52 protein-coding genes and 1 CRISPR repeat array are annotated in these 55,565 nt (G+C 72.7%); of the genes, 27 read left to right on the top strand and 25 right to left on the bottom strand.

Features of this window, described 5'->3' with window-relative positions; all coding sequences use genetic code 11:
• The first annotated feature begins 340 nt into the window (after positions 1-340).
• The 5 genes from ACIA8F_RS34980 to ACIA8F_RS34960 all read left to right on the top strand — a co-directional run bounded on the left by ACIA8F_RS34980 (position 341) and on the right by ACIA8F_RS34960 (position 5,363).
• On the top strand, positions 341-724 hold the full coding sequence (locus tag ACIA8F_RS34980; RefSeq protein WP_399384955.1) for a hypothetical protein: 384 nt from the start codon (positions 341-343) through the stop codon (positions 722-724).
• A 146-nt stretch (positions 725-870) separates the two neighbouring features.
• Positions 871-1,983, top strand: coding sequence for a PLP-dependent cysteine synthase family protein (locus tag ACIA8F_RS34975; protein WP_399384954.1), 1,113 nt, complete (start codon positions 871-873; stop codon positions 1,981-1,983).
• Between the two features lie 20 nt (positions 1,984-2,003).
• On the top strand, positions 2,004-3,278 hold the full coding sequence (locus ACIA8F_RS34970; RefSeq protein ID WP_399384996.1) for an MFS transporter: 1,275 nt from the start codon (positions 2,004-2,006) through the stop codon (positions 3,276-3,278).
• A gap of 310 nt (positions 3,279-3,588) precedes the next feature.
• Positions 3,589-4,761: a ThiF family adenylyltransferase gene (locus ACIA8F_RS34965; protein ID WP_399384952.1), complete on the top strand. Its 1,173-nt coding sequence runs from the start codon at positions 3,589-3,591 to the stop codon at positions 4,759-4,761.
• Entirely contained in the window at positions 4,758-5,363 is a 606-nt protein-coding gene (locus ACIA8F_RS34960) for a GNAT family N-acetyltransferase (RefSeq protein ID WP_399384950.1), read from the top strand. The genes ACIA8F_RS34965 and ACIA8F_RS34960 overlap by 4 nt, the downstream gene beginning before the upstream one ends.
• Before the next feature lie 139 nt (positions 5,364-5,502).
• Here the strand turns inward: ACIA8F_RS34960 and ACIA8F_RS34955 are convergent, their stop codons facing one another.
• From ACIA8F_RS34955 to ACIA8F_RS34945, 3 genes are all read right to left on the bottom strand, one after another.
• The gene (locus ACIA8F_RS34955) at positions 5,503-5,862 is read right to left on the bottom strand and encodes a hypothetical protein (protein WP_399384949.1); all 360 of its coding nucleotides are present in this window, start codon (positions 5,860-5,862) and stop codon (positions 5,503-5,505) included.
• Positions 5,863-5,943: 81 nt separating this feature from the next.
• Entirely contained in the window at positions 5,944-6,201 is a 258-nt protein-coding gene (locus tag ACIA8F_RS34950; protein ID WP_399384948.1) for a hypothetical protein, read from the bottom strand.
• 892 nt (positions 6,202-7,093) lie between these two features.
• A CRISPR array of direct repeats spans positions 7,094-7,245; the repeat unit is 24 nt; unit sequence GCTCCCCGCGCACGCGGGGATGAC.
• Between the two features lie 134 nt (positions 7,246-7,379).
• Positions 7,380-8,342, bottom strand: coding sequence for a LysR family transcriptional regulator (locus ACIA8F_RS34945; RefSeq protein WP_399384947.1), 963 nt, complete (start codon positions 8,340-8,342; stop codon positions 7,380-7,382).
• Between the two features lie 116 nt (positions 8,343-8,458).
• Between ACIA8F_RS34945 and ACIA8F_RS34940 the strand changes: the two genes are divergently transcribed.
• Together ACIA8F_RS34940 and ACIA8F_RS34935 are read left to right on the top strand one after the other, a co-directional pair.
• Positions 8,459-9,376, top strand: a complete 918-nt coding sequence (locus ACIA8F_RS34940) for an NAD(P)H-binding protein (RefSeq protein ID WP_399384946.1) — start codon at positions 8,459-8,461, stop codon at positions 9,374-9,376.
• A complete protein-coding gene (locus tag ACIA8F_RS34935; protein ID WP_399384945.1) occupies positions 9,366-9,731 on the top strand; it encodes a darcynin family protein in 366 nt (121 codons plus the stop codon). The genes ACIA8F_RS34940 and ACIA8F_RS34935 overlap by 11 nt, the downstream gene beginning before the upstream one ends.
• Before the next feature lie 115 nt (positions 9,732-9,846).
• Here the strand turns inward: ACIA8F_RS34935 and ACIA8F_RS34930 are convergent, their stop codons facing one another.
• From ACIA8F_RS34930 to ACIA8F_RS34920, 3 genes are all read right to left on the bottom strand, one after another.
• Positions 9,847-11,277, bottom strand: a complete 1,431-nt coding sequence (locus ACIA8F_RS34930; RefSeq protein ID WP_399384943.1) for a lamin tail domain-containing protein — start codon at positions 11,275-11,277, stop codon at positions 9,847-9,849.
• Positions 11,278-11,456: 179 nt separating this feature from the next.
• The gene (locus ACIA8F_RS34925) at positions 11,457-11,744 is read right to left on the bottom strand and encodes a hypothetical protein (protein ID WP_399384942.1); all 288 of its coding nucleotides are present in this window, start codon (positions 11,742-11,744) and stop codon (positions 11,457-11,459) included.
• A gap of 985 nt (positions 11,745-12,729) precedes the next feature.
• Complete coding sequence (locus ACIA8F_RS34920) at positions 12,730-13,167, bottom strand: peptidase inhibitor family I36 protein (RefSeq protein ID WP_399384940.1); 438 nt, start codon at positions 13,165-13,167, stop codon at positions 12,730-12,732.
• A gap of 321 nt (positions 13,168-13,488) precedes the next feature.
• Here ACIA8F_RS34920 and ACIA8F_RS34915 point away from each other — a divergent pair, with 321 nt between their 5' ends.
• Complete coding sequence (locus tag ACIA8F_RS34915) at positions 13,489-14,337, top strand: helix-turn-helix transcriptional regulator (RefSeq protein ID WP_399384938.1); 849 nt, start codon at positions 13,489-13,491, stop codon at positions 14,335-14,337.
• Between the two features lie 117 nt (positions 14,338-14,454).
• Here the strand turns inward: ACIA8F_RS34915 and ACIA8F_RS34910 are convergent, their stop codons facing one another.
• Both ACIA8F_RS34910 and ACIA8F_RS34905 read right to left on the bottom strand, forming a co-directional pair.
• Complete coding sequence (locus ACIA8F_RS34910; protein ID WP_399384937.1) at positions 14,455-15,033, bottom strand: phosphonate degradation HD-domain oxygenase; 579 nt, start codon at positions 15,031-15,033, stop codon at positions 14,455-14,457.
• A complete protein-coding gene (locus ACIA8F_RS34905; protein WP_399384935.1) occupies positions 15,030-16,154 on the bottom strand; it encodes a TauD/TfdA family dioxygenase in 1,125 nt (374 codons plus the stop codon). The genes ACIA8F_RS34910 and ACIA8F_RS34905 overlap by 4 nt, the downstream gene beginning before the upstream one ends.
• A 321-nt stretch (positions 16,155-16,475) precedes the next feature.
• Between ACIA8F_RS34905 and ACIA8F_RS34900 the strand changes: the two genes are divergently transcribed.
• Positions 16,476-17,594, top strand: a complete 1,119-nt coding sequence (locus ACIA8F_RS34900) for a DUF2330 domain-containing protein (RefSeq protein ID WP_399384994.1) — start codon at positions 16,476-16,478, stop codon at positions 17,592-17,594.
• 43 nt (positions 17,595-17,637) lie between these two features.
• Here the strand turns inward: ACIA8F_RS34900 and ACIA8F_RS34895 are convergent, their stop codons facing one another.
• Positions 17,638-18,366 carry a phosphatase PAP2 family protein gene (locus ACIA8F_RS34895; protein WP_399384933.1) on the bottom strand — a complete coding sequence of 243 codons (729 nt, stop codon included), beginning with the start codon at positions 18,364-18,366 and terminating at the stop codon, positions 17,638-17,640.
• Between the two features lie 208 nt (positions 18,367-18,574).
• Positions 18,575-19,627, bottom strand: coding sequence for a zinc-dependent alcohol dehydrogenase family protein (locus ACIA8F_RS34890; protein ID WP_399384932.1), 1,053 nt, complete (start codon positions 19,625-19,627; stop codon positions 18,575-18,577).
• Between the two features lie 112 nt (positions 19,628-19,739).
• Here ACIA8F_RS34890 and ACIA8F_RS34885 point away from each other — a divergent pair, with 112 nt between their 5' ends.
• The gene (locus ACIA8F_RS34885) at positions 19,740-19,925 is read left to right on the top strand and encodes a hypothetical protein (RefSeq protein WP_399384930.1); all 186 of its coding nucleotides are present in this window, start codon (positions 19,740-19,742) and stop codon (positions 19,923-19,925) included.
• Positions 19,926-19,986: 61 nt separating this feature from the next.
• Complete coding sequence (locus tag ACIA8F_RS34880; RefSeq protein ID WP_399384929.1) at positions 19,987-20,370, top strand: VOC family protein; 384 nt, start codon at positions 19,987-19,989, stop codon at positions 20,368-20,370.
• A 35-nt stretch (positions 20,371-20,405) separates the two neighbouring features.
• Here the strand turns inward: ACIA8F_RS34880 and ACIA8F_RS34875 are convergent, their stop codons facing one another.
• The 4 genes from ACIA8F_RS34875 to ACIA8F_RS34860 all read right to left on the bottom strand — a co-directional run bounded on the left by ACIA8F_RS34875 (position 20,406) and on the right by ACIA8F_RS34860 (position 23,584).
• Complete coding sequence (locus ACIA8F_RS34875; RefSeq protein WP_399384927.1) at positions 20,406-21,089, bottom strand: DUF4232 domain-containing protein; 684 nt, start codon at positions 21,087-21,089, stop codon at positions 20,406-20,408.
• A gap of 213 nt (positions 21,090-21,302) precedes the next feature.
• Positions 21,303-22,100, bottom strand: coding sequence for a RimK family alpha-L-glutamate ligase (locus tag ACIA8F_RS34870; RefSeq protein WP_399384926.1), 798 nt, complete (start codon positions 22,098-22,100; stop codon positions 21,303-21,305).
• On the bottom strand, positions 22,097-23,089 hold the full coding sequence (locus ACIA8F_RS34865) for a RimK family alpha-L-glutamate ligase (RefSeq protein ID WP_399384924.1): 993 nt from the start codon (positions 23,087-23,089) through the stop codon (positions 22,097-22,099). Before ACIA8F_RS34865 ends, ACIA8F_RS34870 begins: the two co-directional genes overlap by 4 nt.
• 366 nt (positions 23,090-23,455) lie before the next feature.
• Positions 23,456-23,584, bottom strand: a complete 129-nt coding sequence (locus ACIA8F_RS34860; protein WP_399384923.1) for a hypothetical protein — start codon at positions 23,582-23,584, stop codon at positions 23,456-23,458.
• 193 nt (positions 23,585-23,777) lie between these two features.
• Here ACIA8F_RS34860 and ACIA8F_RS34855 point away from each other — a divergent pair, with 193 nt between their 5' ends.
• The 8 genes from ACIA8F_RS34855 to ACIA8F_RS34820 all read left to right on the top strand — a co-directional run bounded on the left by ACIA8F_RS34855 (position 23,778) and on the right by ACIA8F_RS34820 (position 31,638).
• A complete protein-coding gene (locus ACIA8F_RS34855) occupies positions 23,778-24,443 on the top strand; it encodes a hypothetical protein (RefSeq protein WP_399384921.1) in 666 nt (221 codons plus the stop codon).
• Between the two features lie 209 nt (positions 24,444-24,652).
• Positions 24,653-26,434: a sensor histidine kinase gene (locus tag ACIA8F_RS34850; protein WP_399384920.1), complete on the top strand. Its 1,782-nt coding sequence runs from the start codon at positions 24,653-24,655 to the stop codon at positions 26,432-26,434.
• Positions 26,431-26,832: a roadblock/LC7 domain-containing protein gene (locus tag ACIA8F_RS34845; RefSeq protein ID WP_399384919.1), complete on the top strand. Its 402-nt coding sequence runs from the start codon at positions 26,431-26,433 to the stop codon at positions 26,830-26,832. The genes ACIA8F_RS34850 and ACIA8F_RS34845 overlap by 4 nt, the downstream gene beginning before the upstream one ends.
• On the top strand, positions 26,829-27,191 hold the full coding sequence (locus ACIA8F_RS34840) for a DUF742 domain-containing protein (RefSeq protein ID WP_399384917.1): 363 nt from the start codon (positions 26,829-26,831) through the stop codon (positions 27,189-27,191). Before ACIA8F_RS34845 ends, ACIA8F_RS34840 begins: the two co-directional genes overlap by 4 nt.
• A gap of 37 nt (positions 27,192-27,228) precedes the next feature.
• A complete protein-coding gene (locus tag ACIA8F_RS34835; protein ID WP_399384992.1) occupies positions 27,229-27,879 on the top strand; it encodes a GTP-binding protein in 651 nt (216 codons plus the stop codon).
• Positions 27,876-29,114, top strand: coding sequence for a cytochrome P450 (locus tag ACIA8F_RS34830; protein ID WP_399384916.1), 1,239 nt, complete (start codon positions 27,876-27,878; stop codon positions 29,112-29,114). The genes ACIA8F_RS34835 and ACIA8F_RS34830 overlap by 4 nt, the downstream gene beginning before the upstream one ends.
• Positions 29,111-30,346, top strand: a complete 1,236-nt coding sequence (locus ACIA8F_RS34825) for a cytochrome P450 (protein WP_399384915.1) — start codon at positions 29,111-29,113, stop codon at positions 30,344-30,346. Before ACIA8F_RS34830 ends, ACIA8F_RS34825 begins: the two co-directional genes overlap by 4 nt.
• Positions 30,347-30,450: 104 nt before the next feature.
• Entirely contained in the window at positions 30,451-31,638 is a 1,188-nt protein-coding gene (locus ACIA8F_RS34820) for an RNA-guided endonuclease InsQ/TnpB family protein (RefSeq protein WP_399384914.1), read from the top strand.
• An 89-nt stretch (positions 31,639-31,727) separates the two neighbouring features.
• Here ACIA8F_RS34820 and ACIA8F_RS34815 read toward each other — a convergent pair whose 3' ends face one another.
• The 4 genes from ACIA8F_RS34815 to ACIA8F_RS34800 form a co-directional block, all read right to left on the bottom strand.
• Positions 31,728-32,456 carry a zf-HC2 domain-containing protein gene (locus ACIA8F_RS34815; RefSeq protein ID WP_399384912.1) on the bottom strand — a complete coding sequence of 243 codons (729 nt, stop codon included), beginning with the start codon at positions 32,454-32,456 and terminating at the stop codon, positions 31,728-31,730.
• On the bottom strand, positions 32,453-33,034 hold the full coding sequence (locus ACIA8F_RS34810; protein WP_399384910.1) for a sigma-70 family RNA polymerase sigma factor: 582 nt from the start codon (positions 33,032-33,034) through the stop codon (positions 32,453-32,455). The genes ACIA8F_RS34815 and ACIA8F_RS34810 overlap by 4 nt, the downstream gene beginning before the upstream one ends.
• A gap of 109 nt (positions 33,035-33,143) precedes the next feature.
• Positions 33,144-34,160: a DUF1996 domain-containing protein gene (locus tag ACIA8F_RS34805; protein ID WP_399384909.1), complete on the bottom strand. Its 1,017-nt coding sequence runs from the start codon at positions 34,158-34,160 to the stop codon at positions 33,144-33,146.
• 5 nt (positions 34,161-34,165) lie between these two features.
• Entirely contained in the window at positions 34,166-34,420 is a 255-nt protein-coding gene (locus ACIA8F_RS34800; RefSeq protein ID WP_399384908.1) for a hypothetical protein, read from the bottom strand.
• 115 nt (positions 34,421-34,535) lie between these two features.
• Here ACIA8F_RS34800 and ACIA8F_RS34795 point away from each other — a divergent pair, with 115 nt between their 5' ends.
• Positions 34,536-35,291, top strand: a complete 756-nt coding sequence (locus ACIA8F_RS34795) for a DUF1838 family protein (RefSeq protein ID WP_399384907.1) — start codon at positions 34,536-34,538, stop codon at positions 35,289-35,291.
• A 91-nt stretch (positions 35,292-35,382) separates the two neighbouring features.
• Here ACIA8F_RS34795 and pip read toward each other — a convergent pair whose 3' ends face one another.
• On the bottom strand, positions 35,383-36,348 hold the full coding sequence (gene pip, locus ACIA8F_RS34790; protein ID WP_399384905.1) for a prolyl aminopeptidase: 966 nt from the start codon (positions 36,346-36,348) through the stop codon (positions 35,383-35,385).
• Between the two features lie 438 nt (positions 36,349-36,786).
• Here pip and ACIA8F_RS34785 point away from each other — a divergent pair, with 438 nt between their 5' ends.
• Both ACIA8F_RS34785 and ACIA8F_RS34780 read left to right on the top strand, forming a co-directional pair.
• Positions 36,787-38,553 (top strand): S8 family peptidase, encoded by a 1,767-nt coding sequence (locus tag ACIA8F_RS34785; protein ID WP_399384990.1) that lies wholly within the window; start codon positions 36,787-36,789, stop codon positions 38,551-38,553.
• Between the two features lie 225 nt (positions 38,554-38,778).
• Complete coding sequence (locus ACIA8F_RS34780; protein WP_399384904.1) at positions 38,779-41,568, top strand: AAA family ATPase; 2,790 nt, start codon at positions 38,779-38,781, stop codon at positions 41,566-41,568.
• Positions 41,569-41,606: 38 nt separating this feature from the next.
• On the opposite strand, the gene ACIA8F_RS34775 is transcribed toward ACIA8F_RS34780, so the two are convergent.
• The 4 genes from ACIA8F_RS34775 to ACIA8F_RS34760 all read right to left on the bottom strand — a co-directional run bounded on the left by ACIA8F_RS34775 (position 41,607) and on the right by ACIA8F_RS34760 (position 44,200).
• The gene (locus ACIA8F_RS34775; RefSeq protein ID WP_399384988.1) at positions 41,607-42,527 is read right to left on the bottom strand and encodes a glycoside hydrolase family 19 protein; all 921 of its coding nucleotides are present in this window, start codon (positions 42,525-42,527) and stop codon (positions 41,607-41,609) included.
• Positions 42,528-42,716: 189 nt separating this feature from the next.
• Entirely contained in the window at positions 42,717-43,127 is a 411-nt protein-coding gene (locus tag ACIA8F_RS34770) for a rodlin (RefSeq protein WP_383946482.1), read from the bottom strand.
• A 278-nt stretch (positions 43,128-43,405) separates the two neighbouring features.
• Positions 43,406-43,597, bottom strand: coding sequence for a DUF5302 domain-containing protein (locus tag ACIA8F_RS34765; RefSeq protein WP_243333056.1), 192 nt, complete (start codon positions 43,595-43,597; stop codon positions 43,406-43,408).
• A gap of 159 nt (positions 43,598-43,756) precedes the next feature.
• Positions 43,757-44,200: a MarR family winged helix-turn-helix transcriptional regulator gene (locus ACIA8F_RS34760; RefSeq protein ID WP_399384902.1), complete on the bottom strand. Its 444-nt coding sequence runs from the start codon at positions 44,198-44,200 to the stop codon at positions 43,757-43,759.
• A gap of 143 nt (positions 44,201-44,343) precedes the next feature.
• Here ACIA8F_RS34760 and ACIA8F_RS34755 point away from each other — a divergent pair, with 143 nt between their 5' ends.
• The 3 genes from ACIA8F_RS34755 (at position 44,344) to ACIA8F_RS34745 (ending at position 48,509) form a co-directional block, all read left to right on the top strand.
• Complete coding sequence (locus ACIA8F_RS34755) at positions 44,344-45,921, top strand: MFS transporter (RefSeq protein WP_399384900.1); 1,578 nt, start codon at positions 44,344-44,346, stop codon at positions 45,919-45,921.
• Positions 45,922-46,107: 186 nt separating this feature from the next.
• Positions 46,108-47,847 carry a glycosyl hydrolase family 18 protein gene (locus ACIA8F_RS34750; RefSeq protein ID WP_399384898.1) on the top strand — a complete coding sequence of 580 codons (1,740 nt, stop codon included), beginning with the start codon at positions 46,108-46,110 and terminating at the stop codon, positions 47,845-47,847.
• A gap of 59 nt (positions 47,848-47,906) precedes the next feature.
• Positions 47,907-48,509 carry a HutD family protein gene (locus ACIA8F_RS34745; RefSeq protein WP_399384897.1) on the top strand — a complete coding sequence of 201 codons (603 nt, stop codon included), beginning with the start codon at positions 47,907-47,909 and terminating at the stop codon, positions 48,507-48,509.
• Here the strand turns inward: ACIA8F_RS34745 and ACIA8F_RS34740 are convergent.
• A complete protein-coding gene (locus ACIA8F_RS34740; RefSeq protein ID WP_399384896.1) occupies positions 48,497-49,630 on the bottom strand; it encodes an FAD-dependent oxidoreductase in 1,134 nt (377 codons plus the stop codon). The genes ACIA8F_RS34745 and ACIA8F_RS34740 overlap by 13 nt on opposite strands.
• A 71-nt stretch (positions 49,631-49,701) precedes the next feature.
• Positions 49,702-51,147 (bottom strand): MFS transporter, encoded by a 1,446-nt coding sequence (locus ACIA8F_RS34735; protein WP_399384894.1) that lies wholly within the window; start codon positions 51,145-51,147, stop codon positions 49,702-49,704.
• A gap of 137 nt (positions 51,148-51,284) precedes the next feature.
• Between ACIA8F_RS34735 and ACIA8F_RS34730 the strand changes: the two genes are divergently transcribed.
• Positions 51,285-51,890 carry a TetR/AcrR family transcriptional regulator gene (locus tag ACIA8F_RS34730; protein ID WP_399384893.1) on the top strand — a complete coding sequence of 202 codons (606 nt, stop codon included), beginning with the start codon at positions 51,285-51,287 and terminating at the stop codon, positions 51,888-51,890.
• Positions 51,891-52,074: 184 nt separating this feature from the next.
• Positions 52,075-55,470: a CARDB domain-containing protein gene (locus ACIA8F_RS34725; protein ID WP_399384891.1), complete on the top strand. Its 3,396-nt coding sequence runs from the start codon at positions 52,075-52,077 to the stop codon at positions 55,468-55,470.
• Positions 55,471-55,565: the final 95 nt, after the last annotated feature.

Genomic DNA, 55,565 nt, shown 5'->3' with positions numbered 1-55,565 from the left:
GCCAGGCCGGCAGGAGGCGGAGGGTGAGGGTCTCGGCCTCGTGGACTCCCGCGCTTCCGGTGGTCCTCTGTCAGGCCTGTACGACGCCCTGGGTCTCCCGCCACGGTCGCGCCCGGGTCGCCGAGCACCCGCGTGCCCAGCTCCTTTACGGCGGCCTCCTCGGCGGGAACCTGCGGACTCGCCCGGGCTGGCACTGATTTCCCCGCAGACCGTACGCACGGGTCCCTGCCGGACGCCTCGCAGGGCGCGTCACTCGTTCGTGGGTTGCCAGTCGCATCAGAGAGTCACCAAGGGTAGCGTTCCGGTCACGATGCGGTATCGAGCGTGGTCCTGGCGGAGCGTGAGGCGCGAGCAGTGGCTCGTCGGTCTCCTCCTCGGCGCCATGCTGATCTTGTTGCTCGGCGTGTGTGACTCGGCGGGGCATCACCGGCTGACATCCACCACCTCGGCGGCCGAGTCCGTCCTCCCGGCGGCGCCCGGCACCGGTCTTGCCGACCAGCCGCGTGCGACGGACCCGGTGGACGGTGACTGCCACGGTGGGAGCCGGTCCGTGGAGGAGCACACGGCGAACAAGCCCGACGGCGGCGGGGATCGCGTCGCGGACACCGAGGTGGGATCGAAGAGCTCGCCGGGGGGAGAAGCGCGGCTTCGGGCACCGCAGGCCGTGGCCGACGTTCTCACCCGGGCGAATCCGAGAGGTCTGTCGTGCGTGGACCGCAGATGAGCGAGCCTGCCCTGCTCCCGTCCTGACAAAGGCCGGAGAACGGGCTGCTGCCCTCTGCACATTCCTCGGCGCTGTTCCGGCCCCCCCTCGCCCGATACGGGCGCGGGCCGGATGCGTGCGCCTGCACACAGGAAGCCGCACCTCACATGAATCACCTCGCCTCACCCCTGCCTGCCCAGGACCCGGGCCTGTTCTCCGCGGTCGGTTCCACGCCGATGCTGTTCGTCGACGAGCCCTTCGCCCGCGCCCCGCAGGGCTTCTGGGCCAAACTCGAAGGCTTCAACCCGGGCGGGATCAAGGTCCGCGCGGCCCTGCACATGGTCGCCAGCGCCCGCCGGCGCGGCGAACTGCGGCCCGGCGCGCCGATCGTGGAGTCGACCTCGGGAACGCTCGGCCTCGGGCTCGCCCTCGCCGGAGTCCTGTACGGCCACCCCGTCCACGTGGTGACCGATCCGGGCATGGAGCCGATTATGGACCGGCTGCTGGCCGCGCACGGCGCACGCGTCCATCTCGTCCCCGAGCCGCATCCCGCGGGTGGTTGGCAGCAGGCCCGCCTGGACAAGGTCGGCGAACTCCTCGCGGAATACCCCGGGGCGTGGTGCCCGGACCAGTACAACAACCCCGACAACGTCGAGGCGTACGCCCCGCTCGCCGCCGAGCTGGCCGAGCGCCTCGATCCCATCGACGTGCTGGTGTGCGCGGTCGGTACGGGCGGCCATTCGGCGGGTATCGCCCGTGCCCTGCGGCCTCGTATGCCGGGGCTGCGGGTCGTCGGCGTGGACACGATCGGCTCCACGATCTTCGGCCAGCCCGCCCGTCCCAGGCTCATGCGCGGCCTGGGATCCTCCATCCACCCGGGAAACGTCGACTATCGGGCTTTCAGCGAGGTCCACTGGGTCGCTCCGGGCGAGGCCGTCTGGGCGGCCCGGGCCCTTGCCTCCCGGCACTACGCCACTGGCGGGTGGAGCGTCGGGGCCGTCGCCCTGGTCGCGGGCTGGCTCGCCCGGACCAGCCCCGAGGGGACCCGGATCGTCGCGGTGTTTCCCGACGGACCGCACCGCTACTTCGACACCGTCTTCAACGACGACTACTGCGCCGCCAACAACCTCCTGGGCATCCGCCCCGCCGAGCACCCGGACGTCCTGGAGGACCCCGGCGAGCGGGAGGTCACCTCCTGGACGCGCTGCGAGCGCGTCGTCGATCCGGTGGATCGCACCGCCGCCCCGGCCGCCGCGCCCGGGACGGGAGCGGGCCGGTGAGCGGGCAGGTGAGTGCGCCGGTGAGCGGTCTGTGGCGCCAGGCCCGTACTTTCGACACGGCGGTGCAGCTGCTCCTGATCAACCAGCTCACCATCAACCTGGGCTTCTACATGCTGATGCCCTACCTCGCCGCCCACCTTTCCGGCTCGCTGGCCCTGTCCGCGTGGGCCGTCGGCCTGGTCCTCGGTGTCCGCAACCTCTCCCAGCAGGGCATGTTCCTCATCGGCGGCGCCCTCGCCGACCGGCTGGGCTACAAGCCGCTGATCGTCGCCGGGTGCGCGCTGCGCACGGTGGGATTCACCGCTCTGGCGTTCGCGGACTCGCTGGCGACGCTGATCGCCGCCTCGGCGGCCACGGGACTGGCCGGCGCATTGTTCAATCCCGCGGTGCGGGCCTACCTCGCGGCCGAGGCCGGTGAGCGGCGGGTGGAGGCGTTCGCGCTGTTCAACGTCTTCTACCAGTCCGGAATCCTGCTCGGGCCGCTGCTCGGGATGGCCCTGCTCACCGTGTCGTTTCCCGTGACGTGCCTGGTGGCGGCCGCCCTGTTCGCCGGGCTGACGGTCCTGCAGACCCGCAGCCTGCCCCAACGCGGCGGCGATCCCACAGGCGAGCCCGTATCCCTGCGCACGCAGGCGGGAACGGTACTCGGCAACAGGCCGTTCTGGCTGTTCGCGGCGGCGATGACCGGCTCCTACGTCCTGTCCTTCCAGATCTACCTCGCGCTGCCCCTGGAGACGCAGCGCCTTACGGGCCAAGGCGCGGCCGCCACGATCGCGACGAGCGCGCTGTTCGTCGTGTCGGGACTCGTCGCCCTGCTGGGACAGTTGCGCATCACCGCCTGGTGCAAACGCACCTGGTCCTCACCGCAGTGCCTGGTCGCCGGGCTGCTCCTGATGGGAGCGGCCTTCCTGCCGGCGCTGTGGAGCTCCGCCCGGCCGCCGGCGACGGGTTGGCCGGCCACGGTGTTGGCGGTGCTGCCCCTGCTCGCCTGCGCGGCAGGTCTGGCTCTGGCGACGGCGGTGCTGTACCCGTTCGAGATGGACACCATCGTCGTGCTGGCCCGCGACCGGTGGGTGGCCACCCACTACGGCCTCTACAACACGGTGTGCGGGATCGGCATCACCTTGGGGAATCTGGCCACCGGCGCGGTCCTGGACGCCTCACGGGCCGCGGGCATCGCCTTCGCCCCGTGGGCACTGCTCGCCGCCGTCGGAGGGCTGTGCGCCGCGGCGGTCGCCGCCCTGGCCCGAGGCGGGCACCTGCACGCACCGGCGAAGGATCCGGTGGCCGCGTAGAGGCCGGGGGCCGGGCGCGCTCGTCCACGCACCCGGCCCCTTCTCCCCGTGCCGGGTCAGCCGGCGTTGTTGGTGCTGCGGCGCTTGAAGCACGCGCCGGCGGCGGCGCCCTGGGTGGGGGCGGGCTGCCGGTGACCCGGTAGTGCACCCGACCGGGACGGATCCCGGCCGGGACGGATCCCGACCTGGTGGAGAGCGCAGGGGGCGCACGTAGCGCGAGGGGGCGCACTGGAGTCGCAGATCAATTCGAGTGCGCCCCCACGGGTGACGGCCCCCGATCCATGATCGTCGGGTTGTTAGCGTCCTCGCCATGACGCACCCCCTGCCTTCCGGCCTGGAGCCGGACCGCCTCGTGCTGCCCTCGCCCCGCCACCCCGACGAATCGTTTCGGCCGGTGCTGCTGGACCTCTCGCAGCCGGCCGACGCAGCGGCCCTGGCCGGGCTGCGGGACTCGGACCGTGTGCGCGAGATCCACGACCGGATCGAGGACCAGGTCGAGGAACTCCTGCGCTGCCGCGCACCGCAGGACGCCTTCGGCGGCCGCTCCCGGTCCCGCGCCATCGCCGACACCCTGGGCTCACGCCCCGACGCCTACGGCAGGTGGGCCTGGTACCCGTGGTCCGGGCGCCTGGTCCACGTCCTGCCCGAGGACGAGTTCCGCCAGGTCCGCACCGACCGCAACCGCGACAAGATCACCATCGAGCAGCAACAGGGCCTCCTGAACCGGCGGATCGGCGTCATCGGCTTGTCGGTCGGCAGCAGCGCCGCGCTGACCTGTGCCATGGAAGGCGTCGGCGGGGCGTTCAGGCTGGCCGACTTTGACCGGCTCGGCCTGTCGAACCTCAACCGGCTCCGCGGCGGCGTCCACGAACTCGGTCTGGAGAAGAGCGTGCTGTGCGCTCGGCGCATGTACGAGCTCGACCCCTATCTCGACATCGAGATCCACCGCGGCGGCGTCACCGAGGACACCATCGAGGACTTCTTCGCAGCCGGCCGGGACGGCAGGGGCCTGGACCTGCTGATCGAGGAGTGCGACACCCCCTGGGTGAAGGTCGCCGCCCGCGAGCACGCGCGCGGTCGGCGGATCCCCGTCCTCATGGACACCAACGACCGCGGCGTGCTGGACATCGAGCGCTTCGACCTCGAACCAGGCCGTCCGCTCTTCCACGGCCGCACCGGCGGTACGACCGCAGCCGACGTACGGGACCTCGACCGGCAGGCAGCCCTGCGTTTCCTCCTCGACGTCGTCGACGAGGAGCACCTGAGTCCGGCCATGACCGACGCCCTGACCCGCGTCGGCCGTACGCTCTCCAGCTGGCCGCAGCTCGCCAGCGGCGTCATGCTCGGCGCAGCCCTCGTCACCGACACCGCCCGCCGCATCCTGCTCGGCGAGCCGCTCCCCTCGGGCCGCCACTCCATCGACCTCGAAGCGCTCGTCCCCGCAGCCGTATCCGCACCCGCCCTGCACGGAGCCGCGCTGTGAACCGCGTCCCAGAGCTGCGCGGCGACCACCTATGGTTGCGGGAGCTGCACGCGGGCGACCACGACGCGTTCGCCCGGATCCTCACCCACCGAGTCCTGACCCGCTACCTGGGCATCGACCGCATGGACCCCGGCCAGGCCCACGCCGCCTTCGCCCAGAGCCTCTCCCAGCCCCACACCCAGCCGCGCCGCAAGTACACCCTCGCGGTCTGCGCCCCGGACGACGAGACCCTCGTCGGCACCATGGGGCTCCTTGTCGAGGACTACGGTGCCAACGCGATGCTCACCAGCCTCGTCCTGCTGCCCGGCGCCCCCGTAAGCGGCCACGGCCACGAAGCCGGCCGCCTGCTGATGGCCTACGCCTTCGGACACCTGGGCCTGCACCGCATCTGGGCCGGCCACCGCAGCGACCACCACCACATGGCGCAAGTGATGCACGCCGCCGGCCTACGCCCCGAAGCCACCCTCCGCCAGCTCTTCCACACCCAGGGCTGCTGGCACGACGTCACCACCTACGCAACCGTCGCGCCGGACTGGAAACGCCAGGCCACCGACAGAGAACTGGCCATCCTCGACGGCGCACCCCTCCTCGACCGGGTCTGAACCCCTCCAGGGGCAGCGACCGCCTCCGTAGCGGTGCCCAGAGCCGGCCTCGTACGCCTGCAACCGCATCGACCCGTCCCCGGGCACCCCGCGCCAGATCGTCGTCTGGCAGTCGGTCACAATCGCCGCCGTCCTCGCGTCAGTTCTCGGCATCGCCGCAGGCCGGGGCCTGACCGCTACACGGACCCGGCCCGCCGACGTACGCGTCGTCATGGACTGGACGGCCGCCTTTGCCGCCCTCACCCTGCGCCGCGAACCACCGCTCCGCGAAGACATGCTGCTGGTCGGCGTCGAAACCGCGCAGGGTGGCGCAGCCGAGGCCGGGCAGCCCGGTGAAGGGGGCCAGCTCTTCCTGGGGGAGCGGTCGGGAGGTGATGACGAGGCGGTACACGGCGTGCGGCTGCAGCCGTACCTGCTCGGCGAGCTTCTCCAGCAGACGCCGGCGGACCGCGGGGGAAGCGACCTCGTCGAGCCCGTCGACGACGACCAGCCAGGGCACCCCGTGGACGCGCGCCTCGAAGGCGGAGCGGTCTACGGGTCTCAGCAGGGTGCCCGCGCGGGCGATCGCGTCGCTGCCGGCTCAGTCGTGCGGGCTGATCAGGTCGGCGGCGGTGACGCGGACCGCGACCGCAACCTGCGGACACCAGGGCGTCCCGGCGTCGGGCTCGCGCAGCCGGCAGCGGGCGATCTGGCGTTCGAGGTGACGCCGAGGGTGGTCTTGCCCGCGCCGGGACCGCCGGTTGGGGGTGACGGCCGCGGGGGCGCTGCCGAGGGCCTGCGCGAGGTACTGGACGGTCGCCAACTCGGGGAGCGCGAGCGCGCCGGCGACCTCGTACACGGTCTTGCTGGAGGGGAGCGGGCCGGAGACGGATGCGGCAGTGCGGTGAGGAAGGCGTTGACGGAGGGGTGACCGGCGGTGGCGAGCGCCTGCTTGAACCAGTCGGCCAGGTCGTCCAGTTCGGCGATGGCGGCTTGGCCGTTGGTCCTGGGGCGTCCCGCGGTCATCGCCTATGGCTCCTCGTCTGGAATTTCCCCTGAGGGAAATTCGGCGTCCGGCGGAGAGTTGGCCGCATCCGATGGACGAGCGGGACGGATGCGAGGCGGGACATGTCGGTACTGGGTGCGCGGGGCTCCGGGCTGGGCGGCGCCGAGCCGTGGTGGCTCGTCACGGCACTGGTGGTGGAGGGCCGGTGGTGCGTGCTGCGTGCGGCGGGCACCGGGAATCGGAACACACGAGGCGGGTCCTGGCGGCGCTCGCCGACACGGAGTCCCGCCACCGGGCGGCGTTGGCCCAGGCCTGCGCATCACTGACCCCGACGGGCCGCCCGGGCCCGAACACCCGGCGCCAGGGCCGGCTCCGGCGTCGCGGCGGTGTGCGCACTTCGGCGGAGGCTTAGGCGGCACGGGGGCGGGACACCCCGGTTGGTTCGCGCGGGACGGCCCCAGCGGCGTCGCGGCGTCCCCGATGTCGGGTCTCTTCCCGGCTGACGGACCGGCCTTCGGACTGGCCGGCTCCTCCTGCGGTGGTGGATGCGGGGGAGAGGCCACCTGTAGGAGGCTGATCGTCGAGCCGCAGTGCTCCGCTTGCGGGAGCGGTCGGCCACGGGGCGGTTCGTCGGCGCATGCAACCTCCAGCAGGAAACCGGATACGGGGCGTTGCCCAAGATGTCGCGTTCGGCGAAAGTGCTCCAGAACGCTGCCCTGCGGTCCTAAAATTGCAGCCCAGCAAGCCCGCTCCCCGCGCACGCGGGGATGACCCGCACACCCCGGGCCGCTCCGCGAAGTACCTGGATTGCTCCCCGCGCACGCGGGGATGACCCCGCCGGCGCGATCGCCGACGACGGCTGCAACACCTGCTCCCCGCGCACGCGGGGATGACACCTCGGCGGTCCCGCAACGCTCGACAAAGCTCGCTGCTGCGTTCGTGCACGCCGCCACGCGACGGCAACGATGTGTGCCCGGGGCCCCTGCACCCCTACGCGCTGCCGAGAGGCTGTTCGGAGGGGTGCCGTCCCGCTACTGCCTCCCTGCCGGGCGCAGTACCCGGCGTACGGCACCGCGGAGCCACTGGTGGCCGCCGTCGGCGGTGTTGCGGGGGTGCCAGGCCATGCCGATCTTCAGGGGTGGCAGTGGCAGCGGGATGTCCAGCAGGTGTAGTCCCAGTGCGTGCGCCGTGGCGGTGAGTGGGGAGGCGGGCTCGCCGGGCAGTGCGGTCGGGACGAGGCAGACGGCGTTGCCGGACGCGGCCAGGGCCATCGCCGCCAGATGGCCGGGCAGCACGGTGCTGACCCGCCGGGTCAGGCCCTGCTCGGCCAGGGCCGTGTCCAGTGGGCCGGTGAAGCGGCCGCGGCGGCTGACCGCGATGTGCTCGGCCGCGGCCAGCCCGGCGGGGGTCAGGGGGCCTTCGGCAAGCGGATGCCCCGCCCGGACGCCGGCCGCCATCCGCAGCGTGACCAGTTCTTCGACCCGGGTCTCGGGGTCGACGTGGTCGATGGCCCCGATCTCCAGGTCGATCCGGCCCTCGCGCAGTGCGGGGCCCGCCTCCCACTCCTCGGCCAGCACCCGTAGCGAGACGCCCGGTGCCCGGCGCCGGGCCAGCCCCAGCAGTCCCGGCGCGAGCGCCGCGCCGACCAGGTCCGCCGCCTGGACGGTGAAGGTGCGCCGCAGCGCGGCGAGGTCGGTCCCGCCGCTCGGGGTGAACAGCGCCTCCAGGCTGCGCACCACCGCGGCGGCCTCGTCCCGCAGCGCCTCGGCGCGGGGCGTGGGCACCATCGCCTGGCCCGCCCTTACCAGGAGGGGGTCCCGGAGCACCCGGCGCAGCCGGGCCAGGGTGCGGCTCATCGCCGCGGGCGAGGTACGCAGCCGCGCGGCGGCCCGGGTGACGCTCTGCTCGGTCAGCAGGGCGTCGAGGGCGACGGCGAGATTGGCGTCGAGCGGGGGGTTGTTCGGAGCGTTGTGCGGGGCTGGGCTGCTGCTCACCGGCATTATTCCGTTCCGGGCAATGATCGGATGCTGAAGTTGCCATTGTGGCAATGCGGTGGGGATCTTCACCATGAAGGGGACGTACCGATCCGCTACGAGACCGCGAGGACCTCATGATCGTAATTACCGCCCCCACCGGAAACATCGGCCGGCAGCTCCTGTCGCTGCTGGTCGAGGCCGCCCCCGCCCACGGAGAGGAGCTGCGCGTCGTGGTCCGCGATCCCGCCCGGCTCCCCGAGGCCGTGCGCAGACGGGTCGACGTGGTCACCGGCTCGCACGGCGACGCCGCCACCGTCGAACGGGCCTTCACCGGGGCCGACGCCGTCTTCTGGCTGGTGCCGCCGGACGCGTCGGGCACGCCCGAAGAGGCGTACAGCGGCTTCACCCGCCCGGCCGCCCGCGCGTTCGCCGCCCAGGGCGTCGGCCACGTCGTCGGTGTCTCGGCGCTCGGCCGCGGCACCCCGCAGGCCGCCACGGCCGGGCTGGTCACCGCCTCCCTGGCCATGGACGACCTGATCGCCGGCTCCGGCGTCGCCTACCGCGCCCTGGCCAACCCGTCCTTCTTCGAGAACCTGCTGGAGGAGGCCGACTCGATCCGCGAGCACGGCGTCTTCACGGACACCGCGGCCGCGGACCGCCGGGTCCCGCTGGTCGCCGTCGCCGACATCGCCGCTACGGCGGCCGGGCTGCTGCTGGACCGCTCCTGGACCGGCGTCGGCAGTGTCCCGGTACTGGGCCCGCAGGACCTCTCGCCCGAGGACCTGGCCCGCATCATGACCGAGGAACTGGGCCGCCCGGTCCGCTACGAACGCCAGCCGCTGGAGGAGCTGCGGTCCACCATGCTCGACTACGGCCTGGGCGAGGCCTTCGTGGAAGGCATGGTCGACATGAAGCGCGCCAAGGATCAGGGACTGGACGCGGGCGTCGAGCGCTCCCGGCCGCCCTTCCCCGCCACCGAGTTCGCCCGGTGGTGCGCGCAGACCCTCAAGCCCGCCGTCCTCGCCGCACCGGAGGCACCCGATGCCCGCTGACCGGACCGAGCCGCCCGTCACCGCGTTCATGCTGGTGAAGACCACGCCCGAGTGGCTCGCGCTGACCGTGGCCGAGCGGGTCCGTGCCTTCACCACCGAAGTCGTCCCGGTGATCGAGGCCCGCACCCACGGGGTCCGGTCCCGGTTCTACGACACGGAGTTCTACTCGGCGCGGGTCACGGACATCTGGGTCTGGGAGGCGGACGACCACGAGGCCTACCGGCTGCTGATCGACGCCCTGCGCGAGACCCCCTTCTGGGACCGCTACTTCGAGGTCGTGGACCTGCTCGTGGGCACCGAGAACGGCTACGCCCGCACCTACGGCCTGGAACCGCTGGCCACCCTCGCCACCTGAGCCCCCCCGGCCCGCCCGCCCCCGGCCCCCCCGACAGACCGGCCGATCGGTGCCGCCCGCATCCCCGCGTGCGCACCGGCCGGCCAGTCGGCGATCCCGCATCAGGCCGTGGTCGTCAGCAGCTGATCGTGCCCCTGCGCAGGGCGTGGCCGCCGTCGTTGGCGTCGTCGGACCAGTAGACGGGCTTGGCGCCGGACACGCATTCGCCGGAGCCGGCGAGGGCGAAGCCCTCGTTGTTGTAGTCGGGCATGCCGGTGGGCCGGTTGTAGACGGCGCTGGTGGTGAAGGCGCCGGTGGCGTCGATCTTCAGGGTGCGGTGCTGGCCGTGGCAGGTGTCGTCGCAGACCGCCCACAGGCGCGTGGCCTGGGGTTCCCACTGCAGTTCCATCACTCCGGCCATGCCGCTGCTGAGGGAGGCGACGCGGGTGTAACCGCCGGAGTCGGCGAGGACGTAGCCGTAGATCATGCCGGTTCCCTCGACGCCGACGAAGAACACGCCGCCGCTGTGGGCGCCGTAGCGGGCCGGGTCGTAGGCCGCCCCGGTCGAGGCGTCCTTGAAGGCCGCGCCGGTGAGGTAGCCGTCGGGGACCCAGGTGATCCCCTCCAGGCCCAGGTTCGAGCCCGCCGAGGGAAGGTCGGAGGTGAGGTTCCACTCCTTGGACGCGGTCAGCGAGGATCCGGACGCGGCGACGTCGTACTTCAGTACCGACAGGCGGCTGGTGCCGGAGGCGTTGCCGTCGCGCTCGCTGGCGACGAACGCCCCGCCGGCCGAGCCGGAGCCGGTCAGGGTGACGCCCTCGCTGTCGGGGCTGCCGGAGCCACCGGGGAAGCGCAGGGTCTTGCCTGAGGACCAGCCGTTGCCCGTGTCCGGCTTCCAGCCGGTCGAGCCGTCACGCACCAGGCGCCACAGCTTCCCGCTGTTCTGCGCGCCCCACAGCACGTCGCCCTCCTGGTAGAGGCCGCTCAGATCCTGCCCGAACACGTTGGAGGCGTCGGCGGTCGCCACGCTGCTGCTGCCCGGCCACGCCACCGGAGTGGTCGAACCCCCGCCGCCCGAGGTGCCGCAGTTGTTCTGCGCGCCCAGGGTCACGGCCGTGGCCTGCTTGAAGGCACCGGTGCCGTCCGGGCAGCGCGACCAGGACGGATCGGAGTGCGCGCTCCAGGAGAAGCCGTCGACCAGGGTCTTGCCGTCGGCAAGGTAGAGCCGGGCCTCGTCGTCGGAGCCCAGGCCGAAGGTGGTGTGGACGTCGAACACCCGGTACCCGCCCGCGGCCAGCGTGGTTCCAGCGGCGATCTTGTACGTGTGGTCCTTGTCGTTGTCCTTGAGGATCCAGCCCGAGACGTCGATCGCGGCGGTGCCCTTGTTGAACAGCTCGATGGAGTCGTTGACGTCGCCGGTGGTCACCACCTCGTTGACGCGGATGGAGTCGCCGGCGGCGGCGTGCGCCGCGGGCACACCGCTCAGCGCGCCCGCGGCCAACAGCGGGCCGGCGACGAGGAAACGGACAAGGGCGCGCCGCCCACGGCGGGCGATCGATCGGTTCACGGAGATTCCGTCCTGACATGGTCATGGGAAGGACGGCCCGATGGTCCCGGCCCGGGCCCAACGGCCGACTTCCGCCATGAGGACAGCTCGTGAACGCCAGACGCACCGTGACCACAGCGGCAGGTGACAGCGCCGAACCACCGGGCCCGGCCCGAGCGAGTGGTCACTCCTGCCCGCGGTCAGGTCAGGGACCCCTTCCAGCCGACCCGAGTCGCGACGGACAGCGCTCCGTGGTGCAGGTCGAGCCGGCCGGCCGTCGTGGCCGTGCCCGTCAGGACAAGGGAACCGGGACCCTGGAAGGCGTCGGTGCTCAGGCGGAAGGCGTCGTGGGCGGTGCAGCCGAGGGTGCGCAGTCGCCAGGGGGAGTGGGCACCCTGATGGGGGTGGGGCGGAAGGGCGAGCTGGAGTTGAGCGAATGCGGGGTGGTCCGTGCCGTACCGGGTGTGTGCTGCCGTCCAGGAGGCCATGAGGAGAGCAGCCTGCGAGGGCGGAACCGATGCGGGAGGGGTACTGGTTACCCAGGGATAGCGACAGCCCGTCCGCCGTGGGCGCCAGGACCGCGCTCCGGGTGTCGCGGAAGTCGAAGGCGACCTCGGTGAGGTCCTCCAGCGTCAGGCCGAGCAGGGCGGGTTGCGCGGAGACGGGCTCGTCGGAGGTGTAGGTGCGGGTGACGGCCAGTTGGAGGAAGGCGGCCAGGCGGGTGCCGGCGCGCTCTACCCGCAGGTGATGGACGGTGGCCGTCTCCAGGTCGTAGTCGGAGGTCAGATCGGCAACGGTCTCCCGGGTCAGCGGGCGAACCGGTGCCATGACGTATCCGCGGGAGTCGCGGCCCGCAACGTACGGCCTGGCCGGGGGCAGCAGCGGTTCGATCTCGTACCCCGCCGCGGCGGCCTGCCGGGTCATCCACCCGCGTCGCCGCTCGCCGAAGTCGGCCATCCATTCCAGCGCCGTCAGCGCCCGCCGCTCGCGCTCTTCGGCGCTTGCCGTGGCCGCCGCCCAGAACAGGGGAGCCAGGTTGTTGTCCCACACGTCTGCAACCATGCGGATGGTTTCCCGGTCGAAGCTGCGGGCATCGGCGGCAGCATCGCCGATCTGCGCCACCGATCGGTCCAACAGCGCCCCGAGCAGGGGCGCGGCCGACCCGCCGCTCGCGCGCCGGCGCGGGGGCTTGGTCCACCAGGAATCACGGGCCGTCATGCCGTGATCGTCGCACGCCGTACGGCGAGACCCCGGGCTGGACTGCGAAGCCGGGTGGGCTGTCAACGCCGGGGCCTCGACCCGTGGTGGACGGCCCCAGGACGCGAGGCCCTCCCGCACGGCGGAAGGGCCTCGCGCACATCTGTCCGCCCCCGTGGCGCGCAAACCGGCACGGCGCCCCAGCGCACCCCCGTCGACCGGAAAGGCCCCCCGCGATCACACGGGGCGAACGTCACTGCCGTCGGAGGAGCGCGGTCAGTACAGGGTCACGGAGCTGGCCCGGTCGTTGATTCCGGTGGGGACGTTGATCGGGGGCCCGTAGGCGCCGTACTGAGCCAGGAGCCCGCTGTAGTCGGAGCCGTCGTAAAGGCTGAGGGTTCCGCCGCTGCGGTTCCAGACCGAGCTGATCCTGTTGTTCATGTCGTAGTTCGCGAGCTTGAAGGAGCCTGCGGACGGGACCACCCAGAGCAGGCCCCCTCCGTTGGAGTTCTGGAAGACGCAGGACTGGCCGTGGAGGCAGTTGTCCCACACGGTGGCCACCGACTGCGGGTCCGAGACCTTGATCGGCCGGATCACGGCGGAGCCGCCGATCGAGGTGGTGCCGACGGGGGAGGCGCCGGCCGCCGGGGCCAGCGTGAGGGTGGAGACGAGCGCGGCGGCCGCGGTGGCGAGGGTGACGGTGATCTTGCGCAAACGCATCGGTGTACTGCCCTTCGAAGTTCCGGTCCGCACATCCGCACCTCGAAGAAGGCGCGGCCATCGAGGCGGACATGAGGCTGGGTTGTCGAGCGGGATCAGCCTGGCCGAGCGGAAAGGGGATCGCATTGTAAAAACACGGCAGGAATAGGAAGGGTCAAGTCCACTTGCGTTCTCATGGAATCCGGCCACGCCCGGGTGCCCAAGATGGCTCAAGATCGGATTGCCGAGACGATCGACCGTTTCCGAATATCGGGAGGTCGACCCGGCTCCGCCCGGCGCCGCCGGACCTTCCGCTCCCTCGAAGAAGGGCAGAACGTGACCGATGCCTTCGCGCGACCGCACAGCCTGCATTTCCGGCCGGCCGACCCGCTGCGCGGCATGATCCGGAACTATTCCAGTTACGCCTACGGGGGTCTGGAGATGCCCCGGCGCCGCATGCTCACCCCCAATACGGTGGCCACCCTGAACTTCGCATTCGAAAAACCCGTCCTCACCCGGGACATGGTCGATCCGAACGTCGTGCGCACGGTGTCCTCGCAAGCCGATCTGCCCGCCACCACAGCCCTCCTGGCCCAGCACAACGGTGACGTCAGCGGCGTGGCCATCCGCATGACACCGATGGGCGCCTACCGGCTCTTCGGGGTGCCGATGTCCCACTGGGAAGCGCCCGATCTGGAACCGGGCCACCTGTTGCCCCGCCTCATGCGGCTGCTGCCCGAGCAACTGCGGGCCGCGTCCCCGCACGAGCGCCCCGGTCTGCTCGACCGGGCGCTGGCCCCCTTGCTCGACTCGGGTCCCGCCGTCTCCCCGGAGGTGACCTGGGCCTGGCACGAGCTGCACCGCACCCGCGGACGGATACGGGCCGCGCAACTGGCGGCGGGCGCGCTGTGGAGCGTCAGACACCTGGAGCGCCAGTTCCGCCAGCAGGTCGGCCGTTCTCCGGCGGCCATCGCCCGGATCCTGCGCTTCACCCACGCCATCCGGCTCCGCGACGCCGGACTGCCGCTGGCCCGTGTGGCGCAGCTGGCCGGCTACCACGACCAGGCCCACTTCACCCACGTCTTCCGGTCCACCACGGGACTGACCCCCACCCAACTCGCCGTGGACCGACTCGACTGGAGCTCTTCACTCCTCCCCCTCCTGACCTCCGGATCCCCGGCCTGACCCGCTGCCAGAGGCTGTGAGCACGTGCGGAAGCCGTCCCCGCATGGCACCTGACCGGGGAGCCCGGAGACCGGTGCAGCCCGGAGCCCCCGGGCGCCTCGGAGACCGGGACGGGGGTCAGGGGCTCAGCAGGGCCTCCAGCAGGGGGCGGAAGTGGGCGAAGTCGGGGGTGGGGAAGGCCGGGTCCTTGGCCTGTTCGTCCCAGCGGCGTACGGCCACTGCGTCGGCCGCACCCGGGAGGGATTCGAAGGCGCGGGCCTGCTCGGCGGTCATCGGGCCGCCCTGGACGCGCAGGGTGTGGACGGAGGCTTCGGAGAGCAGGTCGAAGTAACCCGGCTCGGCCGTGCAGAGGTAGCGCTTCGCGGCCACGTGCAGCCGGACCGGTTCGGTCACCTCCGGACCGAACCACCGGGCCAGCCAGTCGGCCCCGGTGTGGCTGTGCCGGTTGTCCTGGCCGCCCTCCATCAGGTCGCGGCCGGTCACGGTTCCGTGGAAGTGCCCGATGTCGTGCAGCAGCGCGGCCGCCACCAGGTGCGCGGGGGCCCCGGCGGCCTCGGCGAGGGCTCCGGCCTGGAGCATGTGCCCGGCCTGGGTGACGGCCTCGCCGAAGTACTCGGCGCTGCCCTCGCCCTCGAAGAGGCGGGCGAGCGCATCGACGGGGCCGGTGGAGCCGGTGGTGTCGTCGGGGGTGTTCATGCGGGGGCTCCTTCGCGGCGCAGGACGGCAAGGGTGGAGAGCAGCCCGTCGAGATCGGCGTACGTCCCCTGGAGGTGGCGTCCCCCCGATTCGGCGAAGGCGGTACGGGCGTGCAGCAGACGGGTGTTGTCGAAGACCACGCAGTCGCCGGGCGCGAGGCGGAAGTCGAGCCGGAGCGCGGGCCGTTCCAGCAGCTCGGCGAAGAGGCGGTAGGCCGCGTAGAACTCCTCCAGGACCTCGGCGGGCTGGTGCAGCGTGGAGATCGAACGGTTGTTGAAGCGGACCTCGCGGATCCGTCCGAGCGGGTCCACCCCGATCAGCGGCCGGTGGGCGCGCAGTTCGCAGCGCGCGTCGGCGAAGGCGAACTCCACCGGCACCAGCGTCAGCACCTCGAAGGCCTCCGGTTCCCGCTCGCGCAGCAGGGCGGCGGCGTGGAAGCCGTCGACCAGCCCGGAGTCGCCGCCCCGTGCCTCGTTGCGCAGGCAGTGCAGCAGCTGGAGGGTCGGTACGGGATCGCGGTAGGGGTTGTCGGTGTGGGGGGTGATCAACGCACCGGTGAACGCGAGGTTGTTGGGGTCGGCCTCCACGCGGACCTCGAAGAGCTCCCCGTAGTTGGTCTCGCGCACGAAGCCGAAGGTGCGTGCCACGTCCAGCACCATCCGGTCCCGGCACGGAACCTCACGCAGGAGGGCGAAGCCCAGCCGGACCACGCCGTCGAGGATCTCCTCGCGCACGGCGCGGGAGCCGATGTACGCGTCCCAGTCGGCCTGCGGGATCCGCCCCTCCAGGTCTGCTGCGGCCCACAGCTCCTTGTCCGCCTCGGTCCGCCCGTCCCCGGCCGCACGGTACGCCGGTCCGTCCGGGGCGTGGTCGTCGAGCCACTGGGCCGGGTACCGGGAGCGGTGGCCGTCCGGCTGCCACTCCACTTCCCAGCCGGCCCCGCCGTCGGGGGCGGGCGCCTCGCGCACGGTGCCGACGGCCAGGCCCGCGGGCAGCTCGGTGATCTGGAACAGCTTCTGGCCGGTGCGCGGGTCGCGGCACTCGGCGCAGGGGCAGTTGTCGCGCAGCCAGGGCGCGGGCGGTCGGGTGATCGCCGGTACGGACATCGTGGCTCCTGCCATGCTCGGAGAAGTTGTATATACAACTTGGCTCGGCCCGCAGCGTGGCAGGACCAGGTGACCGGCAGGTGGCGCACAGGTGACTGGAACGCAGGGACCGGAACACAGGTGACCGGAACCGGATCGCGCCGCCGTCCGTCCGAGACCGCAGGTGACCGAGCGAAGGGTGTGGGGGAGACGGTGCGAGCGGCAGGGGTGCGGACGGCGGGGGATTGCGTGGCGTGGGGGCGGGTCGCCAGGGAGCGGGTGGCGAGGGGGTGGGTTGCGAGGAAGTGGGTGGCGAGGGGGTGGGGCGCAAGGGAGTGGGTGGCCGGAGTGTCGAGGGTGGGGGTGCGGGCGGTTCGGTGGGCCGGGCGGAGGGCCGGGCTGCTGCTGCTCGCGCTGCTCGCGACCCAGCTGGGGTCCCTCGTCGGCCCGGCCTACGCCTGCGGCTGCGGGGCCATGGTCCCCGACGGCACCTCGCGGATCGGCGTCTCCCGCGAAGCCTCCGTGGTCCGCTGGGACGGCAGGACCGAACAGGTGGCGATGCGGTTCACCGTCGGCGGCGACGCCAAGCGGGCCGCCTGGGTCATGCCCGTACCGGGACGGGCCACCGTCCGCCTCGGCGACGCGGCGCTGTTCTCGAACCTGGTGGCCCTGACCGGGCCCGAGTACCGCACCCGCGGCTACTTCTGGCCCCGACGAGGGGACTGGCCCCTCGACTCCGGCCGGGGGGACGCGGCCGGAGCCGCCCCGCCCGGCAGCGCCGAGGCGCAGGTCGGCGTCATCGGCCGGGAGCGGCTCGGCGACTTCGACGTGGCCCGCCTGACCGCCACCGACCCCGAGGCGCTGGGCGACTGGCTCGGAGCCAACGGGTTCCTGCTCCCGGACCGGCTCTCCGCCGAGCTGGAACCGTACGTCGCCCAGCACTGGGAGTACGTCGCCGTACGCCTCGCCCCCCGGGAGCCCGGGGCCGTCCTGCGCGGCACCCTGGACCCGCTCCTGATCCGCTTCGACAGCGACCGGCTCGTCTACCCGATGCGGCTGTCGCGCCTGGCCGCCACCGCGCAGTCCCTGGGTCTGTACGTCCTGGCGGAGCACCGCATGGAACCCGCCTCCGCGATCGGCGGCAACGCGCCCGAGGTGACCTTCGCCGGGCGGATCACCCCGACGGGACCGGTCGCCGAATTCGCGGGCGCGGAGCCGGTGTTCCTGACCGCGATCGACCAGAGCTTCCCGGTCCCGTCCCGGATCGACGGCGACCACGAACTGCGCGCCGCCGCCGGCGACGCCCCGTACCGCCGGGTCGAGTACACCGACGAGCTGCTCACGGCCGGGGGCGTTCCGGTCTGGATCCTGGCGCTCGGGGGCGTGCTCGCGGCGGTGGCCCTGGCCGCCGTCCTGGCCGCGCTGCGGCTGAGCCGCGGCCGGACGGCCGCGGGGGCGGGGCGCCCCGACGCGTAACGGCGCCGGGAAGCCCGCGGTTCGCTGGGCGGGGAGGCCGGCCTTACGCGGCCCGCCGGTAGCTGTGCGCGCGCTCCGCGGTCCGGCCGGCCTCCCGGGCCAGTGCCGGGGCGCAGAGCCACCAGGCGATCAGCCCGGCTCCGGCGCCCGCCACCGCTCCGGCGGCGGTGTCGCTGAGCCAGTGCGCGTGCAGCCAGGTGCGGCTCCACATCATGGCCACCGTGAACACCGCGCCGCCGATCCACCACGCCCGGCGCCGGGCGGCCGGGACGAGGAGCACGCCGACGAGGACGACCAGGAGCGCCGCACCAGCCGCGTGTCCGGAGGGGAAGGAGCCGTGGTCGACCCGGACCAGCGGGTTCTCCGGGCGCGGCCGGTCCACCAGGTGCTTGAGGCCCTGGACGACGAGCATGTTCCCGGCCATGTAGGCGAGGAAGAGGAACCCCGCCGACACCCAGCGCCGCCGGACGAGCAGGAACGCGAGCAGGGCGAGCGGGACGACGGAACCCAGCGGGCCCCCGAACCAGTTCAGCAGCGCGGCGACCGCGGAGGGCAGCCCCTCGTGCGGTCCGCCCATCCAGGACAGCCAGCGGTCGTCGAGGGACTGGAAGGACGGCCGGCCGGCGTCCCTCCGTACGACGAGCCCGAGCGCGGCGGCGGATCCGAGCAGGGCGATTCCAAGAGTGAGGGTGCCGGTGCTCCGGCTGCCCCGGTCCGTCGCGGAGGCGGGTGCGGCGACTTCGAGGGGTGGGTCAACGGGGATCGTGGACATGGCTGTGCTGCCTCTCGCGGCGGGTGGAGAAGGAGGGGAAGACGAGGGGAACGCAGGGGGTGTGGCGGGTTTTGTGTGGCCACATCACGTGCTTACACGTGTAATCAGGGAATGTAGCCATGCCCACCGCGCACCACAAGCCCTCGTGACCGGCAGCCCGACAGTTCCGCGCCGCGTCAGCTCCGCGTCCCGTCAGCTCCGCGCCGCGTCAGTTCCGTGCGTCGGCCCCCGGCCGGATGATCGTGATCCCGGGCCCGCGCGCCGCCCCCATCGCCGCCAGTGCGTCCGGCGCCCCGTCCAGCGGGATGGTGGAGGTGACCAGCAGATCGGGCCGCAGCGCCCCGGAGCGGACGAGCTCCATCATCGGCGGGTACGCGTGCGCCGCCATGCCGTGGCTGCCGAGGACCTCCAGCTCCCAGCCGATGATCCGCTCCATCGGCAGCGCCGTGGCCCCCTGCGCCGCGGGAAGCAGCCCGACCTGTACGTGGCGTCCGCGCCGGCGCAGCCCGGACACCGATGCCGCGGCCGTGGCCGGGGAACCCAGCGCGTCGAGGGACAGGTGCGCACCGCCGCGCGTCAGCTCCCGTACGGCTTCGGCCGCGTCGGCCCGCCCGGGGTCCACGCAGTGCGCGGCCCCGAAGGCGCGCGCGAGCTCCAGCGCGGCCGGCGCAGTGTCCACGGCCACCACCCGGGCTCCCGCCGCCACGGCGATCATCACGGCCGACAGGCCGACCCCGCCGCAGCCGTGCACGGCGACCCACTCGCCCGGCGCCGCCCGCCCCCGTACGACGACGGCCCGGAAGGCCGTCGCGAACCGGCAGCCGAGCCCGGCAGCGGTGGCGTACGAGAGCTCCTCGGGCACGGCCACCAGGTTGACGTCGGCGTGCTCCAGGGCCACGTACTCGGCGAAGGACCCCCAGTGCGTGAATCCGGGCTGCGTCTGCCTAGCGCACACCTGGTGCTGCCCCGCGGCGCACTCGGCGCAGCGTCCGCACGCGCAGACGAAGGGCACCGTCACCCGGTCACCGGTACGCCAGTTGGCGACCCTCGGGCCCACCGCCTCGACCACACCGGCCAGTTCGTGGCCCGGCACGTGCGGGAGCGTGATGTCCGGGTCGTGCCCCATCCACCCGTGCCAGTCGCTGCGGCACAGCCCCGTCGCCTCGACCCGTACGACCACCCCGTCGTCGGACGGCACCGGATCCGGCACGTCCCGCACTTCGCCGGGCTCCCCGTACCGCTCGAACACCACCGCGCGCACGCCGACCGCCTCCACTCGCCTGATCCGTCCGCCCGCCCCGGGCTCCCTTGTCGGCCCGGGACCCGGATGCGAAGCTGCCGGGACGACCACCACACACCATCAGGGGGACCCCATGACCCGCAAGACGGCCCGCACGACGACCGGCCAGATGACTGGCGAGACGGCCGGCCGGACGACCGGCAAGCGCGCCACGGCGGTCGCCGTGTCCGTCCTGCTCGCCCTCACCGTCACCGCCCTCGGCGCGAGCGCTTCGGCGTACGCCGCCGCGGGCGACAAGAAGGTCGAGGTCATCAAGTAGCCGACCGGGAGCCGGACCGGCCAACGGTCCGGCTCGCGGGGGTCTCCCTACACTGGCGGGCATGGTAAGCCGCATCAGTGAGCTGGTCATCGACTGCGCCGACCCCGAGCGCCTCGCCGCGTTCTGGAGCGAGGCCCTCGGCTACGTGGAGCTCGCCCGGGAGGACGACGGGAGCATCGAGATCGGGCCGCCCGGCGCCGGCTTCGGAGGTCCGCAGCCCACTCTCGTGCTCAGCCCGAGCAGCGACCCGCGCAGAGGGAAGCTCCGCCTGCACATCGACGTCAGCCCCGTCGACCGCGATCAGGACGCCGAGCTGGAGCGCCTGCTCGCGCTCGGCGCCCGTCCGGCCGACGTCGGCCAGACCGGCGCCGAGAGCTGGCACACCCTGGCCGACCCGGAAGGCAACGAGTTCTGCCTCCTGCGCACCCGGCTGCAACCCCTCTGACCGTTCACGGCCCGGCCTGATCGACAAGACACCCCCTAGGACGGCTTGGCGGAGGACCAGGCGGTGACGGTCACCTTGTCGTCGCAGAAGGCGAACACCCCGTCGTCCATGGCGATCTGGTGCTTCCCGGCGCCGAGTACGCCGATGACCGCCGTCGGGTACGAGGCCGGGGTCGCACCGGACGCGCAGTAGCCGTCCGCCTCGCCCTGGACCTGGACGAAGGTGAGCTTCGTCCAGGCGCGGGCGCCCGGGGCCAGCACCGGGTCGGCGGCGCCGGGACCGGTGTGGGTGGTGGCCAGGGGCTTGTTCTTGTCCGGAGAACCGTTGCCCGCCGCCGCGACCGTCGGGTACCCGTACACCGCGCAGGGGGACGCGGAGGTGTTGGTGACGGAGACGACGGCCGCCCCGGTCCCCGTGCCGGGCGGGCGGACGTCGGCCTGGTGGCCCTCGGAGACCTTGATGTCGTCCACCGCGCAGGGCTTCTTCTTGCCGCCCCCGGCACCACCGGTCGTGCCGCCCTTGTCGCCGCCGGTGGGCGTGGCCTCGGCCGGCCGCGAGGGCGGAGTCGGTGTCGACGAGGCCGAGGGTGCCGGCGGCGCCGCCGGGGCGGCGGCCCCGCCGCCGTCGCCGGTCGGCGTACAGCCCGTCATCAGGGCGGCGGCCGCCAGGGCCGTCGCCAGCGCCGCCGCGGTCCGGGCGGTGCCTGCTGTGTACTGCATGGGTGCTCCCCGAGGTTCACGACCGGTCCGGCACCGGCACTCGCGTGCAGGAACACGGCTCCTTGTCCCGAGCAGGTTCCCGCCGAGCGCCGCTGTGGCGGTTCCGTGACGCGCCCATGACGTGCGAGGGTCACCCCGGCGCCGTACACCGGACCGGGCCGGGCATCGGGGCGCGGCACGGCACGGCATGGCAAGCGCGCCGCCGGACACCCCCTAGCCCTTCGCGCGGCTCAGGGCCAGGTCGGCCAGGGCTTCGGGGGCGCCCGGCTGGTCGCGGATGCCGGGGAAGGCGTTGACGTCCACGATCAGCGGGGAGCCGTCGGCCGTGGCGATGATGTCGACGCCGTAGACGTCCAGGGAGTAGAGCGCGCCGACCCGGCGGGTCAGCTCGGCCCATCCCTGCGGGAGCCGGGGGAGTGGCAGGGTCGGGCCGCGGCCCTCCGGGGAGAGTTCCGAACGGCGCAGGGCCGCGAAGACGCGGCCACCGATGGCCCAGAGCTTGTGGTCCCAGCCGCTGTTCGGGGCGAAGTCCTGTACCACCACCGGCTCGTCGGGCCATTCGTCCGCCAGTTTCCGGAGCCCCGCAACGTCGTCGACCCGGGCCACGAGGTCCGCACGGCGGCTGTGACGGCTCTTCACGACGACGGGGAACGCCGGCGAGACCCCGGCCGCCCACCGCGCCAGCGGGCCGACGGTACGGGTTCCCGCGAACGGCAGCCCGGCCCGGCCGGCCAGCTCCGCCATCAGGGTGCGGTCCTGGCAGAGCGTGGTCGCCGCGGCGGAGTTCACCACCGGCGCCCCGAGCCGCTCCAGGTGCCGGGCCAGTTCCAGTCCGGGCGGGGTGTGCGCCTTGAGGAGGTACACATCGGCCGGGGTTCCCGCGGGCGGGCCCGCCGCGTCCGGTGAGCCGGGATCCAGCAGCTCCACCCGGTGCCCGGCAGCCCGCAGGAGGCCGGCCGCCGCCGAGAGCAGCGGGTGGCCGGGGTTGTCCGTGATCAGGCCGATCCTCATACGGGCTCTCCCGTCGAGGCGGCCGAGGCGGCCGAGGCGGCCGAGGGAGTCGGGGCCACGGCGGCTGCGGTGGCGGTGGCGGTGGCGTTGGCCGCGGCCGTGGACTGGAGGGGGATCGACACCTCCTGTCCCGACAGGTGGAGGAGGGCGGACCCGGCGCCCGGGCAGGACCGTGCACCAGCACCCCGCGCGAGGTCCAGTACCGCGCGGGCCACCCGGGCCGCCGCGTCCGGTACCTGACGGAAGCTCGGGAAGTCGTTCACGTCCACGACCACCGGCCCGTCGGGCCCCAGCAGCACGTCCACCCCGTACAGGTCGAGCCCGTACACCTCCCCGACCCGCGCACCGATCTCCGCGATCTCCGCCGACAGCGGGACGAGCCGCTCCGGGACGGAGGTGTCCGGATGCAGGGGGGAGCGCCGCTCGGTGGCGAAGAGCTCCCCGCCGACCGCGTACACCTTGAGGTCGGTGCCCGAGTTCGGGACGTACGGCTGGGCGACGAGCATGCCCTCGCCCGCCAGTTCGGGGAGCATCGCGGCCAGCCGGTCCGGCGAGGAGACCAGGTGCACGGCCCGCCCCGAGCTGCCGTCGGCGGGCTTGACGACCAGCGGGTACTCCGACGCCGGTATCTGCGCCAGCAGTTCCGGCCGGGCCGCGGCGTAGGTCGGCGGCAGCGGCAGGCCCCGCCCGCGTCCGATGGCGGCGGCCAGCGCCTTGTCCCGTACGCCCCGGATCGCGCGGGCGTCGTTGACGGTGGTCGCCCCGGCCGCGGCGGCGGCTTCGAGCAGGGTCAGCCCGGGCCCGCCGGACACCGTCTTCAGGACCCAGGCGTCGTGGGCCCCGGCGTCGACCGCCTCGCTCATCCGCAGCAGCGATCCGCCGGGCCTCAGCACTTCCACGCGGTGGCCCCAGGACTTCAGCTGCCGGACCACCTCGTTCGGCATGCCGTCGTGGCGGTAGTGCTCCTCCACCAGGAAGCAGAGCCTCATGGATCTTCCTCGTATTCCCCGGACGTCCGCCGATCCCGCCCGGCGAGTTGTGACGTCACAGGATGTCATGGGCCGCAATGTGCCGATCGGTCCGTGCCGGGAGGGGGTGACACGGGCCCCGGCCGCCGGGTTCGACTCCTCTCGTGACCCGTCGTCAACCGCCTCGGCACCCCCGGTGGCAAACCGTGCCACCAAGGGTGCGTAATCTTCCCGAGGTTCGTCGTGAGGCCGCCGATCGGCGAGCCCAACGGCTGCGGGTGGAGGGGCAGAAGACTGCCCGGGCCCCGACCGCGGCGCAACCCCCGCAGCCCTTCTCCGGATGACCCCGGAGGCCGGGCAGTGGGCAGCCGGTTCCGCGCCGCGGCTTCACCGCCGGGCCTCGATCCGCGTACCCCCTCCCCCTCCCGCGCTCTCGCCCTTGCCCGCGCCCTTGCCCTCGCCACCGGCGACCCGGCCGTGTCCGTGTCCGGGCACGCACCTCAGGAGTACTCCCATGTCCCCCTCTCCCTATGGGCCCCACGACCCCCAAGGGCAGCCTCCTTCGGGTCCTGCTTACGGCTACCCCGGTCCCCTTCCGCCCCCGCCCGCGGGACCGCCTCCCCGTCGCCCCCTCAGTCCTGGCCAGCGCGTCGGCCTGAGCGGCTGCGGCATCCTCGTCGGCGGCTTCGTCGTCCTCGTCGTAGCGGGCATGGCGTGGGGTCCGGAGACGGTGACCAAGGTCAAGGAGAAGCCGGTTCCCGGGCCGACCGTCACGGTCACCGCCGCCGCGGCCCCCGCGGTCACCGTGACCGCGTCGCCACCGCTCCTGCCGCCCGGGATCCCGCAGTTCACCGGCGGGACGTGGAAGGAGGCCCTGACCCGGACGGTCAAGGTGGAGGCCCGCAGTGCTTATGCGGACGTGCAGCTCCCCGCCGACCCCGCCGCGTGGAAGGTGTGCGGGCAGGAAGGGGCGCTCGTCGACGGCGCGGCCGCCACGGTCGTCCTCCACCTCGCCGAGGCGACCTGCCCGGCCAGGATCGGCGACCGGCTCACCCCGGAACCCGCCCCGCCGCCGGCTGCGCAGGCTCCGGACGGCAAGCCCGCCACCAGCGGCGGCGCCGGTGGTTCGGCAACCGGTGGTTCGGCAACCGGCGGTTCGGCAACCGGTGGTTCGGCAACCGGCGGCGGCTCGACGGGCGGCGGATCCACCGGCAGTGGGGGCTCCACGGGCGGCTCCACCGGCGGCGGTTCCTCCCGGGTTGTCCACCCCGGCTCGTTCTGCTCGCCCGCCGGAGCGGCCGGTGTGACCGAGGCAGGTACGCCGATGGTGTGCGGCCCCGGGTCTGACGGCCGCAACCGCTGGAAGAGGTCCTGAGTGCTTCCGTGCGGCCGCGCCCGTGGGCCGCATGCCGAGACGTTCGTGAACTGGCTTCCGTTCAAATGGTTACAGAAGAACCCTTACTGATCCCGGGTGACGTGAAAACTTGTCAGAGACTGCCCAAAGCGATCAACAACTCTCCTATAGTGATCCCTCGTTGCCAGGAACCTTCTCCTCCATTTACGCCCGGTATGAGGCTTTGATTGATGACGGCGTCGCCCTCCCCCCTTCGCCCCTCCGCGCTGGCCCTGCTGATCACCGCAGTCGCCGGTGGCGCGCTCACCACGGCGGCGGTGGCCGCGGCCCCGGCGTCCATCGCCACCGCCCTCGGCTGGTTCGCCGGCGCGGGCGTCCTGCTGCTCTCGGTCGCGGCCTTCGCCGTCACCTGGGGCGCGCGCACCTCGCGGATCCAGCGCGCCCGGATATCCGGCCTGAGGACCGAACTGATGGCGCGTGACGCGCACATCGCCCGGCTGATCGCCGACGCGACCCGCGACGCGGCCGCGCACACCGCCGAACGCTCCCGTCTCACCGGCGAACACACCGCAGAACTGGAGCACCTGACGGCCGAGCACGCCGCCGCACTGAACCACCTGACGGCCGTCCACTCCGCCGAACTCGACGGCCTGGCCGCCGCCCAGAACGCCTCCCGCGAGCGGCTCGGCGGAGAGCTGCGCCGCGCCGAGTCCGGCCGGGCCGCCGCCATGGCCGCCGCCGCCAACGCCGCCGGGCGGATGCAGGCCCTGGCCACGGGGATGCTCGCGGACCTGCGCGACATGGAGCACCGGCACGCCGACGAGGACGTCCTCGGCGACCTGCTCCACCTCGACCACCGCACCGCCCAGGCCGGCCGCCTCGCCGACTCCATCGCCGTCCTCACCGGAGCCCGTTCGGGCCGCCGCTGGGCGAAGCCGATCGTCATGGAGTCGATCCTGCGCGGCGCGATGGGCCGCATCGGCGGCTACCAGCGGGTCAGGCTCCACTCCACCAGCGACGCCGCCGTCGCCGGGCACGCCGCCGAGGGCGTCATGCACGCCCTCGCCGAACTCCTCGACAACGCGGCCAACTTCTCCCCGCCGACCGCCGAAGTCCACGTCTACGTGGAGGAGGTGCCGTCCGGGATCGTCATCACCGTCGAGGACAGCGGCCTCGTCATGAGCGAGGTCCAGCTGCGCCGCGCCGAACAGGCCGTGACCGCCGACTCCCTGGACCTGGCCGGACTCTCCGGGACCCGGCTCGGCCTCGCCGTCGTCGGCCGGCTCGCCCGCAAGCACGGACTGACCGTATCGTTCCGGCCCTCCGCACGCGGCGGTACGGGCGCCCTGATGATGCTCCCGCAGGAGCTCATCAGCCGGACGCCCGCGGACAGCCCCGCCGCGCCGCAGGCCGCCCCGGTGCAGTCGTCCGCCCGGGTCGCGCCGCAGGCCGCCGTCGCGTCCGCAGCACCCGCCGGGCCCGAGCCCGAGCCCGAGGCCGTGCACGACACCGCCGCCGGCCGGGAAGACGGCGTCCGCGCGCAGGACCGTACGGCATCGGACGGCGGGGCCGCGGACACCGGCGCAGCCCGCTCCGGCGCCGGAACCGGGGGCGCCGCCGCCTCCGAATCCACCGGCCAGCACCCGCACTTCGGCGACAGCGGCCTGCCCCAGCGCCGCCGCGGCCGGACCCTGGCCGCGGCCCATCCCGAGGGCGCCGACGGCACGGGCGCCGATCCCCGTACGGCCCCGGCCGGCGGGGCGTCCCGGTCGGCCGCGCGGTTCGGCAGCTTCCGCCAGGCCGTCCGCGGCGCGGCGGCACCGGGCGCGGGCCCGGACACGGCGCCTGACGCAGCGACGGTCGCGGTGACGGTCTCGGTGCAGGACGCAGCGGCGGGCGCAGCAGCGCCGGGCGCGACAGCCGCCGGAACAGCAACCGGAGCCCCGGGCGGCCCCGGCGAAGAGCAGCAGCCCGCGCACACCCCAGACCCGGAAGGCAACACGCGATCATGACCGGCTCCACTACCGACGAGACGCTCAACTGGCTCCTGGAAGGCCTCCTGGAGCGCACACCGGGCGCCCGCCACGCCCTCGTGCTCTCCCGCGACGGCCTCAAGCTGTGCCGCACGCCCGAGCTCTCCGTCGACCAGGCCGACCAGCTCGCCGCGATCGCCGCCGGCATCCAGAGCCTCTCCCACGGGGCGTCCATCGAGTTCGGCGACGGCACCGGCGGAGTCCGCTCCGCCATGGCCGAGTTCTACGGCGGGATCCTCTTCATCGTCGAGGCCGGCGAGGGCGCGCACCTCGCGCTCGTCGCGGGCGAGGACGCCGACGCGGGACTCGTCGGCCACAACATGTCCGAACTGGTCGAGCAGCTCGGCGAACACCTCATCGCCAGGCCCCGGGGATGAGCCGGACCCGGCCGGGCCGGGACGATTCGCCGGACCGGCTCTACACCCTCACCGGTGGCCGCAGCCGCTCCGGCTCCGACGTCTTCGACCTGGTCACCCTGGTCGTCGCCGAAAGCGATCCGGCGCCCGGCATGCAGTCCGAGCACGCGGCGATCCTGCGGATGTGCCAGTTCCCCACGGCCGTCGTGGAGATCGCGGCCGAGCTCGCCCTGCCGGTGTCGATCGTACGGATCCTCCTGGCCGACCTGCTCGCCACCGGGCGGATCCGTGCCCGGCACCCGCGTACGGCGAACTCGGCGTACAGCTTTACCGACCCCGACATCCTGGAGCAGGTGCTCGTTGGACTCCGCAATCTCTGACGCGACGATCCCCGAAGCCGCGTCGCCGACGGGCGCAGTGCCCGCCGTGGCCGAACCGCTCCGGCCCCGACAGGCCCTGCGCAGCACGGCCGACAACGGACTGAAGATCGTCATCGTGGGCGGTTTCGGCGTGGGCAAGACCACGATGGTCCGCTCGGTCAGCGAGATCCGCCCGCTGAACACCGAAGAGACCATGACCAAGGCCGGCGAGGCCGTGGACGACACCCAGGGGATCGGCGGGAAGAGCGCCACCACCGTGGCCTTCGACTTCGGGCGCATCACCCTCGACGCCCGCAACGTGCTCTACCTGTTCGGCGCCCCCGGCCAGGAGCGGTTCTGGTTCCTGTGGGACCGGCTGTTCTCCGGCACCCTCGGCGCCGTCGTCCTCGTCGACACCCGGCGCCTGGCGGACTCCTGGTACGCCATCGACCGGCTCGAACACCACGGCACGCCCTTCGTCGTGGCCTGCAACGACTTCGGCGGCCCCGAGCACACCCCGGAGCAGATCCGGGCCGCCCTCGACCTGCCGGACGGCATCCCGCTGGTGTTCTGCGACGCACGCTCCCGGGAGTCCAGCAAGCAGGTCCTGATCTCCCTCGTCCAGCACCTCCAGACGGCCGCGCTGGCGCACACCCGGCCGAGCCTCCAGCCGAGCCCCCTGTCCCAGACCCCGGAGCCCACCCCGTGACCTGCCCCGCCGCCCCCGAGCACCAGCCCGTCTACCTCGGCGGCCCCCGGTTCCAGACCGACCCCGGCGAGCTGTACCGGGAGATGCGCCGCGACCATGGGGCCGTCGCCCCGGTCGTCCTCGACGGAGACGTCCCGGCCTGGCTGGTCCTCGGCTACCGCGAACTGCACCAGGTCACCAGCGACCCCGTGCTCTTCTCCCGGGACTCCGAGCTGTGGAACCAGTGGGACCGCATCCCCGCCGACTGGCCGCTGCTCCCGATGATCGGCCGGCGCCAGCCGTCGATCCTCTACACCGTCGGCGAACGCCACCGCGACCGCGCCGCCGTCATCTCCGAAGCCCTCGAAGCCGTCGACCCCTTCGAACTGAAGGGGCACGCCGAGCGGTTCGCCGACGAACTGATCGACGAGCTGTGCGGCAAGGGTTCCTGCGACATCGTCGGCGAGTACGCCATGCTGCTCCCGCTGCGCGTCCTCGCCCGCCTCTACGGGTTCTCCGACGCCCAGGGCCCCGGGCTCGTGCGCGCCATGAACGACATGATCAACGGGCGGGAGGGCGCCCTCGAAGGCCAGCAGCACCTCGCCGAGTCGATGTTCGCGCTGCTCTCCGCCAAGCTCGCCGAGCCCGGACCCGACGTGGTCTCCCGGATGCTCGCCAACCGGTCCGGCTTCACCGTGGAGGAGGTCGCCCAGGACCTCATGGTCATGATGGCCGCGGGCCACCAGCCCACCGCCGACTGGATCGGCAACTCCCTGCGTCTCATGCTCACCGACGACCGCTTCGCCGCCTCCCTCGCGGGCGGCCGGCACAGCGTCGGCGAAGCCATGAACGAGGTGCTGTGGGAGGACACCCCCACCCAGAACGTGGCCGGCCGCTGGGCCTCCCGCGACACCCACCTGGGCGGACAGCGCATCGGCAGCGGCGACCTCGTCCTGCTCGGCATCGGCGCCGCCAACGCCGACCCGCACGTGCGCACCGACGCCGGAGAGCTGACCGGCGGCAACAACGCCTTCTTCTCCTTCGGGCACGGCGAACACCGCTGCCCCTTCCCCGCGCAGGAGGTCGCCGAGGTCATCGCGCGCACCGGCATCGAGGTGCTCCTCGACCGGCTGCCCGACGTGGACCTCGCCGTGCCCGCCGGGGACCTGACCCGCCGCCCCTCGCCCTGGCTGCGCGGCCTCACCGCCCTTCCCGTCACCTACACCCCGACCCCCGCCCTTGGAGCCACCCGATGACGTGCCCGATCGACCACACCGGCCCCGCGGCCATCGTCCTGGACCCCTTCGTCGCCGACCTCGACGCCGAGAGCGCCGCGCTGCGCGCCGCGGGTCCGCTGGTCCAGGTGGTCCTCCCCGGTGACGTGTCGGTGTACGCCGTCACGCACCACGCCGAGGCGCGCAAGCTGCTCACCGATCCCCGGATCGTCAAGGACATCGACGTGTGGGGCGCCTGGCAGCGCGGCGAGATCCCGCTGGACTGGCCGCTGATCGGCCTCGCCAACCCCGGCCGCTCGATGCTCACCGTCGACGGCGAGGACCACCGCCGGCTGCGCACCCTGGTCGCGCAGGCCCTGACCGTACGCCGGGTCGAGAAGCTGCGCGCCGGCATCGAGGCGCTGACCACGGGCATGCTCGACAAGCTGGCCGCGCTGCCGGCCGGCGAGACCGTCGACCTCAAGGCGCAGTTCGCGTACCCGCTGCCGATGAACGTCATCAGCGACCTGATGGGAGTGGACGCCGAGGAACACCCGCGGCTGAAGGCCCTGTTCGAGAAGTTCTTCTCCACGCAGACGCTGCCCGAGGAGGTGCCGCAGATGATGGCGGACCTCGGCGCGCTGTTCTCCCGCATCGTGGAGTCCAAGCGGGAGAACCCGGGCGACGACCTGACCAGCGCCCTCATCGAGGCCTCGGAGGACGGCGACCACCTCTCCACCGAGGAGATCACCAACACCCTCCAGCTGATCGTCGCCGCCGGCCACGAGACCACCATCAGCCTGATCGTCAACGCGGTCGTCGCCCTGGAGACCCACCCGGTCCAGCGCGAGCTCGTCCTCAAGGGCGAGGTCTCCTGGGAGAACGTCATCGAGGAGACCCTGCGCTGGTCCAGCCCCACCTCGCACGTCCTGATCCGGTTCGCCACCGAGGACGTGGAGGTCGGTGACCGGATCCTGCCCAAGGGCGAGGGCCTGATCGTCTCCTTCGGCGCGCTCGGCCGCGACGAGGCCCAGTTCGGCGAGACGGCGGGGGAGTTCGACGCCACCCGCACCCCGAACCGGCACATCTCCTTCGGCCACGGCCCCCACGTCTGCCCCGGCGCGGCCCTCTCCCGCCTGGAAGCCCTGGTCGCCCTCCCGGCCCTGTACGCCCGCTTCCCGGACCTCACCCTGGCCGTCCCCCGGACGGAGCTCCGCAACAAGCCGATCCTCACCCAGAACGACCTCTTCGACCTGCCGGTCCTGCTGGCCTGACCTCCACTGTTCCGCCCCCTCGAGCATGAGGTGCCGAGGGGGCGGGCTGGCGCCAACCCGGCTGCACCGATGCTAGGTTGACCGGCATACGGATCGTCGTGCAGGTGAAGCTCAAGCCGTCGCCGGAGGTGGCCGCGGCGCTTGAAGCGACCCTGCGCAAGGCCAACGACGCGGCGAACTGGCTGTCGCAGAGTGTCCAGGGCCGCCAGGATGACCGACACCGCACCCGCAGGGCGTTGCAGCAGTTCGGCTATGCGGAGCTGAAAGCGCGCGGGCTGTCTGCCCAGCCGGCTCTCCACGTGGTCCGGAAGGTCGCTGACGCCTACGCGACACGCAGGGCGAACCTGAAGGCCGGGAACTACGGACCCAGGGAAGGCAAGCGCTACCAGCGGATCGCGAATGGCCCGATCCGGTTCAGACCGGATGCGGCCCAGCCGTTTGACGACCGGTGCCTGTCCTGGCAGCACGACGTCAGGACCGTATCCATCTGGACGGTCAACGGGCGGATCCGGGGCGTCCCGTTCGCATGCTCACCGGAGGCGTTGAAGACGCTCTCCGGCCAACGCCGTGGCGAGAGCGACCTCATCCGCCGTGGCGGATCCTGGTACCTGCTCGCTACCTGCGAAGTCACGGCGGCCGAACAGATCAACCCGTCGGGTTTCCTCGGTGTGGACCTCGGCATCACCAACATCGCCACCACGAGTGATCAGGGGGAACCGTTCGCGGGAAAGCGGCTGAACGCATACCGGCGCCGCGCGGCCAGGGCCCGCTCCGAGCTGCAAGCGCGTGGTACGAAGTCCGCGAAGCGGAAGTTGAAGAAGCGTGCCCGCCGTGAATCGCGGCACGCCAGGAACGTCAACCACATCATTTCCAAGCGCATCGTGACCGAGGCTCAACGCACCGGACGCGGGATCGGTCTGGAGGATCTGACCGGTATCCGCGAGCGGGTACGGCTTCGCAAGCCCCAACGGGTCGCGTTGCATTCCTGGGCGTTCGCCCAGCTCGCCGCCTTCGTGAAGTACAAGGCCGAGCGGGCCGGGGTGCCCTTCGTACAGGTCGATCCTGCCTACACGAGTCTGATGTGCTCATGGTGCGGGCATACCGCGAGAACAAATCGTCCGACGTTGGAACTGTTCACCTGTCGGTCCTGCGGCGTCGTTGCGCACGCGGACCATAACGCGGCCCGCAACATCGCTGCCCGCGCCGAACACGTCTGGGCTGTCGTCAACCAGCCCCATGTGGTGGACGCCTCAGGTGATCCAACTGCAAACTGGCCCTCTGGTGACCGGTAGTTGACAGGCAGAGCGCGTCGATGGGGTGGCAAGCTGGAGCCCGGGAGCTGGACATGCTCCCGGGCTCCGTCACGTTCGCCGGCCCGCTGCTACGCGGGCATGGGCACGGGTACCGAGACGAAGGCCTTGCCCGACTCGTTCTCCACCAGGACCGCGCGGACCTCCGCCGGGTCCACCGCCGCCGAGCCGTCCAGCGCCGCGCCCTTGCCCTCGCCGTGTTCCGCCGTGCCGACGACCCAGCCGCCCGCCGTGGTGCGCGTACCGTCCCGGGAGACCACCACGATCCGGCAGCGCTCGCCCGCCGGGATCCCCGTCACCGCGGCGTGCACCCGCACCCACTTCGCCGCGGGCGTCAGCTGTACGGTCATCCGCGCGCCCGTGCCCGCATCCGTCGCGGAGGCCACCCTGGTCCCGGCCGCCGGCGGCGAGGGCTCGGCCGAGACCGTCGGCAGCGGCCGGGCCTCGACCGGGGTGTTCCCGCCGCCCAGCTGCGTACCGGCCCAGAAGACGGCGGTCAGCGAGGCCGCCACGGCCAGTCCCGTGAACGTCGTCCGGCGCCGTCGCGCCCCGTCGACCTCCTGCCGCATCTGCCGCAGCGTGCGCTGCAGCAGCAGGTCACCGCCTTGCGGCGGACCGTCGAGGAACGCCTCGGGGGGCACCTCGCCCAGCGCCGTCTCCATCTCGCGCAAAGCCGTCACCTCCTGACGGCACTGCACGCAGCCGTCCACGTGTTCCTCGACCCGGCGGACCTCCGCATCGTCCAGGACGCCGAGAACGTACGGGCCGAGCAGTTCCTCCTCGTGCCGCTGCCCGTTCATGCCACCACCTCCTGCAGACCGCCGGGCCGTGGAGACGGGCCGCCCGTGCGCGTGCTTTCCCTGAAGACTTCTCTGAGCGCCTTGAGCGCGTAGTGCGAGCGTGATTTCACCGTGCCCGCCGGGATGCCGAGGGTGTCGGCCGCCTCGGCGACGCTCTGCTGGCGGTAGTACAACTCCGTCAGCACGTCCCGGTGTTCCGGTGACAGCCGGTCCAGGGCGCCCAGCACGGTCATCGTGTCCACGACCGCGTCGGCGTGGTCCGCCTCCACCGGCGGATGCGCCGGCGATCCGGACACCTCCGGCGGCCGGGCCGCCTTCGCCCGGTACCGGTCGGTGATGATGTTGCGGGCCACGGTGAGCAGCCAGCCCCGTACGGAGCCCTTCCCGTTCACCAGGGCCTCGGAGTGGCGCCAGGCCCTGATCAGGGTCTCCTGGACGATGTCCTCGGCGGCGGCCCGGTCGCCGGTCAGCCGGGTCGCGTACGCGAGCAGGGCGTGACCGTGCTCCTCGTACACGGACTTGATCAGTGCCTCGTCGGTCGAGCCCCGCCGAGTGCGGGGCCACAGTGGTCCGGCCATCTCACCCTCTCCGTCTTCCTCGCTTACTTGGTGCGGTCACAACACGCCACGCGAGGGTGGCCGGTTCACGTGACCTGCGTCACCCGGAGGGCGGGGTGCGCGGCGCTGCTCATGTCCGGCAGTCGCGGCCCTGGTTGAGGCAGTCCACGATCGCGTCCATCCGCGGGCCGGTCATCACGTTCACGAACATGGCGTGGTCCGTCCTGGGGCTGTGCCGCTGCTCCGGGAAGGAGTCGAGGGCGATGGGCACCCCCGCGGGAACCTCGTAGGCGAGGGAGATCCGCAGGCGCGGCACGGGGAAGGTGTCCCGCGGGCAGACGCCGTTCGCCGCGGGGAAGCGCAGGTGCGCGCGGTGCCCGGGGGAGGCGGTGTCCAGGCCGTTCCAGCAGCTGGGGAAGGTGAGCGTACGGGTGAGGCGTTCGCCCTGCGGACAGCGCGGGTAGCGGGTGGCGGACCGGTCGGGGGAGCCCGAACAGCCCCAGCGGGCCCGCACGTCCTCGTCGGACCCCGTGGTGAGGGCCACCGCGTCGCCGGTCATCGCGTGCAGGAACCGGGGCATGGCCACCACTTTGCTCACGGGACTGCCGAGGAACTCCACCGTCACCGCCGCCTCCGGCAGGATCGTGCCCGCGTTTCCGTGGCCCGCGGATCCCTCGTGCGGCCGGTCGCCCGGCCGGTCGGTGCGGCGCAGCACCGGCCAGTAGTACGTGGAACGGTCACCGCCCGCGCAGCTGGTGGCGGCCGTGTCCAGGGAGGCCTCGGTGGAGAAGGCGTCCGTGGACAGGTTCCCGACGTAGCCGTGCGTGTGATGGGCGCCGGAGCGCAGTCCCGGCGAGACGACGAGGTTGTCCTCGTTGTAGTGGCCCTCCGCATTGCGGCCGCAATCCACCGAGACCCGGCCGGTGGAGGCCTCCGGACCCGCCGCGGCAGGCTCGGCGGGTCCGGGCGGGACTTCCCGGAAGTCCACGAAGTCGGCGGCCACGGGACCGGCACCGGTCCCGGCCCCGGTCCCGGCCGCCGGAGCGCCGGGTCCGCCCGCGCGCGCGGCCCCCAGCACGGCGGCGGTCAGCCCGGCGCCCAGCACCAGGCAGATCAGCAGCGTGAGCAGTCGGCGTTCGTTCCCCATGCGGGTCACGGTTGCCGCCGACCCCCGCCTGCGTCAACGGGGCGTCCGGCCCTCGGCCAGAACCAGCCGTCCGTCGTCTGGCTCGACGCCGCCGGCGGGGCACAGGGGGCCTGACGGGCCGGTTCGGGCCGGTACGGGTCGTCCTCGGCACGTACGGCCGGCGCGAGGCGTTCGTAGGCCTCGATCTGCTCCCGGCCGCGGCCCGGGAGGGTGGTGATCAGGATCAGGATCAGGATCAGGAGTCGGACCGTCGATGGCATGGCCGCATGCCAGGTCGGCCGCACCGGCTGCCGGAAAGCCAATTCCACCAGCTGATACGGGCATGGCCGGTCCGGTCCTTGCCCGGTCGGGGCGGAGCGCGCAGAGTGGCCCGGTATGACACCCGAAGACCTGCTGTCGGCCCTCGCCCGTACCCGCGCCTCCCTCGACGGATCCGAGGTCACCTTCTGGTGGACCGGCGACGTGCACGCCTGGGCCCCCGGTGAGCCGTACCGCCGCCTGTTCGGCTTCGAGGGCCTCAACGTGGCCCGGCTGGTGGAGGACGAGGCGCCGGGGACCTACCAGCTCCTCACCCGTGAGGCCGCGTTCTACCTGGACCCGCTGACCCGGGAGATCCTGGAGACCTGGGAGGACAAGCCCGTGGTGCACGTCTGGAACGACCCCGCGAACCAGCGGTGGCGTCCCTTCCCCGTGCCGATGACCGAACTGGGCGATCAGGTCTGTTTCAGCCTGGAGATCCCGCTCGCCTACCCCTCGCCGCTGCCCGTCGCGCAGTACCCGGCGAACTCGGCCGACGACACCTACCGGGCCCTGGAGCTCTTCCAGTTCTTCGCCCCCGCATCGGTCCTCACCACCGACGGGCCCAGCGTCCCGTCCACCATGTCGTGGACCCGGATGTCGCCCTGGCTGCCCTGGATGGAACAGGGCCCGCGCCCCGGCGGGCTCACCTTCCACTGCCGGGGCCGCAAGCTCGCCTCGTACGAGGAGGTCCCGGAGCGGACCCGCGCCTACATCGCCGCCCGCCACCCCGAGTTCGCCCACGCCCCCGAGAAGTGGACGGAGCCGAACGAGACCAGCTGGACGTACTTCCGCAAGCTCAACCCGCCGCCGGCGGACCTGCCCGGCGCCTGAGCCGGGCAGGCCGTCCGAGCCGGGCAGGTCCGTCGAGCCGGGCAGGTCCGCCGATCCGGGCAGGTCGTCCGAGCGGCCGCACCGAGGGCGCTCAGCCGTCGGCCGCCGCGAACCGGTCGAGGGCGCCGAGCACGTGGTCGAGGGTGGCCGCGCCGCCCATGTGCCCGGCCTCCTCCACCACGGTCAGCTCCGCGTCGGGCCAGGCGCGGGAGAGTTCCCAGGCCGTGCCGAGGGGGCCGGCCATGTCGAGCCGGCCGTGGATCAGGACGCCGGGGATCCCGGCCAGCCGGTGCGCCTCGCGCAGCAGCTCGCCCTCCTCCAGCCACGCGCCGTGCGAGAAGTAGTGCGAGCAGATGCGGACGAGGGCGACCCGGGCCGCCGGCGGCCGGCCGGTGTACGGCTGGGAGGCGCCCTTGGTCTCCCCGGACAGCACCGCGTCCTCCCAGGCGCACCAGTCCGCCGTGGCCTTCGCCCGTACCGCCTCGTCGGGATCGGCCGCCAGCCGGGCGTAGGCGCCGACGAGGTCGCCGTCGCGGCCGACACCGCCCGCCCCGGCCACGAAGCGCTCCCACTGCTCGGGGAAGAACCGGCCCGCGCCGCGGTACAGCCAGTCGATCTCCGAGCGCCGGGTGGTGGTGACGGCCGCGATGACGATCTCGGAGACCCGCTCCGGGTGCCGTTCGGCGTAGGCCAGGATCAGGGTGGATCCCCAGGAGCCGCCGTACAGCAGCCAGCGGCCGATCCCGAGGTGCTCGCGCAGCCGCTCCATGTCGGCGACCAGGTGCGCGGTGGTGTTGTGCCGCATGTCGGTCGCCGGATCGCTCGCGTGCGGGGTGCTGCGGCCGCAGCCGCGCTGGTCGAAGAGGACGACCCGGTAGCGTGCCGGATCGAAGAGCCGGCGGGCGCTCTCGCTGCACCCCGAGCCGGGACCGCCGTGCACCACGAGGGCGGGCTTCCCGGCCGGATCGCCGCAGACCTCCCAGTAGATGACGTTTCCGTCGCCGACGTCGAGCATCCCCTTGTCGTAGGGCTCGACCGGCGGGTAGAGCTCTGCCACGTCCGGACCTCCTCATCTCCCCGTCCCGCATGGTCGTTTGCCGACGGCTCATCGCGGGGTCCGACCACCCTACGGGGGGCCCGGCAGGGTCCGGACAAGGGTTTTCCCCGTATCGCGTTCATCCCCGCTTTGCCTACTGTCTGCCCACCGGCGATCCTCCCCGCCCGAACAGGCCGCGTGCCCACCCCACATGGCGCGAAGTCACGAGGTCGGTCCGTCGCCGGTGCCACCGTTGCCCAGCCCCGACGCTGCGGCGGGCGACGACGTGGTGTGCAGCAGCGGTGGCCGGGCGGGCTTGACCAGCCCGTTCCGGTCCCGCGGCCGCCGGTTAACCTCCCACACTGCACCAACCGGCCGCCCCGGCCCGTTCTGTGGCGGCCCGCGAAAGGGAACACCGTGCACGCATCCAGACGACGCAGGCTCATATCCGTGGTGGCGATGTCCGTCACCCTGCTCGCCGGCACCGCCACCACCTCCATGGCGCTGTCCGCCGCGGATCCCGCCCCCGCCGCGCGGACCCTCCCCGCCGCAGGCGCCCCCGCCGCCGCGGCCCCCGCCGAGAACCTCATCGTCGGCTACAAGTCCTCTGCCGCCGAGGCCGGTTCCAATGACGCCGCCGCCGCCGACGTGGCCGCCAAGGGCAAGAAGGCCTCGAAGAAGGCGAAGTTCGAGCGCCGCCTCGGCACCGGAGCGGCCCTCGTCACCCTCGGCGCCCCGGCCGACGCGGCCGCCGTCATGGCCCAGTTCCGCGCCGACCCCGACGTCGCCTACGTCGAGCCCGACTCCCGTGCCTACGCGCTCGCCGTCACCCCCAACGACACCGAGTACGCGAAGCAGTGGGACCTCTTCGAGCCCACCGCCGGCATGAACGTTCCGGCAGCCTGGGACAAGACCACCGGTTCCGGCGTCACCGTGGCCGTGATCGACACCGGCTACGTCGCCCACTCCGACGTGGCGCCGAACATCGTGGCCGGCTACGACTTCATCTCCAGTTCCACCGCCGCCCGCGACGGCAACGGCCGTGACAACAACCCGGCCGACCAGGGCGACTGGAGCGCCGCCGGAGAATGCGGCACCGGCTCCACGGCCAGCAACTCCTCCTGGCACGGCACCCACGTGGCCGGCACCATCGCTGCCGCCACCGGCAACTCCAAGGGCGTCGCGGGCATCGCCTACGGCGCGAAGATCCAGCCCGTCCGTGTGCTCGGCAAGTGCGGCGGCGCCACCTCGGACATCGTGGACGCCATCACCTGGGCCTCCGGCGGATCCGTCGCGGGCGTCCCGGCGAACGCCACCCCCGCCAAGGTGATCAACATGTCGCTCGGCGGCTCGGGCGCCTGCACCGCCACCTACCAGAACGCGATCAACGCCGCCGTCGGCCGCGGCACCACCGTCGTCGTGGCCGCGGGCAACAGCAACGCGAACGCCTCCGGCTTCTCGCCCGCCAGCTGCAACAACGTGATCAACGTGGCCTCCACCAACCGCACCGGAGACCGCTCCTTCTACTCCAACTTCGGCACGATCATCGACGTGTCCGCCCCGGGCGGCGAGACCCGCCGCGCCACCGACACGCCCGGCACCGTCACCACCCCCGAGAACGGCATCCTCTCCACCCTGAACGACGGCGCCACCACCCCCGGCGCCGAGATCTACAAGCCGTACCAGGGCACCAGCATGGCCGCCCCGCACATCGCGGGCCTCGCCGCGCTCCTCGTCTCCGCCAAGCCCTCGCTCACCCCGGCGCAGGTCGAGTCGGCCATCAAGGCGAACGCCCGCCCGCTGGCCGGCACCTGCACCGGCGGCTGCGGCACCGGTCTCGCCGACGCGGCCGCGACCGTGGCGGCCGTGACCTCCACGCCCACCACCCCGTCCTTCGAGAACACCGCGGACTTCGCCGTCGCCGACAACGCCACGGTGGAGAGCCCGATCACCGTCAGCGGGGTCACGGGCAACGCCCCGGCCGCCCTGCAGGTCGGCGTGAACATCGTCCACACCTACATCGGTGACCTCAAGGTCGACCTCGTCGCCCCCGACGGCACGGTGTACACGCTCCACAACCGGGCCGGCGGCAGCGCCGACAACATCAACCAGACCTACACCGTGAACGCCTCCTCCGAGGTCGCCAACGGCACCTGGAAGCTGCGCGTGAACGACAACGCGGGCGGCGACACCGGAAAGATCGACTCCTGGAGCCTCGGCTTCTGAGCCCGGTCCCACCCGCGACCGAACTCCCCCTGACGGGGCGATAGTACGGACCAGACGAGCCCGCCGGACCCGCCGATACCCCACGTATCGGCAGGTCCGGCGGGTTTTCCTGTCACGTGACTGGAATCTGCGTCACAATCCGGGCCCGCCGGGCATCCGACCTCGTATTGTCGCGTCTCACAGGAAGGCCACAGGAGCGGGCAAGCGAAAGGCTGGTGGCTGTGCGTGGTGGTGGCGACGGGGCACGCTGACACGACGGGCGGACACCCGACCGTCGGACACGGCGAACTGATCAAGTCGGTCGACCGCGCGCTGACCACGCACGGACGCGCCCTGCTCACCGGACCCGCGGGCTCCGGCAAGACCGAGGTGCTGCGCGCCCTCACCGAAGCCGCCGCCCTGCGCCACGAAACCGTGCTGCGCCTGGCCCCCGGAGCCGCCGACCGGTGGATACCCGAAGCCTCCGCCGCCGCCCTCCTCGCCTCCGTGCCCGCCACCGCGCTGGACAGCCTCTCCGGACCACAGCGCACCGCCATCGCCCTCCTGCGCCGCGAAACCGACGCACCACGGGCCGGGCGGGACCACGTCGCCCTGCGCCTCGCCGTCGTCGAGGTGCTGCGGACCCTCGCCGGCCGCGGACCCGTCCTGCTCGCGCTCGACAACGCCCAGTGGCTCGACGCGGAGAGCATCGACCTGCTCCGCTTCGCCCTGCGCCTGACCCCGCCGCGGGTACGGGTCCTCGCCGCCGAGTGCGTCCAGGGCGGAGCCCCCCTCTGCGAGCCGCTCTGCGGACCGGACACCCCCCAGATACGGGTCCCCCCGCTCGGCACCGACGAGGTCGCCGAACTGCTGGTGCGCCGCGGGCTCCCGGCCCGCCTAGCCGGCCGCATCCACCAGGCCAGCGGAGGCAACCCGCGCCTCGCCCTGGCGCTCGGCCACTCCCTCGCCGAAGCCGCCGACTCCCGCGCGGGCGGCGCCCACCACGCCGATCCACTGCCCGTCTCCGGCCAGGCCCGCGAGGTGGCCCGCCGACTGCTCGGCGTCGTCCCCGCCCAGGCCCGCCGCACCCTGCTGTTCGCCGCCCTCGCCGCGCGGCCCACCACCGCACTGCTGCGGCGGGCGGGGCGCCCCGACGCGGAGGCCGAACTCGCCGTGGCCGAAAAGGCCGCACTGCTCACCGTGGAGGAGGACGGCACCATCCGGTTCACCGCCGGGGCCCTGCCGACCGCGCTGGCCGCCGACGCGGGCTGGCCCGAACGCGCCGCCGGGCACGCCGCGCTGGCCGCCGCCGTCGACGACCCCGTCCAGGCCGTACGCCACCGCGCGCTGGCCGTGGACGCCCCCGACGAGGCGCTCGCAGCCGAGGTCACCGGGGCCGCCGCGTCCTGCCGCCGCCGCGGCCAGCGTGCCCTGGCCGCGGAACTGGGCCTGCTCGCCGCCGACCGGACCCCGGGCCACCTGCCCGGCGAGGAGCTCGCCCGGCTCGTCGGCGCCGCCGAGGACGCGGGCTGGGCCGGCCGCGCCGACCTGGCCCGCCGCGCCGCCCGCGCCGTGCTCGCCCGCGACGCCTCGCCCGCGGACCGGGTGCGGGCCCGCCTCGCCGTGATCGACGCGGAGGGCCAGGCGCTGGGTACCCTCGACGAGACCTTCGCGCACGCCGCCGCCGACGCCGAGGGCGACCCCGCCCTGGAGGCCGCCATCCGGCTGCGGCTCGCCTGGAAGCACAACCTCAGCGACGGGGACCCCGTCCGCTCCCGCGACGCCGCCGCGCAGGCCGGCGTGCTGGCCCGCAGCGGCGGAGACCAGGTCGCCGAAGCCATGGCCCTGACCGTACGGGCCCGGATGGGCCGCATCCTCGGCGATCCGGACGCCGAGGAGATCCTCGCCGAGGCGCTCGCCCTGCCCGCCCCCGAGGTGCCGCTCGGCATGCGCAACGCCCCGCAGTACCTCGCCGTCCGCCACGCCCTCTTCGACGACCGGCTCGCCGACGCCGGACGCCAGCTCCTGGTCCTGCTGCCCGCGGTGCGGCGCACCGGATCCGCCGAGGACGTCTTCGAAGTGCTGCGCAGCCTCACCGAGGTGGAACTGCGCCGGGGCAGGTGCGCGGCGGCCACCGCGCACGCCCGCGACGCCCTGCGGCTGACCGTCGAGGCGGGTCTCTCGCCCGGCCCCGCCTGGTACGTCGCCGCGATGGCAGAGGCCATGGGCGGCGGCTTCCCGCGCGCCGCCGGATACGCCCGGCGCGGCATCCAGGCCTCCGAGGAGGAGCACGACCAGATCTTCCTCTCCCGCGGCCTCTACGTGCTGGGCCTGGTCGAACTGGCCACGGGCGAGGCCGCGAAGGCCGTCGCCACGCTGCGGCGCGTGGCCGAACTGGAGGCCGCCCAGCAGGTGGTCGACCCGTCGATCCTGCGCTGGCACGGAGAGCTCGCCGAAGCCCTGGTCGCCGCCGACGCGCCCGACGAAGCCGCCGAACTGCAGGCCAGGGTCCGTACGACGGCCCTGCGCCTCGGCCGTACCAGCGTGATCGCCGCCCTCGACCGGGCCCGGGGGCTGTGCCTGTCCGCACACGGGGAATCCGAGGCGGCCGTCGCCCTGCTGGAGGACACAGCCGAGCGGTTCGCACGCCTCGAACTGCCCCTGGAACGGGCGCGTACGCTGCTCGCCCTCGCCCGGGTGGAACGCCGGCGCCGCCGGCGCGCACCCGCCCGCGCCGCACTGACGGCGGCCGCCGAGGCCTTCGCCCGGGCCGGCGCCGCCCCGTGGGCCGAGCTCGCGCGGGAGCAGTCCCCGTCGGCGCCGGCGAGCGAGGGCGGCGGGGCCCGGCCGCTGGCCGCCCTCACGGAGGCGGAGACCCGCCTCGCGGTACTGGTGGCCCAGGGCGCCAGCAACCAGGAGGCGGCCGCCAAGCTCTTCGTCAGCGTGAAGACCGTGGAGGCCCGGCTGACCCGGATCTACCAGAAGCTCGACGTCCGCTCCCGGGCCCAGCTGGCCACCACACTGCGGACGCGCTGACTAGTGCTGTGACCCGGTGAACCTTTCCGGTCACAGCACTAGCAGCTCAGGTTGTTGCCCGGGGTCGTGCCGAGGATCTGGACGAAGTTCTGGTACGAGTTGATCCGGCTCTGCACCTGCGCCGGGTTGCCGCCGTTGCACTCCAGGGCGCCGTTGATGGAGCGGATGGTCTCGCCGAAGCCGGCGCCGTTGACCATGGCGGCGTGGGCGGTCATCGTGCCGGGGCCGTTCTGCGTGTTCCAGTACCAGAGCGCCGTCTTCATCGCGACGGCCGGGTCCTGCTCCACCAGGTAGGGGTTGGCCAGGAGGTTGATGCCCAGGGCGTCGCCGGCCGCCTTGTAGTTGAAGTTCCAGCTCAGCTGGATGGGCCCGCGCCCGTAGTAGGCGGCCTGTCCGGCGGGACAGCCGTAGGGCTGGTTCGCGTCGCAGTAGTGCGGGTAGTTGGCGGTGTTCTGCTCGACTATGTACACCAGTCCGCCGGTCTCGTGGGAGACGTTGGCGAGGAAGGCCGCTGCTTCGCGGCGCTTGACGGTGTCGTCGCCGGTGGTGGCGAAGCCCGGGTACGCCGACAGGGCCGCCACCAGCCCGTTGTAGGTGTAGAAGGGGTTCCGGTTCGGGAACATCTGGTTGAACTGGGCTTCGCTGACCACGAATCCGGACGGGTTGGGGGTGGTCGGGTCCGGGTTCGGGGTGCCGCCGCCTCCGCAGGCGCCCTGGTCGGACCAGACGCCCCACTGGCCCGTGGTGCCGGGGGTCTCGCCCTGGGTCCACCATTTGGCCAGCCAGTTGTGGCCGCCGTACGAGGCGGTCGCGCCGCCGGTGTACACGGCCGACGTGGCCCACGCGCCGGCGCAGGCGGGAGCCGCGGCGGCGGGGGAGGAGGGGAGGGCGATCGCGAGGCCGAGGGTGACGGCCGCGGTGGCGGCCAGCGAGAGGGCGCGGCGGCGCAGGGTGCGCATCACGGAAGTGCTCCTTCGGTGGGGGGAGTTGCCGTGTTGCCGTGGGGGGCAACGGGGATGTGGCAACGGACAGCTGTCCCCACTGAAGCGAGGATGGTCTGGACCTGTCAAGGTCTAGACCAAAACGAAAGCGCCGGCGCACCGCCCCGAAGGGCGGTGCGCCGGCGCCGTGTTGTCGGAGCTGCGGGGTCAGCTGCCGGCGGAGAGGTTGCCGGAGAGGACCGGGATGTTGTCCAGGATGTGCGAGGCGGTCTCGTCACCCTTGGCCTGGGTGGAGTTCTCGGCGCACTGCTGGTTCTGCGGGTTGGACGCGATCGGGATGTCCTGGACACCGACGTTGACCAGCGCCAGGATCGACTGGGCGTTGACCTTCGCGGGCAGGCCGACGCAGAGCTTGTTCACGGAGCCCTGGATGGCGGAGAGCTGCGGGCTCATGGCGCCGTCGGTCTCCTGGTTGCCGAAGGCCTGCGTGGAGCCGTTGCCGTTGACGGTGTTGACGCCGTTGTCGTTGCCGATCGCCATCGCCGGGGAGGCTACGGCGGCACCGGCACCCAGAACGGCGGCGGTGGCGGCTGCGGTGGCCATGAACTTCTTGAGCATGTGGGAGATCCTTCTTCTGTCGCACTGTCGCATGAGATAGCTGCCCTCGGCGGGACGAGCTGCTCAACTGCCGTGGACACGAGGGGTTATCACCCGTCACCCGAGTGGCCCAACCTTGCACTCCACCCGTGCGGTCCGGCATCGGCCGATTGACCGAACGCCGACGGGAACGACGGGAGGGCGCGGGTGCCGTCCCCGGCCGGATCCGGACCGTGTGCGGGTCCCGGGCCCGGCGGGGCCGGCAGGAGCGGTGGCGCGCAAGCGCGACGCCGCGGCGGTCAGCCGGTCTTGCGGCGGACCTTCTTGTTCTTGCCCCCGGGGTTCCCGCCGGCGCCCTGGATCTTCGCCCGGCTCTGGTGAGCCTGCTGCGACTGGGCATTGGCGGCGTTCCGCTCCAGGGCCTCCTTGAACTTTCGCTTGGCCTCCTCGGCCGGCGATTCGTTCTGCGGGGTGTCTGATTCTTCTGACATGCGTCCTCCTGGAATGTTCTGAAGCCGTTGCAGTCTGTCAGGTGGTGTTTCCCCTGGCCAACGCGTTCGCGCGGAGCGGCCCACAACCGGCTCCGGACTGGCTCCGGACCGGCTGCGAACCGGTTCCGGGGCTGCTCCGCAGTCGGCCCGGGGGCCGTCTCAGGCGTCCTTCTCCAGAGTCGGCCGCAGCCGCTCCAGCAGGGCGTGGAGCGTCGCGCGCTCGGTGTCGTCCAGGATGTCGAGGGCGCCGTGCGTGGCCTGCATCTCCTCGCGGACCCGCCGGATCACCTCGCGGCCCGCGTCCGTGGCCACGACGTTCTTGACCCGCCGGTCCGCGGGGTCGGGCTCGCGGCGCACCAGCTCGCGCGCCTCCAGCCGGTCCACGATGCCGGTGACGTTCGAGGCGTCGCACACCAGCAGGGTGGCGAGGCCGCGCATCGGGAGCGGTCCGTTCAGCTGGGCGAGGACCTTCGCCTGGGTGGAGGTGAGCCCGTGGTGGGCGGCGGCCGCCGCGAAATCGCGCCACTGGGCGGTGCCGATCGCGGCGAGCAGCTCCAGCAGCTCCAGCTTGGTCGGGACGGCGTGGGGGGTGGCGGCGCTCATGCCGGAAGCGTACTCAAGGTGCTTTACATGGGCAACCTTTTACTTGACCACCTTAACTATTGAGGTCTACCGTCTGCTGGAGTCGAAGTACTTGATGACGTCAAACATCTGCCATCTGAAGCACTGAGAAGGTCCTCCCCGCCATGAGCCCCACCCCCTCCGCCGCCACCCAGGCCGGCGGCCACCGGAACGAGACGGTCATCGTCTTCGCCCTGAGCCTGGCCGCCATGGTCGTGTCGATGATGCAGACGCTGCCGGTCCCGATCCTGGGCCTGATCCGCAGCGATCTCGGCACCACCACCGCCAACGTCAGCTGGGTGACCACCGCCACCCTGTTGTCCGCCGCCGTCTTCACCCCGCTGCTGGGCCGCTTCGGCGACCAGCACGGCAAGAAGCCGACGCTGGTGGCCGTACTCGGCGTCATGGTCGCGGGCTCCGTCATCGCGGCGCTGGCGTCCTCGCTCCCGCTGCTCCTCCTGGGCCGGGTCCTCCAGGGCGCCGCGACGGCGATCTTCCCGCTCGCCCTCTCCGTGCTGCGCGAAGAGGTCCGCCCGCAGAAGCTCCCCGGAGCGATGGCCCTGGTCAGCGGCACCCTCGCCTTCGGCAGCGGGCTCGCGCTCGTCGCCACCGGCCTGCTGACCTCCGGCAGCGACGCCGACTACCGCAACGCCTTCTGGATGGCCACCGGCTTCGCCGTGCTCGCGCTGCTCGCCGTGGTCTTCCTGGTTCCCGCGACGAAGCACAAGACCGGCGGCCGCACCGACTTCCTCGGCGCGCTCACCCTGGGCATCGCCCTGCTGCTGCTCCTGCTGCCGATCTCGCAGGGTCACGAGTGGGGCTGGGCCTCCGGCCGCACGCTCGGCTCCTTCGCCGGCGCCGTCGTCATGACCGCCGTCTGGGTGTTCACCGAGCTCAAGGTCCGCGAGCCCCTCGTCGACATGCGGATGTTCGTCCACCGTCCGGTCCTCATGGCCAACCTGGCCGGCATCCTCGTCGGCTTCGGCATGTTCGCGAACTTCCTGGGTGTCTCCTACCTCGTCCAGATGCCCAAGGCCCTGACCGGCTACGGCTTCGACGCCTCCATCCTCCGCGCCTCCGTCGAGTTCCTGCTGCCCGGCGCGATCGTCTCGCTGCTCGCCTCCCCGATCGGCGGCCAGCTGGTCCGCCACCGCGGGCCGCGCGCCGCACTGGCCGTGGCCGCCGCCCTCGGCGCCGCCGGCTTCGGCTGGCTGGCCCTGGACCACGGCCACACCGCATCCGTGATCGGCGCCGGCCTCATCGTCGGCGCGGCCGTCAGCTTCGGCTACGCGGCCATGCCGGCCGTGATCATGGCGAGCGTCCCGCACCACCAGAGCGGCATCGCCAACGGCATCAACTCGATCTCGCGCTCCACCGGCAGTGCGATCGGCAGCGCGATCGTGACCACCATCCTGGCCTCGAAGACGATCGAGCACCTCCCTGCGGGCGTGCCCGCCCTGCCGGCCGAATCCGGCTTCACCCTCACCTTCGCCATCGGCGCGGTGGCCTTCGCCCTGGTCGCCGTGATCAGCGGAATCGGCCTGCGCGGGGCGCACGGTCCGCGGGCGGCGGCGACGGACGCCGGCGCGCCGGTGGCCGGCTCGGCGGCGACGGCTCCGGCCGCGGCCGGTCCTGCCGCGACCGCTCCGGCGGGTTCCGGTGCGGACGCCGCCGCGGTCTCCACCGCGAAGGCCGGTGCCTGACCGTTCCCTCCGCGCCGCACCACCGCGGCGGCGCCGCTCCACCCCGAGCCGTCCCCGGCCCCGCCGCACACGCGGCAGGGCCCGGGGACGGCTTTACCCGTTCTAGGGACTGCGCCCTTGACCGGTGGTTGGTCCAGACCAATCATGAGGCGTCCGTCATTCGCTTTCGCCCCACCGGGAGCCCCGTTGAGACGTCCCAGGCACCTCCATGCCCTTTTCGCCGCCTTCACCACGGCCGTGGCCGCCGCCGGCCTCGTCGTCGGGTCCGGCGCGGCCGCGCACGCCGCGACCCCGTTACCCGCACACGTCTTCGCCCCCTATTTCGAGGCCTACTCCTCCGACAGCCCGGCCGAGCTGGCGCAGGCCTCCGGAGCCAAGTACCTGACCATGGCCTTCGTGCAGACCGAGGCCAAGGGCTCCTGCACCCCGTACTGGAACGGCTCCACCGCCCAGCCGGTCGACGCCTCCGTCTTCGGCGCCGACTTCACGACCATCCGCGCGCGCGGCGGGGACGTCATCCCCTCCTTCGGCGGCTACGCGGCCGACAACGGCGGCACCGAGATCGCCGACAGCTGCACCAGCGTCGACGCGATCGCCGCCGCCTACCAGAAGATCGTCACGACCTACGACGTCAGCCGCCTCGACATGGACATCGAGGACAAGTCGCTGACCAACAAGGCGGCCGTCGACCGCCGCAACCAGGCCATCAAGAAGCTCCAGGACTGGGCCGCCGCCAACGGCCGCCCGCTCCAGATCTCGTACACCCTGCCCACCACCACGAGCGGGCTCGCGAGCAGCGGACTGAACGTGCTCAAGAGCGCGAAGACGGCCGGCGCCCGCGTCGACGTCGTCAACCTGATGACCTTCGACTACTACGACAACGCCGCCCACGACATGGCCGCCGACACCCAGAGCGCCGCGACCGGGCTCTACAACCAGCTCGCCACGCTCTACCCGGCCAAGACCCCCGCCCAGCTCTGGGGCATGATCGGTGTCACCGAGATGCCCGGCATCGACGACTTCGGCCCCGCCGAGACCTTCACCACGGCCAACGCCGCCACCGTCTACAACTGGGCCACGGCCAAGGGCATCAACACCCTCTCCTTCTGGGCCCTCCAGCGCGACAACGGCGGCTGCCCCGGCACCGGCGGCTCCGACACCTGCTCCGGCATCGCCCAGGACCCCTGGCACTTCACCCACACCTTCGCCCCCTTCACCAGCGGCGCACCCGCCGCCGACGACTTCTCCCTCTCCGTCGCACCCGGTTCGGCCGTCGTGGTCCCCGGCGCCTCCACCACCGCCACCGTCACCACGGCCGTCACCTCGGGCAGCGCCCAGGCCCTCGCGCTCTCCGTGACCGGCGCCCCCGCCGGAGTGAGCGCCACCGTCAGCCCCGGCACGGTCACCGCGGGAGGCTCCGCGCAGCTCACGGTCACCGCCTCCGCCTCGGCCGGTCCGGGAACCTACCCGCTCACCGTCACCGGCTCCGCCGGCCCGCTGAGCCGCTCCGCGACCTTCACGGTCACCGTCCCCGGACCCGGCGGGGCCGGCCTGTCCAACGGAGGCCTGGAAAGCGGCACGCTCGGGCCGTGGACCTGCGAGAGCGGCGCCTCGGTGGTCTCCACCCCGGTGCACGGGGGCTCGTACGCCCTGAAGACCTCGCCCACCTCCGGCCAGACGGGCGAATGCACCCAGACCGTCACCCTGGCCCCGAACACCAAGTACGCGCTGAGCGGCTGGGTGCAGGGCAGCTACGCCTACCTCGGCGTCCGCGGCGGCGCGACCGGCAGCGCCTGGACCAGCTCCACCGGCTGGACCAAGCTGTCGGTCCCGTTCACCACCGGTCCCTCCGGCACCGCCACCGTCTACCTGCACGGCTGGTACGGCCAGGGCCCGGTCTACGCCGACGACCTCACGGTGGGCTGAGGTTCCCGGATAGGCTCGACCGGGCCCGGAAAGGATCTTCCCGGGCCCGGAAGGGTGCCATGAGCAGCGAGGAAGCGGTCCGGATCCTGCGGGCGGCCGGTCGGCCGGCCGCCCGGTGGAAGAACGGCGGGGGAGTCACCCGGGAGATCGCCGCCGGGCCCGCGGGCTCCGGGATGGGGGATTTCGGCTGGCGGGTCAGCCTCGCCGAGGTCACCGCCGACGGCGCCTTCTCGGTGTTCCCCGGGGTCGACCGGACGCTGACCCTCGCGGAGGGCGCCGGGATGGACCTGGAGATCGGCGGCGTACGGAGCCTCGTGGACCGGCGGTACGCTCCCCAGCGGTTCCCCGGGGACGAGCCCACCGACTGCCGGCTGCTGGCCGGGCCGGTGGTGAACTTCAACGTGATGTACCGCCGGGGCGCGGTGAGCGCCCACACCGCCCTCGTACGGGGCGAGCTCGCGCTCACCGCGCGGCCCGGGGAGAACCTGCTGATCGTCGCCCTGGAGGGGACGGCCGAGGTCGACGGCGCCGCCGAACTGGGCCCGTACGACGCCGCCTTGGTGACCGGCGCGCGGGAGCTCGTGCTACGGAGCTCCGGGCGCGCGGCGGTGGTCCGCCTCGCCCCGGCTCCGCCGTCGCAGGACCGCGCTCAGCCGGTGTAGGAGGCCATCCGCTCCACCAGGAGCTTCGGCGCCCCGGCCCCGAAGCACAGGCCGAGGTTCTCCGCGGACTCGGCCGCGGCCGCCTCGGAGCGGGGGAACAAGGCCTCCTCGTACGCGCCGAGGGCGCCCTCCGGGTCCCCGGGACGGGCCACCAGGGCCGCGGCGAGCTCGGCGCCGTCGAGCATGGCCAGGTTGGCGCCCTCCCCGGCGAAGGGGGACATCAGGTGCGCCGCGTCACCGAGCAGGGTCACCCCGGGGGTGCGGTCCCAGCGGTGACCCACCGGCAGCGCATGGATCGCGCGGCGCACGAGCGGGACATCGCTGTCCGCGACGAGCGCGCGCAGCCGCGGGTCCCATCCTGCGAACCGCTCCAGGACGGTTTCCCCCGCGGGTGCGGAGCCCGCGGCCCACTCCTCGCCCGTCCGCAGGGCGGCGTACACGTGCAGGGTGCCTCCCGGCTCCCGGTGGGCGAGCAGGCCCAGGCCCTCGTCGAGCGCGAACATCATGCCGCCGCCGACCAGGGCCGCGCTCGCGGGATGACGGACGTCCGCGTCGTACAGGTGCGCCTCGGCGAACGACAGGCCGCAGTACCGGGGGAGCGCCGACGAGACCAGCGGGCGGACCTTCGACCAGGCGCCGTCCGCGCCGACGAGCAGGCCGGTGGTGAACACGGCCCCGTCGGCCAGGGTCACCTCGTGGACGCCGTCACCGAGGGCCCGTACCCCGGTGGCCTTCGCGCCCCAGCGGACCGTGCCCGCGGGGAGCGAGTCCAGGAGGAGGTCGCGCAGCGCGCCGCGGTGCACCTCGGGACGGCCGCGGTCCTCGCCGCCCGGCTCGTCGGCGTGTTCGAGGTGGACGGCCGCGCTGCGGTCGAGGATCCGCATGGCCTGGCCGCCGGGAAGCACGAGCGCGCGGAAGTCCTCGTGGAGTCCGGCGGCGCGCAGGGCGGCCTGGCCGGATTCCTCGTGCAGGTCGAGCATGCCGCCCTGGTCACGGGCGGTGCGCGAGGCGTCGAGGTCGAAGACGGCCGCCTCGATCCCGTGCAGGTGCAGGACACGGGCCAGGGTGAGGCCGCCGAGTCCGGCGCCGATGATCGCGAGGGGGTGGTGGGTGGTGGTCATGGTGGCGCTCCTTGGGCGTAGGGCGTAGGGCGGTGGTTGGGGAGGCGTGGGGCGGGGCGGTGGCGTCCGGGTCAGGCGCCGTGGCCGGGGGCCTCGGCCTGCGCGGCGCGGGGCAGCAGCCGCAGGGCCGGAAGGCAGGCGGCCGTGACGGCCAGGACGGTGACGAGGCTGACGGCCATGGCGTGGGCCGGGGCGCCGGAGTGGAAGTAGACGGTGGTGACGACGGCGGAGCCGATGCCGTTGGCGATCTGCTGGACCGCGGTGAGGGAGCCGCCCGCGCTGCCGGCCTCCTCCGCGGACACGTCGCCGAGGGTGATGTCGAAGAGGGTGCCGAAGCAGGCGCCCATGCCGAGGCCGGTGACGAAGACGGCCGGGGCCATCGCCCACAGCGTGGGGTCCGTACCGCGGGACAGGACGAGCGTCAGGAGCCAGCCGGCGCCCGCGAGGGTGAGCAGCATTCCGGCCAGGATGAGCGTGCGGCCGAGCTTGCGGGTGAGGCCGGCCATGCCGGCGACGGCCGAGGCGATGATGCCGAGGGTCAGCGGCAGCAGTCCGAGGGCGGTGTCGCCGGGGCTGGAGTGCAGGGCCTGCTGCATGAAGAGGGAGGTCACGTAGAGCAGGCCGCTGGTGACCGCGAAGTACAGCATCCCGACGAACAGGCCCGAGGTGAACCCCTTGTTGCGGAAGAGGGAGGGCTTGATGAGGGGTTCGGCGGCGGTGCGCTGACGGCGGGCGTACAGGACGAGGAAGAGCAGCCCGGCGGCCAGTGAGCCGAGAGCCGTCGCACCCCAGCCGTGCGTGGAGCCCTCGATCAGACCGAACATCAGGGCGAACATCGTGAGGCCGAGGAGCGCCGCGCCCACGCCGTCCACGCGCAGGGAGCGGTCGCCGGGGTCGCGGGGGAGCAGGCGGGCGGCGGCGAAGGTGCCGAAGACGCCGAGGACCAGGTTGATCAGGAAGACCGGGCGCCAGGACAGGCCGCCCAGGTCGGCGTCGATGAGGAACCCCGCCAGGATCGGGCCGCCGACGGTGGCCGCGCCGAGCAGCGGGCCGAAGAGGTTGAAGGCTCTGCCCAGCTGCTCGCGGGAGAACGACCTCGTCATGATCGCCATGCCCTGCGGGATGAGGAGGGCGCCGAAGGCGCCCTGGAGCACGCGGGCCGCGATGAGGAGGGCCGGGTCGGGGGAGAGCCCGCAGACGGCGGAGGCCGCGGTGAATCCGGCCATGCCGATGAGGAACAGCCTGCGCTGTCCGAACTTGTCGCCCAGCCGGCCGCCGACGACCAGGAGCACGCCCATGGCCAGGGTGTAGGAGGAGCCCAGCCATTTGACGAGGCTCTCGCCGCCGCCTATCTCCCGGACGATCGTCGGCGCGGCGATGTTGGTCACCGTGGAGTCGATCATGTCGAGGGCGTCGGCGAGCAGGACCAGTCCGAGGATCAGCCAGAAGGCCGTGGTGGACAGGGATGCGGCCCCTCGCGGAGGCCGAGGGGGCCGGAGTTCGGCTACGGAAGACATGACGGCTCCTGGATCGAGGGGGGAGGGGGAGGGAGCGAGGCGCGGCAGCGGCTTCCCTTCCAGAAGAACACAGTGACTAGGAAAGTGCAATCGCTACACTTTCACAGTGACTGTGGTCGGACCTCTATGCTGGATCCATGACACGCATCGACAAGACAGAGCCAGAACCGGACGGCCCGGGGCGACGCGAACGCAAAAAAGCCGCAACCCGGCAGGCGCTCGCCGACGCCGCCCTGCGGCTCTTCCTGGAGAAGGGCTTCGACCAGGTCAAGGTCGCCGAGGTCGCGGAAGCGGCCGACACGGCGCTGACCACCCTGTTCGCGCACTTCCCCGGTGGGAAGGAGGCGCTGATCCTGGAGGACGGCGCCGAACGGGAGGAGTCCCTGGCCCTGGCCGTACGCGGCCGGGCGGACGGGGTGTCCGTCCTGGCGGCCCTGCGCGCGTTCTTCGCCGGCCGCGGCCCCTTCGATCCGGACCCGGCGCCCGAGTTCCTGCTCAAGACGCAGCTCGTCGTCGCCACGCCCGCGCTGCGCGCGTACGCCCGCCGGATGTGGACCGGCTGCGAGGAGTCCCTGGCCGCGGTGATCGCCGAGGAGTGCGGCCGTCCGGCCGGGGACGATTCCCTGCGGATCCTGGCCCGCTACGTCCTGGAGATTCCCGACCTCGCGGGCATGCGACCGGACCCGCGGCGGGCCCTGGAGACGGCCTTCGACCACCTGGAACGGGGCTGGCCCGGGGTGTGATCAGGAGCCCCCTCCGAACTCCCCTCTGTGCGCGAAGCGTTGACAAAGTCGTCATCTGCTAGAAACCTGTGGCGCCATGGCCGCATAACTGCGATCAGATCACTCAAAAAATTAATAACGGTGCGCAAGTTTGCGGCAGGCGCGGCTGCGTCGGGCCGGGTCCCCTCATGGAACAGAGGACAGCATGAGATGGAAGCAAAGCGGCCGGCTGATGGTGGCCGGCTCGGTGGTCGCTGGACTGGTGTCCGTCGGGCTCCTGCCCGTCACCTTCGCGGCCGCCGCGGGCGGACCCAACATCGCCCTGGGCAAATCGGTCAGTGCGAGCGGATCCCTCGGCGGCTACGGGGCCCCGGGAGTCACCGACGGCAACCAGGGCTCGTACTGGGAGGGACCCTCGGGAACCTTCCCGACCTGGGTCCAGGTGGACCTCGGCAGCAGCGTCTCCGTCGATCAGGTGGTGCTGAAACTGCCCGCCGGGTGGGAGACGCGCACCGAGACGCTGACCGTGCAGGGCAGCACCGACGGGAACGCCTTCACCACCCTGTCCGCCTCGGCGGGCCGGGTGTTCAACCCCGCCCAGTCCAACGCGGTGACCATCGGGTTCAGTGCGGCGACGGTGCGCTTCGTGCGGGTCAGCGTCACGGCCAACACCGGCTGGCAGGCCGCGCAGATATCCGAGCTGGAGGTCTACTCCGCCAACGGCACCGGTGACCCCGGCGATCCCGGAGACCCGGGTACGCCGCCCCCCGCCGGCGTGAACCTCGCCAAGGGCAAGCCCATCGAGGCCTCCTCCACCACCCAGTCGTTCGTCGCGGCCAACGCCAACGACGACAGCGTCACCAGCTACTGGGAGGCGGGCGGCCAGCAGTCCACGCTGACCGTCAAGCTCGGCTCCAACGCCGACGTCACCGGAGTGGTCCTCAAGCTCAACCCCGACCCGGCCTGGGGCAACCGCACCCAGAGCTTCGAGGTCCTGGGCCGTGAGCAGTCGGCGAGCGGGTTCACCACCCTCAAGGCCCGCGCCGACTACGCGTTCAGCCCCGGCGGCAACCAGAACACCGTGACGGTCCCCGTCACCGGCCGGCTGGCCGACGTCCAGCTGAAGTTCTCCAACAACACCGGGGCCGGCGGCGGCCAGGCCGCCGAGTTCCAGGTCATCGGAGCCGCCGCCCCGAACCCGGACCTGACGCTCACGGACCTCGCCTGGTCCCCGGCCGCGCCCTCCGAGAGCGACGCCGTCACGGTCAACGCGACCGTCCGCAACGCCGGTACGGTCGCCTCCCCGGCCACCACCGTCAACGTCAGCCTCGAGGGAGCGGTCGCGGGCAGCGCCCCGGTCGGCGCGCTCGCGGCCGGAGCCTCGGCCACCGTCCCGGTCTCCGTCGGCAAGCGCCCGATGGGCAGCTACACCGTCTCCGCCGTCGTCGACCCGGCCGGGACCGTGCCCGAGCAGAACGACACCAACAACAGCCGAACGGCCGCCGCGAAGCTCGTCGTCGGCCAGGCGCCGGGGCCCGACCTCGAGGCCCTGTCCATCGCCACCAATCCGGCCAACCCGGCCGTGGGCGCCCCGGTCTCCTTCACCGTGGCCGTCCGCAACCGGGGCACCACCGGGGTCGGTGCGGGCACCGTCACCCGGCTGGTCGCCGGCGCCACCACGCTGAACGGCCCCACCCCGGCCATCGCCGCCGGTGAAACCGTCAACGTGCCGATCAACGGCACCTGGACGGCGGTCAGCGGCGGAGCCACCCTCACCGCCACCGCCGACGGGACCGGCCTCGTCGCCGAGACCAACGAGACCAACAACAGCGTCTCCCGCGCCGTGGTAGTCGGCCGCGGAGCGGCGCTTCCGTACACCGAGTACGAGGCGGAGGCCGGCAGTTACACCGGCACCCTGCTGCAGACCGATGCCAAGCGCACCTTCGGCCACACCAACTTCGCCACCGAGTCCTCGGGCCGCGAGTCCGTGCGCCTCTCCTCGGCGGGCCAGTACGTCCAGTTCACCTCCACCAACCAGGCCAACTCCATCGTCGTGCGCAACTCGATCCCGGACGCCGCGAACGGCGGCGGAGCCGATGCCACGATCAGCCTGTACGTCAACGGCAGCTTCGCCCAGAAGCTGAACCTCTCCTCGAAGCACAGCTGGCTCTACGGCAGCACCGACAGCCCCGAGGGACTGACCAACACCCCGAGCGGTGACGCCCGCAGACTCTTCGACGAGTCCCACGCCCTGCTCGCGCAGAGCTACCCGCCCGGCACCACCTTCCGCCTCCAGCGCGACGCGGGCGACACGGCCTCGTACTACGTCATCGACCTGATCGACCTGGAGCAGGTGGCGCCCGCGGCGTCCAAGCCCGCCGAGTGCACCTCGATCACCGACTACGGCGCCATCCCGAACGACGGCATCGACGACACGCTCGCCATCCAGAAGGCCGTGACGGCGGACCAGAACGGGCAGATCGCCTGCGTCTGGATCCCGCAGGGCCAGTGGCGCCAGGAGCAGAAGATCCTCACCGACGACCCGCTGAACCGCGGCCAGTTCAACCAGGTGGGCATCAGCAACGTCTCCATCCGCGGAGCGGGCATGTGGTACTCCCAGCTCTACACCCTGACCGAGCCGCAGAACGCGGGCGGCATCAACCACCCGCACGAGGGCAACTTCGGCTTCGACATCGACGACAACACGCAGATCTCCGACATCGCCATCTTCGGTTCCGGCCGGATCCGCGGCGGCGACGGCAACGCCGAGGGCGGTGTGGGCCTCAACGGCCGCTTCGGCAAGAACACCAAGATCACCAACGTGTGGATCGAGCACGCCAACGTCGGTGTCTGGGTGGGCCGCGACTACGACAACATCCCGGCCCTGTGGGGACCCGGCGACGGCATCGAGTTCAGCGGCATGCGCATCCGCGACATCTACGCCGACGGGATCAACTTCGCCAACGGCACCCGCAACTCCACCGTCTTCAACTCCAACTTCCGTACGACCGGTGACGACGCCCTCGCGGTGTGGTCCAGCAAGTACGTGAAGGACCAGGCGGTCGACATCGGCCACGACAACCACTTCCGCAACAACACCATTCAGCTCCCGTGGCGGGCCAACGGCATCGCGATCTACGGCGGTTACGGCAACACGATCGAGAACAACCTGATCTACGACACGATGAACTACCCCGGCATCATGCTGGCCACCGACCACGACCCGCTGCCCTTCTCCGGGCAGACCCTGATCGCGGGCAACGGCCTCTTCCGGACCGGCGGCGCGTTCTGGAACGAGGACCAGGAGTTCGGCGCGATCACCCTGTTCCCGTCGAACCTGCCGATCCCGGGTGTCGTCATCCGGGACACCGACATCCACGACTCCACCTACGACGGGATCCAGTTCAAGACCGGCGGCGGGGTCATGCCCGACGTCAAGATCACGAACGTGACCATCGACAAGTCCAACAACGGGTCCGGAATCCTGGCCATGGGCGGGGCGCGCGGCAACGCCACCCTGTCCAACGTCACCATCACCGGATCCGCCCAGGGCAACGTCCTGATCGAACCGGGATCGCAGTTCCTGATCAACGGCAACTAATACTGCAACGGTTCTTTCGTTGACGGGTTGGCAGCTTCTGGTGGTGTGTGGCCGCGTCGTTTGTAGTGACTGAGGCGGGCCTGGTGTTGTCGTCG

Source organism: Streptomyces sp. NPDC051563, assembly GCF_044454225.1.
GTDB lineage: Bacteria > Actinomycetota > Actinomycetes > Streptomycetales > Streptomycetaceae > Streptomyces.
Note: the sequence above shows the minus strand (reverse complement) of the source record. Positions and strands in the feature narration are given on the sequence as shown.

Excerpts from the sequence above, each read along its gene's own strand:
- ACIA8F_RS34975 (WP_399384954.1), top strand. The coding sequence starts at position 871 with ATGAATCACCTCGCCTCACCCCTGCCTGCCCAGGACCCGGGCCTGTTC.
- ACIA8F_RS34965 (WP_399384952.1), top strand. The coding sequence starts at position 3,589 with ATGACGCACCCCCTGCCTTCCGGCCTGGAGCCGGACCGCCTCGTGCTG.
- ACIA8F_RS34940 (WP_399384946.1), top strand. The coding sequence starts at position 8,459 with ATGATCGTAATTACCGCCCCCACCGGAAACATCGGCCGGCAGCTCCTG.
- ACIA8F_RS34935 (WP_399384945.1), top strand. The coding sequence starts at position 9,366 with ATGCCCGCTGACCGGACCGAGCCGCCCGTCACCGCGTTCATGCTGGTG.
- ACIA8F_RS34925 (WP_399384942.1), bottom strand. The coding sequence starts at position 11,744 with ATGGCCTCCTGGACGGCAGCACACACCCGGTACGGCACGGACCACCCC.
- ACIA8F_RS34910 (WP_399384937.1), bottom strand. The coding sequence starts at position 15,033 with ATGAACACCCCCGACGACACCACCGGCTCCACCGGCCCCGTCGATGCG.
- ACIA8F_RS34905 (WP_399384935.1), bottom strand. The coding sequence starts at position 16,154 with ATGGCAGGAGCCACGATGTCCGTACCGGCGATCACCCGACCGCCCGCG.
- ACIA8F_RS34895 (WP_399384933.1), bottom strand. The coding sequence starts at position 18,366 with ATGTCCACGATCCCCGTTGACCCACCCCTCGAAGTCGCCGCACCCGCC.
- ACIA8F_RS34885 (WP_399384930.1), top strand. The coding sequence starts at position 19,740 with ATGACCCGCAAGACGGCCCGCACGACGACCGGCCAGATGACTGGCGAG.
- ACIA8F_RS34880 (WP_399384929.1), top strand. The coding sequence starts at position 19,987 with ATGGTAAGCCGCATCAGTGAGCTGGTCATCGACTGCGCCGACCCCGAG.
- ACIA8F_RS34875 (WP_399384927.1), bottom strand. The coding sequence starts at position 21,089 with ATGCAGTACACAGCAGGCACCGCCCGGACCGCGGCGGCGCTGGCGACG.
- ACIA8F_RS34870 (WP_399384926.1), bottom strand. The coding sequence starts at position 22,100 with ATGAGGATCGGCCTGATCACGGACAACCCCGGCCACCCGCTGCTCTCG.
- ACIA8F_RS34865 (WP_399384924.1), bottom strand. The coding sequence starts at position 23,089 with ATGAGGCTCTGCTTCCTGGTGGAGGAGCACTACCGCCACGACGGCATG.
- ACIA8F_RS34860 (WP_399384923.1), bottom strand. The coding sequence starts at position 23,584 with ATGGGAGTACTCCTGAGGTGCGTGCCCGGACACGGACACGGCCGGGTC.
- ACIA8F_RS34855 (WP_399384921.1), top strand. The coding sequence starts at position 23,778 with ATGGCGTGGGGTCCGGAGACGGTGACCAAGGTCAAGGAGAAGCCGGTT.
- ACIA8F_RS34850 (WP_399384920.1), top strand. The coding sequence starts at position 24,653 with ATGACGGCGTCGCCCTCCCCCCTTCGCCCCTCCGCGCTGGCCCTGCTG.
- ACIA8F_RS34845 (WP_399384919.1), top strand. The coding sequence starts at position 26,431 with ATGACCGGCTCCACTACCGACGAGACGCTCAACTGGCTCCTGGAAGGC.
- ACIA8F_RS34840 (WP_399384917.1), top strand. The coding sequence starts at position 26,829 with ATGAGCCGGACCCGGCCGGGCCGGGACGATTCGCCGGACCGGCTCTAC.
- ACIA8F_RS34825 (WP_399384915.1), top strand. The coding sequence starts at position 29,111 with ATGACGTGCCCGATCGACCACACCGGCCCCGCGGCCATCGTCCTGGAC.
- ACIA8F_RS34815 (WP_399384912.1), bottom strand. The coding sequence starts at position 32,456 with ATGAACGGGCAGCGGCACGAGGAGGAACTGCTCGGCCCGTACGTTCTC.
- ACIA8F_RS34810 (WP_399384910.1), bottom strand. The coding sequence starts at position 33,034 with ATGGCCGGACCACTGTGGCCCCGCACTCGGCGGGGCTCGACCGACGAG.
- ACIA8F_RS34805 (WP_399384909.1), bottom strand. The coding sequence starts at position 34,160 with ATGGGGAACGAACGCCGACTGCTCACGCTGCTGATCTGCCTGGTGCTG.
- ACIA8F_RS34800 (WP_399384908.1), bottom strand. The coding sequence starts at position 34,420 with ATGCCATCGACGGTCCGACTCCTGATCCTGATCCTGATCCTGATCACC.
- ACIA8F_RS34795 (WP_399384907.1), top strand. The coding sequence starts at position 34,536 with ATGACACCCGAAGACCTGCTGTCGGCCCTCGCCCGTACCCGCGCCTCC.
- ACIA8F_RS34785 (WP_399384990.1), top strand. The coding sequence starts at position 36,787 with ATGTCCGTCACCCTGCTCGCCGGCACCGCCACCACCTCCATGGCGCTG.
- ACIA8F_RS34775 (WP_399384988.1), bottom strand. The coding sequence starts at position 42,527 with ATGCGCACCCTGCGCCGCCGCGCCCTCTCGCTGGCCGCCACCGCGGCC.
- ACIA8F_RS34770 (WP_383946482.1), bottom strand. The coding sequence starts at position 43,127 with ATGCTCAAGAAGTTCATGGCCACCGCAGCCGCCACCGCCGCCGTTCTG.
- ACIA8F_RS34765 (WP_243333056.1), bottom strand. The coding sequence starts at position 43,597 with ATGTCAGAAGAATCAGACACCCCGCAGAACGAATCGCCGGCCGAGGAG.
- ACIA8F_RS34760 (WP_399384902.1), bottom strand. The coding sequence starts at position 44,200 with ATGAGCGCCGCCACCCCCCACGCCGTCCCGACCAAGCTGGAGCTGCTG.
- ACIA8F_RS34755 (WP_399384900.1), top strand. The coding sequence starts at position 44,344 with ATGAGCCCCACCCCCTCCGCCGCCACCCAGGCCGGCGGCCACCGGAAC.
- ACIA8F_RS34745 (WP_399384897.1), top strand. The coding sequence starts at position 47,907 with ATGAGCAGCGAGGAAGCGGTCCGGATCCTGCGGGCGGCCGGTCGGCCG.
- ACIA8F_RS34740 (WP_399384896.1), bottom strand. The coding sequence starts at position 49,630 with ATGACCACCACCCACCACCCCCTCGCGATCATCGGCGCCGGACTCGGC.
- ACIA8F_RS34735 (WP_399384894.1), bottom strand. The coding sequence starts at position 51,147 with ATGTCTTCCGTAGCCGAACTCCGGCCCCCTCGGCCTCCGCGAGGGGCC.
- ACIA8F_RS34730 (WP_399384893.1), top strand. The coding sequence starts at position 51,285 with ATGACACGCATCGACAAGACAGAGCCAGAACCGGACGGCCCGGGGCGA.
- ACIA8F_RS34725 (WP_399384891.1), top strand. The coding sequence starts at position 52,075 with ATGAGATGGAAGCAAAGCGGCCGGCTGATGGTGGCCGGCTCGGTGGTC.